Origin of the sequence: Mycobacterium sp. E3198 (genome assembly GCF_001667015.1) — a bacterium.
Taxonomy (GTDB): Bacteria; Actinomycetota; Actinomycetes; order Mycobacteriales; family Mycobacteriaceae; genus Mycobacterium.
In genome coordinates this window covers 1-44,460 of record NZ_LZIS01000130.1, presented here as the reverse complement: position 1 = coordinate 44,460, position 44,460 = coordinate 1, and the positions used below count along the sequence as shown (strand labels likewise).

43 protein-coding genes and 3 pseudogenes are annotated in these 44,460 nt (G+C 69.3%); 35 read left to right on the top strand and 11 right to left on the bottom strand.

Features of this window, described 5'->3' with window-relative positions:
• The 10 genes and pseudogenes from A5673_RS15200 to A5673_RS15155 form a co-directional block, all read left to right on the top strand.
• A pseudogene (locus A5673_RS15200) lies at positions 1-226 on the top strand (alcohol dehydrogenase); the annotation flags it as partial.
• Entirely contained in the window at positions 223-963 is a 741-nt protein-coding gene (locus A5673_RS15195) for an HpcH/HpaI aldolase/citrate lyase family protein (RefSeq protein WP_068233700.1), read from the top strand. The pseudogene A5673_RS15200 and the gene A5673_RS15195, both read left to right, overlap by 4 nt.
• Positions 960-1,358 carry a nuclear transport factor 2 family protein gene (locus A5673_RS15190; RefSeq protein WP_068233696.1) on the top strand — a complete coding sequence of 133 codons (399 nt, stop codon included), beginning with the start codon at positions 960-962 and terminating at the stop codon, positions 1,356-1,358. Before A5673_RS15195 ends, A5673_RS15190 begins: the two co-directional genes overlap by 4 nt.
• Positions 1,355-2,083 (top strand): SDR family NAD(P)-dependent oxidoreductase, encoded by a 729-nt coding sequence (locus tag A5673_RS15185; protein ID WP_068233693.1) that lies wholly within the window; start codon positions 1,355-1,357, stop codon positions 2,081-2,083. The genes A5673_RS15190 and A5673_RS15185 overlap by 4 nt, the downstream gene beginning before the upstream one ends.
• The gene (locus A5673_RS15180; protein WP_082958756.1) at positions 2,065-3,540 is read left to right on the top strand and encodes an NAD(P)/FAD-dependent oxidoreductase; all 1,476 of its coding nucleotides are present in this window, start codon (positions 2,065-2,067) and stop codon (positions 3,538-3,540) included. The genes A5673_RS15185 and A5673_RS15180 overlap by 19 nt, the downstream gene beginning before the upstream one ends.
• Entirely contained in the window at positions 3,537-4,469 is a 933-nt protein-coding gene (locus tag A5673_RS15175; RefSeq protein ID WP_068233689.1) for an alpha/beta hydrolase, read from the top strand. Before A5673_RS15180 ends, A5673_RS15175 begins: the two co-directional genes overlap by 4 nt.
• Before the next feature lie 30 nt (positions 4,470-4,499).
• Complete coding sequence (locus A5673_RS15170; RefSeq protein WP_068233685.1) at positions 4,500-5,693, top strand: enolase C-terminal domain-like protein; 1,194 nt, start codon at positions 4,500-4,502, stop codon at positions 5,691-5,693.
• A gap of 7 nt (positions 5,694-5,700) precedes the next feature.
• A complete protein-coding gene (locus A5673_RS15165; protein ID WP_068233678.1) occupies positions 5,701-7,008 on the top strand; it encodes a hydroxyacid-oxoacid transhydrogenase in 1,308 nt (435 codons plus the stop codon).
• A 3-nt stretch (positions 7,009-7,011) separates the two neighbouring features.
• Positions 7,012-7,473 (top strand): thioesterase family protein, encoded by a 462-nt coding sequence (locus tag A5673_RS15160; RefSeq protein WP_156748249.1) that lies wholly within the window; start codon positions 7,012-7,014, stop codon positions 7,471-7,473.
• A gap of 38 nt (positions 7,474-7,511) precedes the next feature.
• A complete protein-coding gene (locus tag A5673_RS15155; RefSeq protein WP_068233676.1) occupies positions 7,512-7,952 on the top strand; it encodes an SRPBCC family protein in 441 nt (146 codons plus the stop codon).
• Positions 7,953-8,103: 151 nt separating this feature from the next.
• Here the strand turns inward: A5673_RS15155 and A5673_RS15150 are convergent, their stop codons facing one another.
• The gene (locus A5673_RS15150) at positions 8,104-8,796 is read right to left on the bottom strand and encodes a GntR family transcriptional regulator (RefSeq protein ID WP_068233673.1); all 693 of its coding nucleotides are present in this window, start codon (positions 8,794-8,796) and stop codon (positions 8,104-8,106) included.
• A 138-nt stretch (positions 8,797-8,934) separates the two neighbouring features.
• On the opposite strand from A5673_RS15150, the gene fadD5 reads away from it, so the two are divergent.
• From fadD5 to A5673_RS15080, 14 genes are all read left to right on the top strand, one after another.
• Complete coding sequence (gene fadD5 / locus A5673_RS15145; RefSeq protein WP_068233670.1) at positions 8,935-10,575, top strand: fatty-acid--CoA ligase FadD5; 1,641 nt, start codon at positions 8,935-8,937, stop codon at positions 10,573-10,575.
• Positions 10,576-10,799: 224 nt separating this feature from the next.
• Positions 10,800-11,615: an ABC transporter permease gene (locus A5673_RS15140; RefSeq protein WP_068233665.1), complete on the top strand. Its 816-nt coding sequence runs from the start codon at positions 10,800-10,802 to the stop codon at positions 11,613-11,615.
• Position 11,616: 1 nt separating this feature from the next.
• Positions 11,617-12,486 (top strand): ABC transporter permease, encoded by an 870-nt coding sequence (locus A5673_RS15135; RefSeq protein ID WP_068233663.1) that lies wholly within the window; start codon positions 11,617-11,619, stop codon positions 12,484-12,486.
• A gap of 3 nt (positions 12,487-12,489) precedes the next feature.
• The gene (locus A5673_RS15130) at positions 12,490-13,869 is read left to right on the top strand and encodes an MCE family protein (RefSeq protein ID WP_068233660.1); all 1,380 of its coding nucleotides are present in this window, start codon (positions 12,490-12,492) and stop codon (positions 13,867-13,869) included.
• Positions 13,866-14,906, top strand: coding sequence for a virulence factor Mce family protein (locus A5673_RS15125; protein ID WP_068233657.1), 1,041 nt, complete (start codon positions 13,866-13,868; stop codon positions 14,904-14,906). Before A5673_RS15130 ends, A5673_RS15125 begins: the two co-directional genes overlap by 4 nt.
• Positions 14,903-16,492, top strand: coding sequence for a virulence factor Mce family protein (locus A5673_RS15120; RefSeq protein WP_068233654.1), 1,590 nt, complete (start codon positions 14,903-14,905; stop codon positions 16,490-16,492). The genes A5673_RS15125 and A5673_RS15120 overlap by 4 nt, the downstream gene beginning before the upstream one ends.
• Positions 16,489-18,108: a virulence factor Mce family protein gene (locus tag A5673_RS15115; RefSeq protein ID WP_068233651.1), complete on the top strand. Its 1,620-nt coding sequence runs from the start codon at positions 16,489-16,491 to the stop codon at positions 18,106-18,108. Before A5673_RS15120 ends, A5673_RS15115 begins: the two co-directional genes overlap by 4 nt.
• An 11-nt stretch (positions 18,109-18,119) precedes the next feature.
• Positions 18,120-19,259, top strand: coding sequence for a virulence factor Mce family protein (locus A5673_RS15110; protein ID WP_068233649.1), 1,140 nt, complete (start codon positions 18,120-18,122; stop codon positions 19,257-19,259).
• Entirely contained in the window at positions 19,253-20,803 is a 1,551-nt protein-coding gene (locus A5673_RS15105; protein ID WP_068233647.1) for an MlaD family protein, read from the top strand. The genes A5673_RS15110 and A5673_RS15105 overlap by 7 nt, the downstream gene beginning before the upstream one ends.
• Positions 20,773-21,582, top strand: a complete 810-nt coding sequence (locus tag A5673_RS15100; protein ID WP_068233645.1) for an Mce protein — start codon at positions 20,773-20,775, stop codon at positions 21,580-21,582. The genes A5673_RS15105 and A5673_RS15100 overlap by 31 nt, the downstream gene beginning before the upstream one ends.
• The gene (locus A5673_RS15095) at positions 21,579-22,565 is read left to right on the top strand and encodes an RDD family protein (RefSeq protein WP_068233642.1); all 987 of its coding nucleotides are present in this window, start codon (positions 21,579-21,581) and stop codon (positions 22,563-22,565) included. Before A5673_RS15100 ends, A5673_RS15095 begins: the two co-directional genes overlap by 4 nt.
• Positions 22,562-23,116, top strand: coding sequence for a mammalian cell entry protein (locus A5673_RS15090; protein WP_068233634.1), 555 nt, complete (start codon positions 22,562-22,564; stop codon positions 23,114-23,116). Before A5673_RS15095 ends, A5673_RS15090 begins: the two co-directional genes overlap by 4 nt.
• On the top strand, positions 23,083-23,790 hold the full coding sequence (locus A5673_RS15085; protein WP_068233627.1) for a mammalian cell entry protein: 708 nt from the start codon (positions 23,083-23,085) through the stop codon (positions 23,788-23,790). Before A5673_RS15090 ends, A5673_RS15085 begins: the two co-directional genes overlap by 34 nt.
• Positions 23,791-23,793: 3 nt before the next feature.
• Positions 23,794-24,549 (top strand): YoaK family protein, encoded by a 756-nt coding sequence (locus A5673_RS15080; RefSeq protein WP_082958755.1) that lies wholly within the window; start codon positions 23,794-23,796, stop codon positions 24,547-24,549.
• Here the strand turns inward: A5673_RS15080 and A5673_RS15075 are convergent.
• The 4 genes from A5673_RS15075 to A5673_RS15060 form a co-directional block, all read right to left on the bottom strand.
• On the bottom strand, positions 24,542-25,651 hold the full coding sequence (locus A5673_RS15075; RefSeq protein ID WP_156748247.1) for a phosphodiester glycosidase family protein: 1,110 nt from the start codon (positions 25,649-25,651) through the stop codon (positions 24,542-24,544). The genes A5673_RS15080 and A5673_RS15075 overlap by 8 nt on opposite strands.
• Positions 25,652-25,730: 79 nt before the next feature.
• A complete protein-coding gene (locus tag A5673_RS15070; RefSeq protein ID WP_068233619.1) occupies positions 25,731-27,125 on the bottom strand; it encodes a YhgE/Pip domain-containing protein in 1,395 nt (464 codons plus the stop codon).
• A 36-nt stretch (positions 27,126-27,161) separates the two neighbouring features.
• The gene (locus A5673_RS15065) at positions 27,162-27,887 is read right to left on the bottom strand and encodes a pirin-like bicupin family protein (protein WP_068233616.1); all 726 of its coding nucleotides are present in this window, start codon (positions 27,885-27,887) and stop codon (positions 27,162-27,164) included.
• A 10-nt stretch (positions 27,888-27,897) separates the two neighbouring features.
• A complete protein-coding gene (locus tag A5673_RS15060; protein WP_156748251.1) occupies positions 27,898-28,710 on the bottom strand; it encodes a MarR family transcriptional regulator in 813 nt (270 codons plus the stop codon).
• A 105-nt stretch (positions 28,711-28,815) separates the two neighbouring features.
• Between A5673_RS15060 and A5673_RS15055 the strand changes: the two genes are divergently transcribed.
• Positions 28,816-29,955, top strand: a complete 1,140-nt coding sequence (locus A5673_RS15055) for a dihydrodipicolinate reductase (protein WP_082958754.1) — start codon at positions 28,816-28,818, stop codon at positions 29,953-29,955.
• Here A5673_RS15055 and A5673_RS15050 read toward each other — a convergent pair whose 3' ends face one another.
• Positions 29,956-30,528 (bottom strand): TetR/AcrR family transcriptional regulator, encoded by a 573-nt coding sequence (locus A5673_RS15050; RefSeq protein ID WP_068233713.1) that lies wholly within the window; start codon positions 30,526-30,528, stop codon positions 29,956-29,958.
• A 106-nt stretch (positions 30,529-30,634) separates the two neighbouring features.
• On the opposite strand from A5673_RS15050, the gene A5673_RS15045 reads away from it, so the two are divergent.
• The gene (locus A5673_RS15045) at positions 30,635-31,504 is read left to right on the top strand and encodes an SDR family oxidoreductase (RefSeq protein ID WP_068233709.1); all 870 of its coding nucleotides are present in this window, start codon (positions 30,635-30,637) and stop codon (positions 31,502-31,504) included.
• On the opposite strand, the gene A5673_RS15040 is transcribed toward A5673_RS15045, so the two are convergent.
• The gene (locus tag A5673_RS15040) at positions 31,495-32,919 is read right to left on the bottom strand and encodes an alpha/beta hydrolase domain-containing protein (protein ID WP_068233609.1); all 1,425 of its coding nucleotides are present in this window, start codon (positions 32,917-32,919) and stop codon (positions 31,495-31,497) included. The genes A5673_RS15045 and A5673_RS15040 overlap by 10 nt on opposite strands.
• Positions 32,920-32,921: 2 nt before the next feature.
• Positions 32,922-34,027 (bottom strand): annotated as a pseudogene (locus A5673_RS15035) (sigma-70 family RNA polymerase sigma factor).
• Between A5673_RS15035 and A5673_RS15030 the strand changes: the two are divergent.
• Genes A5673_RS15030 through A5673_RS15015 form a run of 4 tightly spaced genes read left to right on the top strand, consistent with a single transcriptional unit; the run spans position 33,975 to position 38,220 of the window.
• Positions 33,975-34,814, top strand: coding sequence for an alpha/beta hydrolase (locus A5673_RS15030; RefSeq protein ID WP_156748245.1), 840 nt, complete (start codon positions 33,975-33,977; stop codon positions 34,812-34,814). The pseudogene A5673_RS15035 and the gene A5673_RS15030 overlap by 53 nt on opposite strands.
• A 45-nt stretch (positions 34,815-34,859) precedes the next feature.
• On the top strand, positions 34,860-35,609 hold the full coding sequence (locus tag A5673_RS15025) for a DUF2786 domain-containing protein (protein WP_068233602.1): 750 nt from the start codon (positions 34,860-34,862) through the stop codon (positions 35,607-35,609).
• On the top strand, positions 35,606-36,106 hold the full coding sequence (locus A5673_RS15020) for a TIGR04338 family metallohydrolase (RefSeq protein ID WP_068233599.1): 501 nt from the start codon (positions 35,606-35,608) through the stop codon (positions 36,104-36,106). Before A5673_RS15025 ends, A5673_RS15020 begins: the two co-directional genes overlap by 4 nt.
• Entirely contained in the window at positions 36,103-38,220 is a 2,118-nt protein-coding gene (locus A5673_RS15015) for a beta-glucosidase (RefSeq protein WP_197518388.1), read from the top strand. The genes A5673_RS15020 and A5673_RS15015 overlap by 4 nt, the downstream gene beginning before the upstream one ends.
• 30 nt (positions 38,221-38,250) lie before the next feature.
• Here the strand turns inward: A5673_RS15015 and mymT are convergent, their stop codons facing one another.
• Positions 38,251-38,397 carry a metallothionein MymT gene (mymT, locus tag A5673_RS28450; protein ID WP_082958757.1) on the bottom strand — a complete coding sequence of 49 codons (147 nt, stop codon included), beginning with the start codon at positions 38,395-38,397 and terminating at the stop codon, positions 38,251-38,253.
• 109 nt (positions 38,398-38,506) lie between these two features.
• Here mymT and A5673_RS15010 point away from each other — a divergent pair, with 109 nt between their 5' ends.
• Positions 38,507-39,166 carry an O-methyltransferase gene (locus A5673_RS15010; protein ID WP_068233596.1) on the top strand — a complete coding sequence of 220 codons (660 nt, stop codon included), beginning with the start codon at positions 38,507-38,509 and terminating at the stop codon, positions 39,164-39,166.
• 5 nt (positions 39,167-39,171) lie between these two features.
• Here A5673_RS15010 and A5673_RS15005 read toward each other — a convergent pair whose 3' ends face one another.
• Positions 39,172-40,155 (bottom strand): nitronate monooxygenase, encoded by a 984-nt coding sequence (locus A5673_RS15005; RefSeq protein WP_068233589.1) that lies wholly within the window; start codon positions 40,153-40,155, stop codon positions 39,172-39,174.
• A gap of 105 nt (positions 40,156-40,260) precedes the next feature.
• Between A5673_RS15005 and A5673_RS15000 the strand changes: the two genes are divergently transcribed.
• Positions 40,261-40,701, top strand: coding sequence for an SPW repeat protein (locus A5673_RS15000; protein ID WP_068233587.1), 441 nt, complete (start codon positions 40,261-40,263; stop codon positions 40,699-40,701).
• Here the strand turns inward: A5673_RS15000 and ilvD are convergent.
• Positions 40,698-42,425, bottom strand: coding sequence for a dihydroxy-acid dehydratase (ilvD, locus tag A5673_RS14995; protein WP_068233585.1), 1,728 nt, complete (start codon positions 42,423-42,425; stop codon positions 40,698-40,700). The two genes, A5673_RS15000 and ilvD, sit on opposite strands and share 4 nt — an antisense overlap.
• Positions 42,426-42,502: 77 nt before the next feature.
• On the opposite strand from ilvD, the gene A5673_RS14990 reads away from it, so the two are divergent.
• From A5673_RS14990 to A5673_RS29565, 3 genes and pseudogenes are all read left to right on the top strand, one after another.
• Positions 42,503-42,793, top strand: coding sequence for a metal-sensitive transcriptional regulator (locus tag A5673_RS14990; protein ID WP_068233582.1), 291 nt, complete (start codon positions 42,503-42,505; stop codon positions 42,791-42,793).
• Between the two features lie 118 nt (positions 42,794-42,911).
• Positions 42,912-44,153: an MFS transporter gene (locus A5673_RS14985; protein ID WP_068233579.1), complete on the top strand. Its 1,242-nt coding sequence runs from the start codon at positions 42,912-42,914 to the stop codon at positions 44,151-44,153.
• A gap of 117 nt (positions 44,154-44,270) precedes the next feature.
• Positions 44,271-44,460 (top strand): annotated as a pseudogene (locus A5673_RS29565) (hypothetical protein); the annotation flags it as partial.

Below are 44,460 nucleotides of genomic sequence, written 5' to 3'. Positions count from 1 at the left end.
CCCGATTAACATGCGCCTGATGCTGCGCAACAACCTGACGCTGAAATCCGGTGTCACCCTGGACCGGCGGCGCGTCCTGGACCTCGCGGCCACGTTCGCCGACGAGCACCCCGAGCTGCTCCGCACCTATCTCACGCACACCTTCGGCGTCGACGACGTGCAGGGCGCGTTCGACCTCGCCTGCCGGCCGGACCCCGACCGCATCAAGATCGCGATCGCCCGATGAGCGTCTTCGAGCGCAACCACCCGGGCCCGATCTGGGGCGGCTGGATCACCGGGCCGACGGAGCTCGGGCCCGAGGAATTCGCCCGGGCCGGCTACGACTACGTGGGTTTCGACGCCCAGCACGGCTACCTCGACGACGCCGACATCGCGCGCATGCTGCGGCGCACCGAGCACTTCCCGATCGGCACCGTGGTCCGGCTGCCCAATGCCGACCCCGCGCCGATCGGGCGGGTGCTGGACGCCGGCGCCGACGCCGTCGTCATCGCGATGATCGAGTCGGCGGCTGAGGCCGCCGCCGCGGTGGCCGCCACCCGCCACCAGCCCCGGGGAACCCGCAGCTTCGGCCCGCTGCGCGCCAGCCTCGGCCACGACCCCGCCGCCCTGGAATCCCGCGTCAGCGTGTTCGCGATGATCGAGACCGCGGCGGCGCTGTCGGGCCTCGCCGAGATCTGCGCCGTCGAGGGCCTGGCCGGCCTGTATGTCGGGCCCGCCGATCTGGCCCTCTCGATGGGCGTGGATGTCGTTGGCGCAACCCAGCATCCGGCCATCATCGACGCCATCGCGCGCATCCACGCCGCCGCCACCACCGCGGGTCTGCTCACCGGCATTCACGCGGGCAACGGCACGACGGGTCGCACGATGGCGAAGCTGGGATTCCGGATGATCACCCTGGCGACCGAATCACAGGCGCTGCGGCGCGGGGCCGCGGAGCACCTCCGCGAGGCAACCGAACAATGACCGACCCCCACACCGCGGTCCGCGAGGTGATCGCCGCCTACGCGCTGGCCCTCGACGCCGGAGACATCGACCAATGCGCGACCCTGTTCGTCGCCGACGCCGAATTCCTGGTCTATGGGCGAACGTTCGCGGGCCGCGACGCCATCGCGCAGATGTTCCGGGACGCGCCGCGCGGGCTGCACCACACCGGAGTCTCGCGGATCGACGTCCCCGGCGGCACCGCCACGGCCCGGACGCAGGTGCTGTTCGTCAGGGCCGGTGACCTGCACCTGCGGCCCGCCCTCTACGACGACGAGCTGGTGCTCACCGACGGGCACTGGCGCTTTCGGCGCCGGCGCTGCCAGTTCGTCACCAGCCGCGGCCTGTCCGACAGCCCCGAGGTGACATCATCATGAACCCACGCGTCACCCTGGTGACCGGCGCCGCCGGCGGACAGGGCTGGGCCATCGCCAAAAAGCTGCGCGCGCAGGGCCATTCGGTGGCCGCCTGCGACCGGCGCGCCGGCGAGCTCGCCGCCGCGGTCGACGAGCTGGGCGACGAGGGCGTCATCGCGATCGAGCTGGACGTCACCTCGCCGGCGCAATGGGAGGCGGCCGTCCACACGGTTGTCGGGCGCTTCGGCGCGCTGAGCGCGCTGGTCAACAACGCCGGCGTGCTGCACCGCGCCTCGCTGGCCGACGAGACCGCCGAGGGCTTCGAAAACTCCTGGCGGGTCAACTGTTTCGGCGCATTCCTCGGCATTCAGTCGACGCTGCCGCAGCTGCGCGCGGCGACGAACGCGGCCGTCGTCAACATCTGCAGCACCGGCGCGATCCGCCCCTTCCCGCACCACGCCGCCTACGGTTCGGCCAAGTGGGCGCTGCGCGGCCTGACTCAGAACGCCGCCGCCGAACTCGCCCCGCTCGGCATCCGGGTCAACGCGGTGTTCCCCGGACCCATCGCCACCCCGATGCTCGACGACGCCACCCAGCTGAGGCTCGCCGCCTCCTCGGCGTTCGGCCGGATCGGGCAGCCGACCGAAATCGCCGACGCGGTCGCCTTTCTCGTCTCCGACGCGGCGTCGTTCATCACCGGCTCGGAACTGGTCGTCGACGGTGGCCAATGCCTGCAGATCCGATGAGCGCGCAGGTGTCCGTCGGCATCATCGGCGCCGGACCGGGCGGCCTGGCCCTCGGTATCCTGCTCGCGCGGGCCGGTTTTCGCGACTTCACCATCTTCGACCGCGAGGACGACGTCGGCGGCACCTGGCGGATCAACACCTATCCGGGGCTGGCCTGCGACGTCAAATCGCACCTGTACTCGTATTCGTTCGACCTGAACGCGCAGTGGTCGCGGCTGTGGTCCGCGCAGCCGGAGATCCTGGAGTACTTCGAGAGGTGCGCCGACAAGCACGGTCTGCGGCCACACCTGAAGCTGCGCACCGAAATCCGCTCCGCGCGCTGGGAGCCCGACGCCCAGCGGTGGTGCCTGACCACCGCAGAGGGCCACCAGCACCGCTTCAACATCGTGGTGTCCGCGGTCGGCCTGTTCACCCGCCCGCTCCTTCCGGACTTGGCGGAAGAGGAGCCGTTCACCGGAACGGTGATGCACTCGTCGCGATGGGATCACTCCGTCCCGCTCGAAGGCGCGCGCATCGCCGTGCTGGGCACCGGATCGACCGCGTCGCAGCTGGTGCCGGAATTGACCAAGGTCGCCGCCCAGGTGTACTCCGTGCAACGGTCGCCCACCTGGATACTGCCCAAACCTGACCGCCATTACACGCGGCGGGAGCGCTGGGTCTTCGCCCACGTTCCGTTCGCCAAGAAGCTGTACCGGACCCGGCTGTGGCTACGCAGCGAAGCCAACATCTCGGTGATCGAACACGGCAGCGAAAAGACGCAGGATTTCACCGCGATCGCCCTCGGCCTGCTCGAAAAGACCATCGCCGACGAGGAATTGCGCCGCAAGCTGACGCCGGACCACCCGATGGGCTGCAAGCGGCTGGTCTTCTCGTCGGACTACCTGCCCGCCCTGACCCGGCCCAACGTCGAGGTGCTGGACAGCCCGGCGCGCTGCCTGCGCGCGCGCAGCCTGGTCACCGAGGACGGCACCGAGCGCGAGGTCGACGTCGTGGTATGCGCCACCGGTTACGCCGCGGCCGATTACCTGGGTGAGCTGGACGTGTGCGGCGAGGACGGGACGACGCTGCGGGAGGTATGGCGCGACGGGGCGCACGCGTATTTCGGCATGGCGGTCCCCGGTTTCCCGAACTTCTTCATGCTGTACGGGCCGAACACCAACGTCGGCTCCAACAGCGTGATCTTCATGCTCGAGGCCCAGGCCCGCTACATCGTCCGGGCGCTCAAATACCTGCGGCGCAAGCGCAAAACGTATATCGCGGTGCGGCCCGAGGCGCTGGGCGACTTCGTCACCAAAGTCGACCGGTGGATGGCCGGCACGGTGTGGACCACCCAGTGCAGCAACTACTTCCGCGCCGCCAACGGGCGCGTGGTCACCCAGTGGCCGCGCAGCGCGCGTACGTTCTGGGGAATGACGCGCAGATTCAGACCCGCCGACTTCAGCCTCTGCAGCCGATGACCGAATTGGACGGCTTCGACCGGCTCGATCCCGTGCTGCGCGCCGTCGCGACGACGCGCACCGATTTCTCGCCGCAAGCGATCCAGCTGATGCGCGAACCGTTCAACGAGCGCCGTCGGGAGGCCGCCGCACAGACCGACGCCCAGGGCGTCCGGATCGTCGACAACATGGTGGCGGCCGGCGTCGCCGTGCGGATCTACCACGGCGCGCAGGCCAATCCGGCCCCCGCAGTCGTGTACTGCCACGCCGGGGGTTTCGCGCTGGGCAACCTCGACACCGATCACCGGCAGTGCGTGGAGCTCGCGCGGCGGGGCCGCTGCACGGTGGTCTCGGTCGACTACCGGCTGGCGCCCGAGCATGGCTTCCCGGCCGCCCTCGACGACGCGATCGCCGTGTTGCGCTGGGTCGCGGCCAACGCGGCCGAGCTGGGCGTCGACCCGGCGCGCCTGGCCGTCGGGGGCAGCAGCGCCGGGGCCGCCCTGGCCGCGTGCCTGGCGCACGGCGCCGCCGACGGGTCGCTGCCGCCGGTCGCGTTCCAGCTGCTGCACCAGCCGGTGCTGGACGATCGGGAGACCGCGTCCAAAGCCGAGTTTTGCGCCAGCCCGGCCTTCGACAGCGAGGCCGCGGAGCAGATGTGGCGTCACTACCTGGGCCCCGAAAGCGGAGTCGCGGTGTCGGGCGTCCCCGCCCGGCGCGGCGAATTCGGCGGTCTGCCACCGGCTTTGATCACCTGCGCGGAAATCGACCCGTTCCGCGACGAAGCGGTCGACTATGCGCTGGCGCTGCTGCGCGCCGGGGTCTCCGCCGAGCTGCACGTGTTTCCCAGCGCCTGCCACGGGTTCGATTCGCTGCTGCCGGACTGGTCCGACTCGCAGCGGCTCTTCGCCCTGCAGGGCCATGCCCTGGCGAGGACCTTCGGCTCTACTTGACCGCCCGATCCGCCGGAACAATCTGCTGCCATGAAGATCATCGGGCTGGAGGTCGTGCCGTTCGAGACGTTCGTCGACCGAATCTCGTTCGGCCAGTTGAACACCGATTACCGCGTGGTGCAGACGGTGACCAAGGTGCTCACCGACGAGGGCGTCGAGGGCTGCTATTTCGGAGGCCACTTCCACGGCGACCAGGACGGCCTGCTCCCCGGCGACCAGGCGCTGATCACGCAATTCCTGAGCCCGCTGCTCGCCGGCCAGGACCCGTTCGACCGGGCGGAGATCTGGCGCCAGCTGTGGGCGGCGAAGCTCCCCGAAAACGTCTGCAGCGTCATCGATCTGGCGCTCTGGGACCTGGCCGGCCGGGTCGCCGGGCTGCCGGTGCGCAAGCTGCTGGGCGGCGCGCGCGAGCGGGTCCGGGCCTACGCGAGCAGCTTCAACAATCTCGGATCGCCCGACGAGTACGCCGCCCACGCCGTCGAATGCCAGCGACAGGGATACCGCGCCTACAAGATCCACCCCTACCACTACTGGAACCCCGCGACCCGGGAACCCGCGCTGCCCCGGCCGTCATACGTGGATTGGGACATCCGGGTGTGCCGCGAGGTTCGGGCCGCGGTCGGCGACGAGATGGTGCTCATGTTCGACCCGTGGGGCACCTACCACACCTACTCCGACGCGGTGCGCGTCGGCCGCGAGCTCGAGCGGCTCGGCTTCTACTGGTACGAGCACCCGATGCCCGAGCACCGGGTGGAGTCCTACGTCAAGCTCGCCCATGCGCTCGAAATCCCGGTCTGCTCACCCGAGATCGCCGAAGGCGGCATCTATACGCGCGCGGACTGGATCCTGCGCAATGCGTCCGACATCAGCCGCATCGACGTCCTGCGCGGGGGCATCACCGGCGTCATGAAACTGGCCGGGATGTGCGAGGCGGTCGGCATGCGCTGCGAACTACACATGAGCGGCTTCGGCAACCTGCAAGTCCTCGGCGCCACGAGCGAAGACGTCTGCGAGTACTACGAGCGTGGGCTGCTCGGGCCCGGGGTCCGCTACGACACCGCCCCGCCCTATCTCGACGCGCCCTGCGATCCGCTCGGCCCGGACGGATTCGTCGAGCTGCCGCAGGCGCCGGGGCTCGGCTACCTGATCCGCTGGGACTACATCGAGGACCACCGGCTGCCCGCCACGACGGCGGAACCAGTCGCGCCGCTGCACCCGAGATAATGGCGCCATGGCGTGCTGCGAATACCCCATCCCCGCCCAGGGCTGCGACGGCGCCTTCACCGTCGACGCGTCGCGGGTGACCTTCGGTCGCGGTTGCCTGGCGGAAGTCGGTGACCGGGCCGGCGCCCTGGGGCTGCGACGGGTGGCGTTGTTCTCCGACGCCGGCGTGGCCGGGTTGCCGATCTTCGCCAAGGCGCGCGACTCGCTGCTGGCGGCCGGGCTGGACGTCGTCGCCTACACCGACGTCCACGTCGAGCCCACCGACGCGTCGTTTCAGGACGCCGCGCGGTTCGCGCAGGAGGCCGACCCCGACGGCTACGTGTCGCTGGGCGGCGGGTCCGTCATCGACACGTGCAAGGCCGCCAACCTGTACGCCACCCACCCCGCCGACTTTCTCGCCTACGTCAACAAGCCGATCGGCGAAGGCCAACCCGTGCCCGGCCCGCTCAAGCCCCACATCGCCTGCCCCACGACGGCCGGCACCGGCAGCGAGGTGACCGGCATCGCGATCTTCGACCTGGTATCGATGTCGGCCAAGACCGGCATCGCTTCGCATGCGCTGCGTCCCACCGAGGCCCTCGTCGACCCCGACTGCACCGCGAGCCTGCCCCGCGAGGTGGTCGCCGCGGCCGGACTCGACGTGCTGTCGCATGCGCTGGAGTCCTACACCGCGCGTCCCTACGTGCGGCGGCACGCCGCCGAACGGCCCAGCCTGCGACCCATGAGCCAGGGCGCCAATCCGTGGAGCGACCTGGGCTGCCGCGAGGCGCTGCGCGTGCTGGGTCGGTTCCTGGAGCGCGCGGTGAGCGACGCCTCGGACGCCGAGGCCCGCGAAGAGATGATGTGGGCCGCCACCCTGGCGGGCATCGCGTTCGGCAACGCGGGTGTTCACGCCCCGCACGGCATGGCCTACGCGGTGGCCGGGCTGGTCCGCGACTTCCGCCCGTCGGGATATCCGGCCGAGGAGCCGCTCGTGCCGCACGGCATGGCCGTCATCCTCAACGCCCCGTCGTCGTTCCGCTTCACGGCGGAGGTCAGCCCCGAGCGGCACCTGGAGGGCGCCCGGCTGCTCGGCGCCGACGCGGGGGGCGCCGCGGCGACCGACGCGGGCGAGGTGCTCGCCGGCGAACTCATCCGCATCATGCGGGCGGTGGGCATGCCCAACGGGCTGGGCGGGGTGGGCTACACCGACGACGACGTGACGGCCCTGACCGAGGGCGCCCACCCGCAGCAGCGGCTCCTGCAGAACGCGCCGCGCGAGATGAGCAAACCGGTGCTGGCGGACCTGTTTCGGCAAGCCATGCGGTACTGGTAGAGCATGAGCCCGAGCCCGCCGGACAACCTGACCAGCGCCGACTTCCCGGTGCTGTGGCCGGTCGGAACCCGGTGGGCCGACAACGACATGTTCGGCCACCTCAACAACGCGGTGTACTACCAACTTTTCGACACCGCGATCAACGCGTGGATCAACACGACCACCGGGCTCGACCCGCTCAGCACGCCCGCGCTCGGCATCGTCGCCGAGTCGGGCTGCCGCTACTTCTCCGAACTGCACTTTCCGGAAGGCCTCACGGTGGGTCTCGCGGTGACGCGCCTGGGCCGCAGCAGCGTCACCTACCGGCTCGGGGTGTTCCGCGGCGACGACGGCGAACCGCAACCGATCACCGCGCTCGGCCACTGGGTGCACGTCTACGTCGATCGGACCAGCCGCAAGCCAGTGCCGATCCCGGACGCCATCCGCGCCCTGCTGGCGACGGCCCGCGTCGGCGAGATGGCATAGGAGTCCGGCACTTTCGTCGCCCCGGCTATGCTTCGCCAATGCCAGTTCTGAGCAAGACCGTCGAGGTCAGCGCCAACGCCGCGTCGATCCTGGGCATCGTCGCCGATTTCGAGCGCTACCCCGAATGGAACGAGGAGATCAAGGGCCTGTGGGTGCTCGCCCGCTACGACGACGGGCGCCCCAGCCAGGTGCGGCTCGACGCCGACTACCAGGGCATGCAGGCCACGTTCATCCAGGCGATCTACTACCCGGGGGAAAACCAGATTCAGACCGTCCTGCAGCAGGGCGACCTGTTCTCCAAGCAGGAGCAGCTGTTCAGCGTCGTGGAAACCGGGGCGGCGAGCCTGCTGACGGTCGACATGGACGTCGAGACCACCCTGCCGGTCCCCGCGCCGATGGTGAAGTCGCTCGCCGGCAACGTGCTCGACCATCTCGCCGAAAACCTGAAGCAGCGCGCCGAGCAGCTCGGCGCGGGCTAGGCGCTCGGTCGCCGAGGGTGCGCTTGCGGCTTTTCGTGTGAGCTCACGGCTTTCGGTGTGAACGCAGGGCGGGATTCCGGCCTCATTTCCGCCCAGGCAACACAAGCAAAGCCCAGACTTCACAACCAAAAGCCGCGATCGCCGCCACCGCTCAGTCGAAGATGCCGGCCCGGTTCAGCATCACGGTCAGCCGGGCCGCCGCGTCGGTGAACTGCCAGACCGTGTGCTCGATCACGGCGTGCGCGTCGCGCCGGCGCAGCGCCGCGATCAGCTCCCGGTGGTGGGCAACCGTCGCCGCGCCCCACTCGGGATCCGCCGCATACACCTCCGCCGGCATGTAGCGCGCGGCATTCAACAGGAACCACGCCAGTTTGATCCGGCCACTGGCCTGGTTGAAGACGCGGTGAAACGCGAACTCGATGCCCGCGATGGTGGCCGGCTCGCTGGACCCGACGGCCGCTTCGAGCGCGTTGTTGATGCGCTCCAGCTCGTCGATCTCGGCGTCGGTGATGTGGTCGGTGGCTGCGGCGGCCAGCTCCGTGGCGATCGTCGCCTGCAGCCAGAAGATGTCCTGGATGTCCTGCCGGGTGAGCGGCAGGACGACGTGACCGCGGTGCGGCTCGAGCTGGACCATGCCCTCGCCCCGCAGCTTCAGCAGGGCCTCGCGCACCGGCGTGACGCTGACCCCGAGCTCGGCGGCGGTCTCGTCAAGGCGGATGAACGTCCCCGGACGCAACGCCCCCGACATGATCGCCGCCCGCAGGTGGCCCGCGACCTCGTCGGAGAGCTGCGCCCGGCGCAGTGGGCGCCGGGCCCTCGGCTGCATAGATGTCGGTGCGTTCACGCGGACTGCCAGGGGTTTCGCCGGGTTGGCGGGTCTTGTCTTTGCGGCACTAAAGCCATAGTGTGACCCACACAACACTATGTTTTATCAAATATCAACCTGGCGCAAGCGGTGCGAGAGGTGAAGGGGAGGCGGTAGTTGACCGCGCAATTGGCCAGCCATCTGACCCAGGCCACCGAGCAGCCATACCTGGCCCGGCGGCAGAACTGGTGCAACCAACTCGAGCGGCACGCGCTGATGCAACCGAACGCGACCGCGCTGCGGTTCCTGGGCACCACCACCACGTGGGGTGGCCTGCAGCGCCGGGTCTCGGCGCTGGCCGACGCGTTGAGCCGCCGCGGGGTCGGCTTCGGCGACCGGGTGATGATCCTGATGCTCAACCGCACCGAGTTCGTCGAGGCGGTGCTGGCCGCCAACGCGCTCGGCGCCATCGCGGTACCGCTGAACTTCCGGCTCACCTCGGCGGAGATCGTCTTCTTGGTCGAGGACTGCGAAGCGCGCGTGCTGATCACCGAATCGGTGCTGGCCCCGGTGGCCACCGGCGTGCGCGACATCCAGCCGATGCTCGACACCATCGTCGTGGCCGGCGCGGCGAGCGACGACAGCGTCGCCGGCTACGAAGACCTCATTAACGAGCCCGGCGAATCGCACGGGCCCGTCGACATCCCGAACGACTCGCCCGCGCTGATCATGTACACCTCGGGCACCACCGGCCGGCCCAAGGGCGCGGTGCTGACCCACGCCAACCTCACCGGCCAGACGATGACCGGGCTGTACACCAACGGCGCAGATGTAAGTAGCGACGTCGGTTTCATCGGCGTCCCGTTCTTCCACATCGCCGGGATCGGCAACATGCTCACCAGCATGCTGCTCGGCGTCCCCACGGTGATCTACCCACTGGGGGCCTTCGACCCCGGGCAGCTGCTCGACGTGCTGGCGGCCGAGAAGGTCACCGGCCTGTTCCTGGTCCCCGCGCAGTGGCAGGCGGTGTGCGCCGAGCAGCAGGCGCGACCGCGCGAGCTGAGGCTGCGGGTGATGTCGTGGGGGGCCGCCCCGGCGCCCGACGCGTTGCTGCGCGAGATGTCGGCAACCTTCCCCGGCACTCAGATCCTGGCGGCGTTCGGCCAGACCGAGATGTCGCCGGTCACCTGCATGCTGCTCGGCGAGGACGCGATCCGTAAGCGTGGCTCGGTCGGCAAGGTGATCCCCACGGTCGCGGCCCGCGTGGTGGACGAAAACATGAACGACGTGCCGGTCGGCGAGGTGGGCGAGATCGTCTACCGCGCACCCACATTGATGAGCGGCTACTGGAACAACCCGCAGGCCACGGCGGAGGCGTTCGCGGGCGGCTGGTTCCATTCCGGCGACCTGGTCCGGATGGACGACGAAGGCTACGTCTGGGTGGTCGACCGCAAGAAGGACATGATCATCTCCGGCGGCGAGAACATCTATTGCGCCGAGGTCGAGAACGTTCTCGCCGGCCATCCCCGCATCGTCGAGGTCGCCGTCATCGGGCGCGCCCACGAGAAGTGGGGCGAGGTGCCGATCGCGGTCGCAGCCGTCGCCGGCGAGGAATTGCGGCTCGACGACCTGCACGACTACCTGGCCGAGCGGCTGGCGCGCTACAAGCATCCGAAAGCGCTCGAGATCGTCGATGCGCTGCCCCGCAACCCGGCCGGAAAGGTGCTCAAGACTGAGCTGCGAGTGCGCTACGGAGTCGTCACTAGCAACCAAAGCGATTCCGTCGCAAGGGATTCGACGAGCGGAGAAGAAGATTGACGGAAACTGTAACGTTTGCCCACTGTTGACGAAGGGTTAATTGTGCGCATGCAGTTCACACGGTCACGGCCATCGGGTACATTCCTGTGGTCTCCGTTACTACTTGCGGGTAGGGAGCCGATGGTCACAGACGAAGGGTCAGGGCGAGGTGGGGTCACCCCCAGCCCAGTCGGGGCGAGGGGGAGAAGCGTGCGGGCTCGCGGTGCCGAGGGGAGGGGGCAGCGTTGACTGCGACGACGGAAAGTCGGCGGGGCCCCTACCTGGTCGGCTACCTGCGCGATCAGCTCGAGACGCCGCTGACTCTCATCGGCGGCTTCTTCCGGATGTGCGTTCTGACCGGAAAAGCGCTGTTTCGCTGGCCTTTCCAGTGGCGCGAGTTCATCCTGCAGTGCTGGTTCATCATGCGGGTGGCCTTCCTGCCGACGATCATGGTGTCGATCCCGCTGACGGTTCTGCTGATCTTCACCCTCAACGTGCTGCTGGCCCAGTTCGGCGCGGCCGACCTGTCCGGCGCGGGCGCCGCCATCGGCGCGGTCACCCAGCTGGGCCCGCTGACCACGGTGCTCGTGGTGGCCGGCGCCGGCTCGACGGCCATCTGCGCGGACCTGGGCGCCCGCACCATCCGCGAGGAGATCGACGCGATGGAGGTGCTCGGCATCGACCCGATCCACCGGCTGGTGGTGCCCCGGGTGATCGCCGCGACCCTGGTCGCCACCCTGCTCAACGGACTGGTGATCACCGTCGGCCTGGTCGGCGGCTACCTGTTCGGCGTGTACCTGCAGAACGTGTCGGGCGGGGCCTACCTCGCCACCCTGACCACCATCACCGGCCTGCCCGAGGTGGTCATCGCCACGGTCAAGGCCGCCATGTTCGGCTTGATCGCCGGGCTGGTCGGGTGTTTCCGCGGGCTGACCGTGCGCGGCGGGTCCAAGGGGCTGGGCACCGCCGTCAACGAAACGGTGGTGCTGTGCGTGGTCGCGCTGTACGCGGTCAACGTGGTCCTGACCACAATCGGTGTGCGATTCGGGACGGGGCGCTGACATGTCGACCGGTGCCGTGTTGCGCGCCCGCTTCCCGCGGGCCGTCGAAAACGTCAATCGCTATGGGGGTGCCTTCGGCCGCGGACTCGACGACATCGGGCAGATGGCCTGGTTCGGCGCGGTCGCCCTCGGGCACATCCCGCACGCGCTGCGCAACTACCGCAAGGAAACCCTGCGGCTGATTGCCCAGATCGGCATGGGCACCGGCGCCATGGCCGTCGTCGGCGGCACAGTCGCCATCGTCGGTTTCGTGACGCTGTCCGGTAGCTCCCTGGTCGCCATCCAGGGGTTCGCGTCCCTGGGCAACATCGGCGTCGAGGCGTTCACCGGCTTCTTCGCCGCGCTGATCAACGTGCGCATCGCCGCACCCGTCGTCACCGGCATCTCGATGGCCGCCACGGTCGGGGCCGGCGCCACCGCGGAGCTGGGGGCCATGCGGATCAGCGAAGAGATCGACGCCCTCGAGGTGATGGGCATCAAGTCGATTTCGTTTTTGGCGACCACCCGGATCATGGCCGGCCTGGTGGTGATCATCCCGCTCTACTCGCTGGCCATGATCATGTCGTTCCTGTCGCCGCAAATCACCACGACGGTGATCTACGGGCAGTCCCACGGCACCTACGAGCACTACTTCCGGACCTTCCTGCGTCCCGATGACGTGTTCTGGTCGTTCGTGGAAGCCATCATCATCACCGCCGTCGTGATGATCACCCACTGCTTCTACGGGTACAACGCCGGCGGCGGGCCCGTCGGCGTCGGCGAGGCCGTCGGCCGATCGATGCGCTTCTCGCTGGTGTCGGTGCAGGTTGTCGTTTTGGCCGCAGCGTTGGCGCTCTACGGCGTCAACCCCAACTTCGCGTTAACGGTGTAGCCCATGACCACCGCGACAGGCCACGCCGGAAAGATCAACGCGCCCCGCAAGCCGCCGTACAAGCTCGCCGGGGTCGCGGTGCTCATCATCGCCGCGCTGGTCTTCTTCTGTGTGTTCTGGCAGTTCCGGGGGAACTTCACCCCGAAGACCCAGCTGAGCATGCTGGCCAACCGGGCCGGGCTGGTCATGGACCCCGGCTCCAAGGTCACCTACAACGGGGTCGAGATCGGCCGGGTCGCCGGCATCGCCCCGACCACGGTCGACGGTCAGCCGGCGGCGAATTTCACCCTCGACGTATACCCGCGATACCTCAAGCTGATTCCGTCGAACGTGACCGCCGACATCAAGGCGACCACGGTGTTCGGCGGCAAGTACGTGTCGTTGACGACGCCGAAAAACCCGTCACCGCAAGAGATCTCGCCGCAGACTGTCGCCGCCGTCGTCGGGAACCAACGCTTCAACATCAAAGCCAGGTCGGTGACGACGGAGATCAACACGCTGTTCCAGACCATCACCGAGATCGCGCAGCAGGTCGATCCGGTCAAGCTGAACCTGACGCTGAGCGCCGCCGCCCAGGCCCTGACCGGGCTGGGCGATCGGTTCGGTCAGTCGATCGTCAACGCCAACGCGATTCTCGACGACGTCAACCCGCAGATGCCGCAGGCCCGTCACGACATCCGCCAGCTCGCGGGTCTGGGCGACACCTACGCCAACGCCGCGCCCGACCTGTTCGACTTCCTCAACAACGCCGTCGTCACGTCGCGCACGATCAACGCCCAGCAGAAGGATCTCGACCAGGCGTTGCTGTCGGCGGCCGGATTCGGCAACACCGGCGCGGACATCTTCGAGAAGGGCGGGCCGTACCTGGCCCGCGGGGCCAAGGACCTGGTGCCCACGGCGCAGCTGCTGGACACCTACAGCCCGGAGCTCTTCTGCACCGTCCGCAACTACCACGACATCGAGCCCACGGCCCGGACGTTCCTCGGCGGCAACGGCTATTCGCTCAACGCCGACACGAAGCTGCTGTCCGGGCTGGGCTTATTGCTCAACCCGCTGTCGGCGGTGACCCTCGTCGGCCTGATCGGAATCTTCGCGCTGCCCACCCAGGGACTCTCCGCCCTCGGCAACATCGCCACCCTGATCGGCGGGGCGCCCAACCCGTACGTGTGGCCCGAGAACCTGCCGCGCGTGAACGCGCGCGGCGGACCGGGCGGCGCGCCGGGCTGCTGGCAGCACATCACCCACGACCTGTGGCCCGCGCCCGAGTTGGTGATGGACTCCGGCAACAGCATCGCGCCGTACAACCACCTCGACACCGGTTCCCCGTACGCGATCGAGTACGTCTGGGGCCGCCAAGTGGGGGATAACACGATCAACCCATGAAAATCACCGGAACCATCGTCCGACTCAGCATCTTCTCGCTGGTGCTGCTGATCTTCACTGCGATGATCGTCGTGGTGTTCGGTCAGATGCGCTTTGACCGCACCTACGGGTACTCCGCGGAATTCACCAACATCAGCGGGCTGCGGCAGGGCCAATTCGTCCGGGCCTCGGGCGTCGAGATCGGCAAGGTCAGCTCGGTCGCGCTGGTCGACGGCGGCAGGCGCGTGCGGGTGAATTTCAGCGTCGACCGTTCGATCCCGCTGTACCAGTCGACGACGGCGCAGATCCGCTACCTCGACCTGATCGGCAACCGGTACCTGGAGCTCAAGCGCGGCGAGGGCGAGGGCGCCGACAAGGTGCTGCCGCCGGGTGGTTTCATCCCGGTGTCGCGGACCTCGCCGGCGCTCGACCTCGACGCGCTGATCGGCGGTTTCAAGCCGCTGTTTCGGGCGCTGGACCCGCAGAAGGTCAACACCATCGCGACCGCGCTGATCACCGTGTTCCAGGGTCAGGGCGGCACCATCAACGACATCCTCGACAACACCGCGCAGCTGACCAACCAGCTCGGGCAGCGCGACCAGGCCATCGGTGAGGTGATCAAGAACCTGAACGTCGTCCTGGACACCACCGTCCGCCATCGTCAGCAATTCGATCAGACCGTCAACAACCTCGAGGTCCTGATCACCGGGCTGAAGAATCACAGCGACCAGCTGGCCGGCGGGACCGCACACATCAGCAACGCCGCCGGGACGGTGGCCGACCTGCTGGCCGAGGACCGCGGACTGCTGCACGGCACGCTGAACTACCTCGACGCGGTCCAGCAGCCGCTCATCGATCAGCGCGAGCAGCTGAACGATTTCATCCACAAGGTGCCGACCGCGCTGAACATGATCGGGCGCACCATCGGTTCCTACGGCGACTTCGTCAACTTCTACGCCTGCGACATCAGCCTCAAGATCAACGGGTTGCAGGCCGGCGGTCCGGTGCGCACGGTCAGGCTCTTCACCCAGCCGACGGGTAGGTGCACGCCGCAATGAGGACGCTGGAACCCCCCAACCGGATGCGCATCGGCCTGATGGGCATCATCGTGACGCTGCTCGTCATCGGCGTCGGCCAGAGCTTCACCAGCGTGCCGATGCTGATGGCCAGGCCCCACTACTACGGGCAATTCTCCGACACCGGCGGCATCAGCACCGGCGACAAGGTGCGCATCGCCGGCATGGACGTCGGGAAGGTGGAGAGCCTCAAGATCGACGGCGACCACATCCTGATCAAGTTCAATCTCGGCAGCCAAAGGATTGGCACCGAGAGCCGGATGGCGATCAAGACCGACACCATTCTCGGGAAAAAGATCCTCGAGATCGAGAACCGGGGTAGCCAGACGTTGCGGCCGGGTGAGACGTTGCCGATCGGCCAGAGCACCACGCCCTACCAGATCTACGACGCGTTCTTCGACGTGACCAAGGCCGCGCAGGGCTGGGACATCGACACGGTCAAGCAGTCGCTGCACGTGCTGTCCGAGACCATCGATCAGACCTACCCGCACCTGAGTTCCGCGCTCGACGGCGTGGCCAAGTTCTCCGACACGATCGGCAAGCGCGACGAGCAGGTCAAGCACCTGCTCGCGCAGGCCAATCAGGTAGCCAGCATCCTCGGGGATCGCAGCGAGCAGATCGACCGGCTGCTGGTGAACGCCAAGGTGTTGCTGGCCGCGTTCAACGAGCGCGGCCGGGCGATCAACGCACTGCTGGCCAACATCGCCGCCTTCTCCGAACAGGTCAAGGGCTTCATCAACGACAACCCCAACCTCAACCACGTGCTCGAGCAGTTGCGGACGGTCAGCGACATCCTGGTCCAGCGCAAGGACGACCTCGCCGCCGGTTTCACCGAGGTCGGCAAATTCCTGCCCTCGTTGAACGAGGCCATCGCGTCGGGACCGTTCTTCAAGGTGGTGCTGCACAACCTGTTTCCCGGTCAGGTCGTGCAGCCGTTCATCGACGCCGCGTTCAAGAAGCGCGGCATTGACCCCGAAAACTTCTGGCGCAGTGCGGGTCTGCCGGAATTCCGGTGGCCCGACCCCAACGGCACCCGGTTGCCCAACGGCGCGCCGCCGCCGGCGCCGCCGGTGCTCGAGGGCACGCCCGATCACCCCGGTCCGGCGGTCCCGCCCGGGTCGCCGTGCTCGTACACGCCGGCCAACCCCGGCGGCAACGTCACCGTCGGCGACGAGGGCCTGCCGCGGCCGTGGAACCCGTTGCCGTGCGCTGGCGCGGGCGTCGGCCCCTTCGGTGGCGTGGGCTTCCCCGCGCCGGTCGACGTCGCGACGTCGCCGCCGAACCCCGACGGCCTGCCGCCCACCCCGGGCATCAACATCGCGGGGCGGCCCGGTGACCCGCCGCCGAACGTTCCGGGCACGCCGGTGCCGCTGCCGACCCAGGCGCCGCCGGGCGCGCGCACCGAGAACCTGGGACCGGCCGGCCCGACGCCGCCCCCGTCGACGTTCGCGCCCGCGCTGCCGCCCGGACCGCCCGCACCGCCCGGGCCGGGCGTCCAGCTGCCGGCACCGTTCATCAACCCCGGCGGCACGGGAGGTAGCGGCATCACGGGAGGTAGCCAGAATTGAGCACCATCTTTGATGTCCGCAACATCCGGCTGCCGAAGCTGTCCCGGACGTCGGTGATCATCGGGTCCCTGGCGATCGTGCTGGCGCTGGTGGTCGGCTACGCCGGGTGGGAGCTGTACCAGAAGCTGACCAACAACACCGTCGTCGCCTACTTCCCGGAGGCCAACGCGCTCTACCCCGGTGACAAGGTCCAGATCATGGGGCTGCGGGTGGGCACGATCGACAAGATCGAGCCGGCCGGCGACAAGATGCGGGTCACCTTCCACTACCAGAACAAGTACAAGGTGCCCGCCAACGCGTCGGCGGTGATCCTCAACCCGACCCTGGTGGCCTCGCGCGCGATCCAGCTGGAGCCCGCCTACAAGGGCGGCCCGGTGCTGGCCGACAACGCGGTGATTCCCGAAGAGCGCACCCAGGTGCCGACCGAGTGGGACACCCTGCGCAACAGCATCACCAACATCATCTCCAAGCTCGGCCCCACGCCCGAGCAGCCGAAGGGCCCGTTCGGTGAGGTCATCGAGTCCTACGCGAACGGGCTGGCGGGCAAGGGCAAGCAGATCAACAACACGCTGAACAGCCTGTCGCAGGCGCTGACCGCGCTGAACGAGGGTCGCGGCGACTTCTTTGCGGTGGTGCGCAGCCTGGCGCTGTTCGTCAACGCCCTGCACTCCGACGATCAGCAGTTCGTCGCGCTGAACGAGAACCTGGCCGATGTCACCGGCCGGCTCGCCAGCTCCGACAACGCCCTGGCCGACGCGATCCAGCAGTTCGACGGCCTGCTCAAGACGGTGCGGCCCTGGCTGAACCAGAACCGTGAGGTGCTGACCCACGACGTCAACAACCTGGCGACGGCGACGAACACGCTGCTGCAACCCGATTCGCTGAACGGTCTGGAAACCGCCCTGCACGTCCTCCCGACGGCGGCGGCGAACATCAACCAGATCTACCACCCGACGCACGGGTCGGTTGTCGCCATCCCCGCGATCACCAGCTTCGCCAACCCGATGCAGTTCATCTGCAGCTCGATCCAGGCCGGCAGCCGGCTGGGTTACCAGGAGTCCGCCGAGCTCTGCGCGCAATACCTGGCGCCGATCCTCGACGCGATCAAGTTCAACTACTTGCCGTTCGGCCTCAACGTGGCCAGCACGGCCGAGACGCTGCCCAAGGAGGTCGCCTACTCCGAGCCCCGCCTGCATCCACCGGACGGATACAAGGACACCACCGTCCCGGGCATCTGGTCACCGGATACGCCGACGTCCCACCGCAACACCCAACACGGGTGGATCGTGGCCCCCGGCATGCAGGGGCAGCAGGTGGGACCGATCACGCAGGGCCTCATGACCCCCGAGTCACTTGCCGAACTGATGGGTGGGCCCAACATTCCGCCCGTGCAGTCGACCCTCCAGACCCCGCCCGGACCGCCGAACGCCTACGACGAGGGTCCCTCGCCGGTGATCGGTCAAAACCCGCCGCAGGTGCCGATACCCCCGCCGCCGCCGGGGCCGGAGGTGGCCCCCGGCCCGGTCGCCCCGACGCCCGCGCCGGTCGCGGCGCCGGCGCCCAACGCCGGTGGGCCGGCGTCGCCCGCCGCGGCTGACCTAGGGGGTGGCCAGTGATTGCTCGTCGGATGCGCCGCCGCGCCTGGCAGGGGCTGGTGTTGGGGGTGGCCGCGCTGGTGCTGAGCTCGTGCGGGTGGAAGGGGATCTCCAACGTGGCGATCCCCGGCGGCCCGGGCAGCGGCTCGGGCGCGATGACCATCTACGTCCAGATGCCGGACACGCTGGCGATCAACGGCAACAGCAAGGTGATGGTCGCCGACGTGTTTGTGGGCTCCATCAAGAACATTCAGTTGAAGAACTGGGTGGCGACGCTGACGCTGGGGATCGACAAGAACGTCAAGCTGCCGAGGAACGCCACGGCCAAGATCGGCCAGACCTCGCTGCTGGGTTCGCAGCACGTGGAGCTGGCCGCGCCGCCCAACCCGGTGGGGCAGCTCAAGGATGGCGACACCATCGCGCTGAAGAACTCGTCGGCGTTTCCCACCACCGAGCAGACCCTGGCCAGCCTGTCGCTGATCCTGCGCGGCGGTGGCATCCCCAACCTGGAGGTGCTGCAGAACGAGGTCTTCAACATCTTCAACGGGCGGGGCAACCAGATCCGGGCCTTCCTCGGCAAGCTGGATACCTTCACCGACCAGCTGAACCAGCAGCGCGATGACATCACCCACGCCATCGACTCGACCAACCGGCTGCTGACCTACGTCGGTGGCCGGGCCGATGTGCTGGATCGGGTGCTGACCGACGTCCCGCCGCTGATCAAGCATTTCGCCGACACCAAGCAGCTGCTGATCAACGCCGTCGACTCGGTGGGACGGCTCAGCCAGGCCGCCGATCAGTACCTGTCGGAGGCGCGCGGGCCGCTGCACCAGGACCTGCAGTCGCTGCAGTGCCCGCTCAAGGAGCTCGGCCGGGCGTCGCCGTATCTGATCGGGGCGCTGAAGCTGATCCTGACGCAGCCGTACGACATCGACACCATTCCGAAGCTCATGCGCGGCGACTACCAGAACGTTTCGATCACCCTGGACGTCACCTACAGCTCGATCGACAACGCGTTCCTCACCGGCACCGGGTTGTCGGGGGCGCTGCGGGCGCTCGAGCAGTCGTACGGGCGCGACCCGGAGTCGATGATTCCCGACGTCCGCTACACGCCGAACCCGAACGACGCGCCGGGCGGACCCTTGGTGGAAAGGGCGGACCGGAATTGCTGACTCCCTTCATCCGGCGCCAGCTGATCGCGTTCGGGATCCTGACCGTGATCTCGATCCTGGTGCTCGGCGTGTATTACCTGCAGATCCCGAGCCTGGTGGGAATCGGCCGCTACGAGCTCAAGGCCGACCTGCCGGCGTCCGGCGGCCTGTACCCGACGGCGAACGTGACCTACCGCGGCATCACCATCGGCAAGGTGACCGACGTCGAGCCCACCGAGACGGGTGCGCGGGCGACGATGAGCATCGACAGCCGCTACAAGATCCCGACCGACGCCGTCGCCAACGTGCACTCGGTGTCGGCGGTCGGCGAGCAGTATCTGGACCTGGTTTCGAGCGGGAACCCGGGCAAGTACCTCTCGTCCGGACAAACCATCACCAAGGGCACCGTGCCGGCCGAGATCGGCCCCGCGCTGGACACCGCAAACCGGGGGCTGGCCGTGTTGCCCAAGGAGAAGATCGGCCAGCTGCTCGACGAGACGGCGCAGTCGGTCGGCGGGCTGGGCCCCGCCCTGCAGCGGCTGGTCGACTCCACCCAGGCGATCGTCGGTGACTTCAAAACCCAGATCAGCGACGTCAACGACATCATCCAGAACTCCGGGCCGATCCTGGACAGCCAGGTCAATTCCAACGCCGCGATCGAGCGCTGGGCCCGCAACCTGAACAACCTGTCGGCCCAGGCCGCTCGGGAGGACACCCACGTGCGCAGCGTGCTGCGGCAGGCGGCGCCGACCGCCGATCAGGTCAACGAGGTGTTCAACGACGTCCGCGACTCGCTGCCGCAGACGCTGGCGAACCTCGAGGTCGTGTTCGACCTGCTCAAGCGCTACCACACCGGTGTGGAGCAGGTGCTGGTCTTCCTGCCCCAGGGTGCGTCGATCGCGCAGACGGTGGCCGCGCCGTTCCCGAACCAGGCCGCGCTCGACCTGGCGTTGTCGATCAACCAGCCGCCGCCCTGCCTGACCGGCTTTATCCCGGCGGCGGAGTGGCGGTCCCCGGCGGACACCAACCTGGCGCCGTTGCCGTCGGGCACCTACTGCAAGATCCCGATGGAGACCCCCGCCAACAGCGTGCGCGGATCGCGCAACATCCCGTGCACGGACGTGCCCGGCAAGCGGGCGGCCACGCCGCGGGAGTGCCGTGACCCCAACCCGTACGTTCCGGCGGGCACGAACCCCTGGTACGGGGACCCGAACCAGATCCTGACGTGCCCCGCCCCCGCGGCGCGCTGCGATCAGTCGGTGCGGCCCGGCATGGTGATTCCGGCACCGTCCGTCAACAACGGCCTCAACCCGGCCCCGTCGGACCGGGTCCCGGGCACGCCGCCGCCGACCAGCGACCCGTTGTCGCGGCCGGGGAGCGGCACGGTGCAGTGCAACGGCCAGCAGCCCAACCCGTGTGTCTACACTCCGAGCGGGCCCCCTGCCGCCGTCTACAGTCCGCAGAGCGGTGAACTGGTGGGGCCCGATGGGGTGAAATACTCCGTCGAGAACTCGACCAAAACAGGAGACGACGGATGGAAGGAGATGCTGGCGCCGGCCGGCTGAACCCCCCACCCATGCCGAGGTTTCGTCGACTGCGCAGGCCCTCCCAGAGATCCAGTCCGAAGATTCACCAGGAGCCGGCGGCTGCTGCTGAGGAGACCACCCTCGAGGTGACGGCCGGGGATTCGCACGAATCCGAGGACGGAATCGAGCAGACGCTCGTGTCCGAGGAGACGACCGCGCAGGCCCCGACGTCCGAGGAGGTTGCGGCCCGGGAGACGCCGGAGCCCGAGGACGAGGCCGCTGACGAGGGCGACGCCGAAACCACGGGTGCCGAGCGCCGCCCGTCGCGCATGGGTCGGTGGTGGCTCTCCGGCATTGCCGCCGCGCTCGTGCTGCTGGCCGCCGGCCTCGGGACGGGCGCCTACTTTGCCCTCCGCTACCACCACGACAGCCAGGTCATTGCGCGCAAGGACGCCGCGGCGCTCAAGGCGGCGGTGGATTGTGTGTCGGCGACTCAGGCCCCCGACACCAATGCGATGGTCCAGAGCGAACGGAAGATCATCGAGTGCGGCACGGACGCGTTCCGCTCCCAGGCGCTGCTGTACACCAACATGATCGTTCAGGCCTACCAGGCCGCCAACGTCCACGTTCAGGTGTCCGATGCGCGCGCGGCGGTGGAGCGTAACAACGACGACGGCACGGTCGACGTGCTCGTCGCGATGCGCGTCAAGGTGTCAAGCGACCAGTCGCAAAAGGAAACCGGCTACCGCCTGCGGGTGAAGATGGCATACGCCGAGGGGCAGTACCGGATTTCCAAGCTCGACCAGGTGACGAAGTGACGGTGGTGGTCGAGGAGATTGCGGCTCGGACCCAAACCACGGCGGCCGTACCGGAGTCACCGCGGGATGCCTTGGCCCCCTGGCGCATTCGAGCGGCCGCGTTCGCCGTCGACGTCCTGCCGTGCGTCGCCGTGGCAACGACGATGGCGTTGGTCGCGTGGACCGTGGCCGGGAACCCTGCTTGGTGGTGGGTGTGTGTCTCGGTCGGCGGCCTGGCCATCCTGCTGATGTTGGCCAACCGGTTGCTGCTGCCAAGCCTGACCGGCTGGAGCCTGGGGCGCGGGCTGTTCGGAATCGCGGTGGTGCGCCGCGACGGCGCGGCCGTCGGCCCGTGGGCGCTGCTGCTGCGGGACCTGGCCCACCTGCTCGATACCGCGTCGGTGGTGGGCTGGCTTTGGCCGCTGTGGGATTCGCGGCGGCGCACGTTCGCCGACATGCTGCTGGGCACCGAGGTGCGGCGCGTCGAACCCGACGAGGCGGCGCCCAACCTGCGGCGGTGGACCGCGGTCGCGGTGCTGACCGCGGCGGCGGTGTGCCTGTCCGGCGCCACGGTCAGCTATCTGGTGGCGTACTCCCCCGACCGGGCCAGCGACCAAGCCAAAGCCCAGATCCAGGCGCAGGGGCCGAAGATGGTCGCGCAGATGCTCACCTACGACCCAAAATCGTTGAACGACGACTTCGCTCGTGCCCGGTCGCTGGCGACCGACAAGTATCGCAAGCAGCTGCAGGCACAGCAGGACGTGGTTCGGAAGGGCACTCCGGTCATCAACGAGTACTGGCCGATCGACTGGTCGGTCCAGTCCGCGACGGCGGATCGGGCGACGATGTTGCTGTTCCTGCAGGGCCGGCGCGGAAGCGCGCCCGACGAGCGGTACATCAGCGCATCCGTTCGCGTTGAGTTCGCCAAAGGTGGCGACGACCGTTGGCGCGTCGACGACCTCGCCGTGCTGACCAAGCCGAAGCCCCCGGGGAACGGAAAATGAGTCCGCGCCGCAAGTTTGAGCCCGGCGAACGGTCGCTGCTCGTCGAGCAGCCGGTGCCGCCGCGGCCGCCGTTGGGATTGCCGGTGGCCGGCGCGGTCGCCGCGCTGCTGACGGTGGCGGCGATCACACTGTGCACCCTGATGCTGATCTCCCACGAGTCCCGCGTGCGCTCGGCGTCGAAGGAGCGCCAGGTGCTCAGCTACGTGTCGGGGTTCATGACCCAGTTCACCTCCATCGACCCCTACCACGCCAACGACTATGTGACGCGGGTACTGGCCCAGGCCACAGGGGAATTCGCCAAGCAATACCACGACAAGGCCAACGAGATCCTGCTCCAGGTCGCCCGCGCCGAACCGGCGACCGGCACCGTCCTGGGCGCGGGCCTGGAACGGTGGAACGACGACGGCAGCGCCACCGTGATGGTGGCGACCGACGTGACCTCCAAGTCCCCCGATGAAAAGCAGGTGTTCGAGAACACCAATCGTTGGACGGCAACCGTCACGCAGGAAGGGAAGCAGTGGAAGATCAGCAACCTGCTGCAGGTGATCTGACCGCCGACGCGGAAGAATCGACCACCGAGGATGCCTCGGGCGACGTCGACGAAAGCGCCGACACCACAACAGAATCCGTCGAGACGGCACCCGACGAGGGCGAGGAGACCGCTGAGACCGCGGACCCCGCCAACGCTAAGCGGCCCCGGCGCAAGATCCTGGCCGGCAAGCGGCTCGCCATCGCGATCGCGCTGGCCGCCGTGCTGTTCGTCGGCTCCGCGGCGTTCGCGGGCGCGGCGGTGCAGCCGTACCTTGCCGATCGCGCCACCGCCGCGACGAAGCTGAGGGTGGCGCGCACCGCGGCCAACGCGATCACGACGCTGTGGACCTACACCCCGGATAACATGGAGGGCCTCGCCGACCGCGCGGCGGCCTACCTCAGCGGTGATTTCGGCGCCCAGTACCGCAAGTTCGTCGACACGATCGTGGGCCCCAACAAGCAGGCCAAGGTGACCAACAGCACCCAAGTCGTCGGCGCGGCGGTCGAATCGCTGGACGACCCCAACGCCGTCGTCATCGTGTACACCAACACCACCTCCACCAGCCCGCTGACCAAGAACATCCCGTCGCTGAAGTACCTGTCCTACCGGCTGTTCATGAAGCGGACCCACGGCCACTGGCTGGTGACGAGGATGACGACGATCACCTCGCTGGACCTGACCCCGCAGGTCTAGCCCGTGCCCGTTGCGTCGCCGGTCTCGGAACGCTCGACCGTCGCGGCGCTGCTGTTGTTGACCTTTGCCACCGGCCTGGCCGACGCGATCAGCATCCTGGTTCTGGGCCACGTCTTCGTGGCGAACATGACCGGCAACGTGATCTTCCTCGGCTTCTGGCTGGCGCCCCGAACCACCATCGACCTGACGGCGGTGGTGGTGGCGCTGCCGACGTTCGTGTGCACCACGATCGTCAGCGGCCGGTTGGCCCGGCATTTCGACGCGCGGGTGCGACCGTGGATAATCACCGTGCTGGCAACCGAAATCGCGTTGTTGGTGACGTTGTCGGTCCTGGCGGGGAGCGGCGTGCTGCACTACCACGACAACTCCAAGCTGATCATGATCGGCCTGCTCGCGGTGACGTTCGGCCTGCAGCACTCGAGCGCGCGCCAGTTCGGGATCCAGGAGCTGTCCACCACGGTGCTGACGTCGACGATCGTCAGCCTCGGCCTGGACAGCCACCTGGCCGGTGGGACGGGCGCCCGCGAAAAGCTGCGCTTCAGCGTCGTTTTCACGATGTGCGCCGGCGCCCTGGTCGGTGCGACGATGTCGCGATTCGTCGTCGCGCCGGTGTTCGCGGTCACGGCGGCGGTCGTCGCGGCAAGCCTGCTGATCTTCCGCTTCGGCCCGGCCGGCGGCGATCGCGAGGGCGGCGAGCCGGGCGCTGGGGGTACCCCCGCGGAGCTGGGGGACGGGTCGCCGCCATCGAGGTCTAGTTGAAGGCCAGCCAGCTCGGCAGCGCCCGTTCGTGGGAGTCGCAGAGCACCTGGCGGGTGTCACACGATCCGCGCGGTGACCCGGCGCCGGCCCACATGCCGCCGGTGTCGCGCCGCAACACGATGGCCGACGACCCGCCGCCGTCGAGCAGCACCGCGGTGTCGCTGCCCAGGCCGCGGAACAGGTCCTGGATGTTGTCCGGGGTATAGCTGCCGCCCTCGAAGACATACATTTCGTCCCGTTGCTTGACGTAGGCGAGGGCCGTTCGCGCCGCGCTCGGACCGCCGTCGTGGAGCTGCCCGGTCTTGCCCGGTGACAACAGGCCTATTCCCGATACCGCGACGAACCGCTCGTTGCGGTTCAGCAGGTCCGCGACCACCGGGGTGGCGACGTCGTAGTCCTGTGGGCCCTTGGGGCGCAACACATATGGCGCGCCGCCCGCCGGCAGGATCATGGTCGACAGGGCGCTCCAGCTCTCGCCGCCGCCGGACAGGCCCTGCTTGCCCGGGTACGCGACGGTGCCGGTGACGGCCTGGTTCGCCCGGCCCTGGCCGTGGGTGTTGTCGACGAAGGCGCCCAGCGGGGAACTGCAGCCGGTCTGGCGCCAGGAGCCGGCCTTTTGCGGCCGGATGTCGAAGAAGTTGGCGTTGATCGCGATCGTCGGCTGCCCCAGCCGCTGCCACGCCTGCAGCGGCGCGTAGACCTCAGATGCCTGCCACAGTCCCTCGCCGGTGCGGGCGCCGGGATTGTTCTCGCAGCGCGCCTGGTCGCCCTGGTGGGTGTCCACCAGCAGGTGCGGCGCGAGGCGCCCCGATGCGTTCTTGATGACCATCAGGTGGCCGCCGTTGTTCATCTCATACCAGCTGCCGCCGGCGTTGAGCAGCGGCGTCGGGTGGCCGGGGCCGAAGTTGTAGACGAGGTAGGAGCCCCGGGTGGTCTCGATGGCGTTGGCCAGCAGGTCGCGCCCGTCGGCCGCGCGCGCGACGGGCTGTCCGGTCGTGCACGCCAGCACGGCGCAGGCTGCCGCCGCAGTGCAGCAAGCCGCCAGCCGGCGCAGGCTGGCAAGGGGCGTCAGCACGGTGGACCTTTCGGCACTGATGGCTATGCAACATCAATAGCATCAGTCACACCAGTCACACTGTCAACTTGGATAACAAACGCGTGACGCTTGAGCGGCGCTCCAATTACGTTTGTTCGCTTGGACTTTCGCTTTCGGCGCCGGCCTGGCTTGCGGCGGCGTTCTCCAGCTTGCTCACGCGCGCCTGGTGCTCCGCCTGGTGTTGCGCGGCGATCGCCAGCTCCACCGCCCCCTGGATGCGGTGGAAGCCCTGGCGGTCGTAGAGCTTGGTGATGATGCCACCCAGCAACAAGCCGATCACCAGGCCGATCGTGGTCAACCACAGGGCCTGGGACAGACCGGCGTCGGCACGGCCGTCGAGGTAGACCAGTGAGCGCACGCCCAGGAAGACCTGGTGCATAGGCTCGAATTCGGCCAGCCAGCGGAAGAACCGTGGCGTGGCCTCCAGCGGGACGGTGGCACCCGCGGAGGGCAGCCCGAGGATGACGAAGATCAGCATGCTCACCAGCAGGCCCATCGAGCCCAGCACCGACAAGATGGAGCTCGACGTGATGCCCACCGCGATGATCGCGAACACCCCGAAGGCCCACAACTGCCAGCCGAGCGGGATGGGCATGCCGAGCCCGTGGGCGATGGCCAGGTACACCGCCGAGGTCAACAGCGCCAGCACCACCATGATGGCCCATTTGAGCAGCAGCGTCTGGAATCTCGAGATCCTGACCTGCTCGGCGAATCGGTAGACCGGGCCCCATTCCGCGGGCACATAGCCGAGCAGCGCGTCCACCAGCGTGCTGACCACGACGCTGCCGGTGAACCCCGCGAGCAGCAGCAGCAACGCGTAGTAAAACGCCGAGAGCCCGTTGCCGGTGCCATTCGGGAGCGGGTTGTAGACGGTCGACTTGATGTCGATCGGACTCGCGAGCCCCGCCGCCGACGCCCCGGTCAACGGCGCGCCGCCGGTTCGTGCCGCCACCTCCTGCGTAAGTCGAACTCCCACTTCGCCTTCGACGACGCCCATTGCCCGGGTCAGGCTCTGGCCGGCGATGCTCGAACCCAATGTGCCCGCGCGCGGGTTCGTGGCGATGGTGATCGAGGGCCGGACCGCATGGGTGGGCATGACCGCGCTTGCCCCGAAATCTTGCAGGTTGGACGAGAAGGTCGGCGGTATCACCGCTTCGCCGTACACCTGGGCCCTGTCCAGCAGCCGCTGCGCCTCGTCGTGGGACACCACCCGGATGTCGAACTGTTTCTTGTCCACCCCGGCGACCAAGCGGTCGACGATCTGCGCGCCGAACGGTCCGGCGTCCTCGTTCACCACGGCGATCGGGAAATGCCGCAGGTTGGTCATCGGGTTCAGGATGCCGCCGAGGTACAGCGCGCACAGCGCCGACATCAGCGCCAGCGTGACGACGATGGGCAGTGCCCAGAACCGCACGGTCCGAACTGCCTTGATATTCCGGTTGGGGTTGGGCGCCGCGTGCCGCGGCTGCGATTGAGACATGCGGGCTCCTGTCTGTCGTGCCCACTCTATGTGGTGTCAGGCGCCCAACTTTGCATGCATCTCCCAGATCAACAGCTCCGACGGCTCGACCGCCGTCACGCGCGCGCCGGCGGCGCCGGTGCACCGGGCGGCGTCGCCCTCGGCGAGGTCACCGATTTCGGCCGCGTCGACCCTCCCCCGCGCGACGAATACGTGCACGTAGGGAGCCCGCGGCAGGTTCACCGACGCGCCGGGCTGTAGCCGGGCGGCGTGCAGCGCGGCGTTGCGGTTGTGCAGCGTGATGGCCGCCTGGGCGCCGGGGATGCCTGAGGCGATGGTCACAAGACCGCGCGACAGCTCCTCGTCGCCGATCTCGTGCTGCTGATAGCTCGGTGTGATGGCCGTCTCGTCGGGGACCACCCACATCTGCACGAAATGGACTGGTTCCGTGCGGGAGTCGTTCTTCTCCGAGTGCAGGATGCCGCTGCCCGCCGACATGCGTTGGGCCAGACCGGGATAGATGACCCCGCGGTTACCGGCGGAGTCTTGGTGTGTCAGCTCGCCTCGCAGCACCCAGGTTACGATCTCCATGTCGCGGTGCGGATGAGTATCGAATCCCGTTCCGGGCGAGACGATGTCGTCGTTGTTGACCAGAAGCAGGCCGTGGTGGGTGTTGTCGGGGTCGTAGTGGTCGCCGAACGAGAAGGAATGCCGGGAGTTCAGCCAGGACGTCGCGGTGACGGCCCGATCGGCCGCACGCCGGATCTCGACGGTTGCGGGCATGGGCTCCAGACTAGGCCAACATGGCCTGCGCCTGCTGGAGCGCTGCGTCGAGCGCCGCCAGGGTCAGTCCGGCCGAGTTGCCGAGGTGGATCTCGATTTGGTACTCGGGCTGGCCGCCCGTGCCGAAGATGGGGAGGACGACGAATTCCGTTGAGGCCAGCTCGGTTTCGAGTCCATCGGTGACCGATCGCAGCGTCACCATGGTCATCAGGGTGGTGAGCTGGCGGGTCACCCGCGCGGTCGGCTCCAGCGACGCCAGCACGTCGGCCAGGCGGTGGTGCAGCGAGGAGTGGATGTCGTCGAACCGCCATGCGCCGTAGCCGCGGGCCCGGATGTCGGCGAGCACCCGCCGATGCTGGGCGATTTCGGCGCGCGTCAGCCGTGGCCTGACGCGGTGCAGCCAGCTCTCGACGAATTCGTCGTCGCGCCAAGCCATGGCGACCAGGCCGAACGGCGGGTCGATGGGGAAGCGCTGACCGACGGCGTGCTCGCCGTCGGTCCCGTGGCCGAGCGCGTCGACGGTGGTCAGGTGGCGGTCGCCGATCCGCGACATCGAGCAGCCGGCGCCGAGCGTGTCATGCAGGAAGCGCAGCGCGTCGCGCCCGCGGTCCAGCAGGGGGAACTGCGCGCGCAGCCCGTGCACGAGGCCGAACAAGCCGCTGCCCAGCACGTAGCGGCGGTCGTCACGGCGCGCTATCCAGGCGCGCCGCTCCAGTTCGGCCAGCACCAGGGCGCAGGTCGAGGTGCTGATCCGGCAGGCCCTCGCCAACTCCGCCGAGGTGCGTCCGCCCGGTGAATCCGCCAGCGTCCCAAGCACATCCATCACGCGGGCGGTGGGCGGCGACTTGGTGGTTGACCCACCCACACGCGGCTCCTTACGATCCATCCAAAATGCAACGATAGTGGTCCTAATATTAGGAGAAATGCGGTGCTGAAGGTAGGGGTTTGGGGGCCGGGTTCCATGGGCGTGATAGCCCTGCGTGGTGTGATCGACCATCCGGAGCTGGAGCTGGTCGACCTCGTCGTGCACAGCGACGCCAAAGCGGGTCGCGACGCCGGAGAGCTGTGCGGGATCGCGCCGGTGGGCGTGGTCGCAACCCAGGACCCGGCGCCGATGCTGGCCGGCGGCGCCGACGCGGTGGTGTATGCGGCCGGTGCCAACCTGCGTCCGCTCGACGCCGTCGAGGACATGGCGTCGATCCTGCGGTCCGGAAAGAATGTGGTGTCGTGCTCGGTGGTGCCGCTGGTGTTCCCCGACGCCCTCGACGGGGCGTTCACCGATCCCCTGCGGCATGCCGCGCTGGACGGCGGGGCGTCGTTCTTCACCACCGGCATCGACTCCGGCTTCGCCAATGACGTGCTGCCGCTGGTGCTTTCGGGGGTGTCCCGCGTAATCGAGTCGGTGCGGGTGACCGAGATGTTCAACTACGCCACGTACCCGGACCGCGCCGCGGTCTACGAGATCCTCGGGTTCGGACAGCCGCCGGAATACCCGGCCTTCGCGGCGCAGCCGGGAATATTCACGTTCGGCTGGGGGCCGGTGCTACACCAGCTCGCCGCCGGGCTGGGCGTCAAGATCGACAGCATCGAGGAGAGCAACGACCGCATCCCCGCCGCCGAGTCCTTCGAGACGCCCACCGGCCGCATCGAGGCGGGAACGATCGCGGCCATGCGCTCCACGCTGACCGGATACGTCGGCGGGAAGCCGACTTTCGTCCTCGATCACGTGACGCGGATGCGCGACGACATCGCGCCGGACTGGCCCCAGCCCCACATCTGCATCCCCCCAAAGGATCTCGGCTACGGCGCGGCGTCGGGGCGCGGCCTGTACCGCGTCGAGATCGAGGGATCCCCGAGCATGCGTTGCGAATTCGAGATGGCCGAGGACCACGACCACGACCTCGGAGCCCGCATCGCCGGCGCGTCGCGGATGGTCAACGCCATCCCCGCGGTGTGTGCGGCCCCGCCCGGGCTGCTGTCGGCGCTGGAGCTGCCGCTGATCACCGGGGCCGGGCTGGTCCGCTCGGTGGCGGGACCAGCACCCGACAGCCGGCTGTTACCCCATTAGTCACTGCGCGACCGGCAGCAGCGCGATGAGCGTGTCGATGAGTTGCTCCGCGTCGGTGTGCCACTTGTCCCAGACCAGGTGGCCGCTCAGCTCCAGGCCCGTGATGCCGTGGGCACTGGTCAGCAGTAGCGCCCCGTAGCGGCGCGCCCGCTCACGACCGACGATGCGACTCACCAGTTCCAGGAACAGGTCCTGGGCGCGCTCGGCCGCCCGGGCAACAGCGGTGGGATCGCCGGCCGGCGTGGTGAACATCAGGCGGTACAGATGGGGCCGGCTCCGGCCGACGGCCACGAACGAGAGCAGAGCCGTCCGCAACGATTGGTCGGGCGGGCCATCGGCCGCGGCCAGGAGTTCGAGCGCGTCACCCACGTCGCTCCACGCGTTGGTGGCGAGGACGGTGAGCAGGCTTTCCTTGTCGGCGAAGTGGCGGTAGGGCGCCGAGCGCGAAACACCGGTGCGCGCGCCCACTTCGCGCAACGTGACCGCCTCGGGCCCGCCGCCGTCCAGCAACACCGCCGCGGCGTCGAGCAGCGACTGGCGGGTCGCCGCGGCGGTCTCTGAGCGTGTTGCCATCCGCAGCAGCATAAGCGCCGACCGGTTCAGTTGACACCGTCAACAAGCGTGCTAGGTTCGGTTGACAGTGTCAACTCAATGTCCCGACCTCACGATGGAGATGGTTATGACTGCTTCGAACGACCCCGAACGGCGCGAGCTCGTCGTCGTCACCGGCGCCTCGACCGGCATGGGGGCTGCCACCGCGCGGGAACTCGCGCGCCGCGGCTTCCGGGTGCTGGCCGGGGTGCGTCGTGAGGTCGACGCGGACGCGTTGCGGGCCGACGGGATCGAGCCCCACATCCTCGACATCACCGTGGCCTCCGACGTGGCGGCCATCGCCGACCGCGTCGCCCGCGATCCGCAGCGCCGGCCGCTGCGCGCGCTGATCAACAACGCCGGCATCGCCGTCAACGCGCCGGTGGAAATCCTGCCGCTGGACGAATGGCGCCGGCAGTTCGACGTCAATCTGTTCGGCCACATCGCCGTGACCCAGGCGTTGCTCCCGGCCCTGCTGCAAAGCTCCGGCACCGTCGTCAACATCAGCTCCGTCGGCGGCCGGGTGGCGCTGTCGACGTATGGCGCGTATGCGGGTTCGAAGTTCGCGCTCGAGGCCGTCAGCGACGCCCTGCGCCGCGAGGTCGCGCCGTTCGGGGTCAAGGTGGTCGTCATCCAACCCGGCGGGGTGAAGACGCAGATCGCGGAGCGCGGAATCGCCACCGCCGACCGGCTCAGCGCCGGCATGACCGCCGACCATGTGGACCGTTACGGGGATCTGGCCGCGGCCGTCAAGGCGCAGGCCCGATCGTTCACCGAGGGGGGTGTGACCGCCGAGCGCGCCGCGAGGGTAATCGCCAAGGCGGCCACGGCATCTCGGCCCCGGACCCGTTACACCATCGGGCGTGACGCCGCCGTGCTGGTGCGGGTGGCCCGGCTGGCCTCAGACCGGCTGCTCGACCGGATGCTGCGGCTCAACCTTCGGCCGCACTACGCGTGAGCGCCGTCGCCCGGATACGTCGCGGCGGCGAGTTCGAGGATCTCCGCGCGATCGGCCGGCAGGATGAATCCCGATCCGATCGCCCTGTCCAGCGCCGCCGTGAAGCCGTCGAGGTACTGCTCGACGCCGCCCGGATAGAGCCGGTGCAGCGTCGCGGCGTCGAACGGCTCGCCGGAGCCGAAGATCGCGGCCATGAGGTCCTCCTCGCCGTCGCTCGAGCTGGGCAGGCCGGACGTGCGGGCGATCGGCACGTCCACCCACGGGGTCCGGATACCGCCCCGGGCGAGGCCGTTGGGATCCAGAACGGCCCGCGGCGGATCGCCGTCACGGACCTCGATCGGCGGGCCCGCCGGCGCCGGCTCCCCGGTTCGGACCCAGCTGTGCAGGGCGGCGATCGCCGCCTGCACCACGTAGTGGTGCTGCGGCGCGAAGTTGATGTAGTGGTCCAGCTGCCGGCCCATCAGCGTGCGAGTCGGCGCGTAGGCCGCCACGACGGCGTCCAGCGGCGCCGAGCCGTCGTCGATCGGCGCCACCTGGATCGTGTAGTTGTCCGCGTGCGCGGCTCCGGCGATCTCCCAGACCCGCAGCCATTGGTCGTCGGGTTGCCGCGCGAGGTGATAGCCGTGCCGGGGGCCACCGAGCAGGTCGGTCTCGGTGATGATCGTGACCAGCGGGGCGCGCAGGTCGGTGCGGAACGCGACCGCGTCCGGCGAGCCGGCCGGCGATTCGTCGAAGATGGAAGCGCCGTCCAGCGGCGCCGCCGACGCGAACCGGGAATGCACCAAAAAGCCGTCGTAGCTGCGGGCGAGCGGAGCGACGGCGTTGACGTAGGTGGTCAAGAACATCGCGGACTGCGATTCGCCCACCGCGATCACATGCCGCACGCTCAGGTCGCCCAGCACGCCGTCGCGAACCAGCTCGCCCACCTGGGAAAAGATGTCGTAGGAGAACTCGTCGCCCGGGTGGCGCAGGGCCGCGTACCGCCCCGGGTCCTGGCTCTTCAGGGACATGTCGAAGCCGAGCATGCTGGTGCCGCCGCCCTCCACCCCCACCCGCTGGGCCGAGACCGCAACGTAGGCGTAGCCCGCGCGAAGGATCTCGCGGTGGGCCATCATCCACACGGCCGGGGCGTCGATGCCGCCGCTGACGTTGAGCCATTCGACGAGCACGGTGCCATTGAAATCGGAGCGCCGCGCCGGGGTCAGCGCCACGATCCGCGTCGTGTATTCGGCGGTACCGCTGGTCGTGACGCTCCACTGGCCGTCGGCGCCCAACCCGGCCGTCGGCGCGTAGCACGAGGCCGTGCCGGACACGAAGAACTCCTCGGCGACGTAGCCGACTGCGGCCAGGTCGAAGGCGCCCAGCAACAGCAGCGGTTTGCCGGGCGCGGGCGTGACGAGCGGGGGCTTCGACATCGTCACAGGGAATCGGGCAGCCCGAACTTTGCGAACAGGGCGCCGTCGAGGAACGCCACCACGTGCGACACCCGAGCGTCCCACACGTCGAGCACGTGCAGCTGGAACGGCACGTGCACGTCGCCCGCGCGCATGTACATGGCCGCGCCGGGCTGGCCGTTGGCGATCAGGGGAAGCAGGCGCATGTCCCCGGGGTGCTCGGCGGGGCACTGCTGGTGAATGAGCGTGACGATGTCCCGGGCGCCCCGGTACCAGCCGACGTACGGCGGCATCTCCCAGATCGCGTCGGCGGTGAACAGCTCGACCAGCCGGTCGATGTCGTAAGCCTCGAACGCGGCGATGTAGCGGTCCAGCAGGTCCTGCGCCTCGGCCGAATCCGGCGGCGTCAAGCGGTCGCCCGCGCTGGGTTGCACGGTCTCCAGCTGGGCGCGGGCCCGCTGCAGCAGGCTGTTGACGGCGGTGGTGGTGGTGCCGATCGCCGCGGCCACTTCGGCCGCCTTCCACTGCAGCACGTCGCGCAGCAGCAGCACCGCCCGCTGCCGGGGCGAAAGGTGTTGCAGCGCGGCGACAAACGCCAACCGCACCGACTCCCGTGACCCGACGATCACCGACGGGTCCGCCGGGTCGTCCGTGAGCTCCGGCAGTGGCTCCAGCCAGGGCACCTCGCGACGCTCCACCAGCTCCGCCGTCGGGTCGGAGCTGGGCGCTCCCAAGCCGGTCGGCAAGGGGCGCCGCTCCCGGCCCTCCAGCGCCGTCAGGCAGGTGTTGGTGGCGATGCGGTGCAGCCACGTCCGCATCGAGGACCTGCCCTCGAAACGGTCGTAAGCCTTCCAGGCCCGCAGCAGCGCCTCCTGCACCAGATCCTCGGCGTCGTGCAGCGACCCGGTCATCCGATAGCAGTGTGCGAGCAACTCGCGACGGTACGGCTCGGCATCGGTCGAGAAGTCCCCGCCGGTTTCGACGTTCTCCGTAAGCAGCCTCACGCCGTATGAGCCTACGCAGTGTCTCCGACAGAGTCTTTGTCAAAGCCCACCCGTCGAGCCACTAGGCTGCCCGTGATGACTACGCGCACGGAACGGACCTTCGACGGCGTCGGCGGCGTGCGCATTGTCTATGACGTCTGGACGCCCGACACCGCGCCGCGGGCGGTGGTCGTGCTGTCGCACGGCCTCGGCGAATACGCCCGCCGCTACGACCACGTCGCGCAGTGCTTCGGCGGCGCGGGGCTGGTCACCTACGCGCTCGACCACCGCGGGCACGGCCGCTCCGGCGGCAAGCGGATGCTGGTGCGGGACATCTCCGAGTACACGACGGATTTCGACACCCTGGTCCGCATCGCCACCCGTGAACAGCACGGCCTCAAATGCGTCGTGCTCGGGCACAGCATGGGCGGCGGGATCGTGTTCGCCTATGGGGTCGAGCGCCCGGACAACTACGACATGATGGTGCTGTCGGCGCCGGCGGTGGCGGCCCAGGATCTGGTGTCACCGGTGATGGTGCTCGCCGCCAAGGTGCTCGGTGTCGTCGTGCCCGGCCTTCCGGTGCAGGAGCTCGACGTCGACGCCATCTCCCGGGACCCGGCGGTGGTGGCGGCCTACAACGCCGATCCCCTGGTGTATCACGGGAAGGTCCCGGCCGGCGTGGGCCGCGCGCTGCTGCTGGTCGGCGAGACCATGCCGCAGCGGGCGCCGGCGTTGACCGCGCCGCTGCTGGTGGTGCACGGCTCCGACGACCGGCTCATCCCCGTCGACGGGAGTCGCCGGCTGGTCGAATGCGTGGGATCCCGCGACGTCGAGCTGAAGGTGTACCCGGGGCTGTACCACGAGGTCTTCAACGAGCCGGAGCGCGACCAGGTGCTCGGCGACGTCGTCTCGTGGATCACCGCCCGGCTCTGAGCGGCCGTCGGCGGACTGTCGTCCGGTTGCGTTAGTTTGGCGCACATGACGGACGACAAAATGCTGGCTCGCATCGCCGCGCTGTTGCGTCAGGCCGAGGGCACCGACAACTCGCACGAGGCGGACGCCTTCCTGAGCGCCGCGCAGCGGTTGGCGACGGCGGCGTCCATCGACCTGGCGGTGGCGCGGTCGCACGCGGCAAAGCGCTCGCCGGTGCAGGCCCCGACGCAGCGGACCATCACCATCGGCGCGGCCGGCACCCGGGGCCTGCGGACGTACGTGCAGCTTTTCGTGGTGATCGCGGCCGCCAACGACGTGCGCTGCGACGTGGCGTCCAACTCGACGTTCGTCTACGCGTACGGGTTCGCCGAGGACATCGACGCGACGCACGCCCTCTACGCCAGCCTGGTGGTCCAGATGGTGCGGGCGTCGGACGCGTACCTGTCCTCCGGCGCGCACCGGCCCACGCCGACGATCACCGCGCGCCTCAACTTTCAGCTCGCGTTCGGGGCCCGGGTGGGCCAGCGCCTGGCCGAGGCCCGCGAGGAGGCCACCCGCGAGGCCACCAAGGACCGCCGCCGCCCGCCCGGCACCGCTATCGCCCTGCGGGACAAGGAACTCGAGCTGCGCGACTTCTACCGAGGCGCGTCGAAGGCGCGCGGCACCTACCAGGTCAGCCGTGCGACGGCGGGGTATTCGTCGGCGGCGCGCCGCGCGGGGGACCGGGCCGGCCGGCGGGCGCGGCTGCAGAACAGCGCCGAGTTGCCCGGGGCGCGGAGCGCGCTGCGCCGGTGACAGCGGCCCGCGATTCGCAGCGCGCCAAGGTTTATGCGGCCGAGGACTTCGTCCGCACGTTGTTCGACCGCGCCGCCGAGCATGGCTCGCCCGCCGTCGAGTTCTTCGGCACCCGGTTGACGCTGCCGCCGGAGGGGCGCTTCGGGTCGGTGGCCTCCGTCCAGCGCTACGTCGACGACGTGCTCGCGCTGCCGTCGGTGCGGCGACGCTGGCCGGACGCCGCGCCGCTGCGGGTGCGGCCGCGGCGCGCCGCCACCGCGGCGCACTACGAAAACCGGGACGGCGCGGGCACTATCGCGGTTCCCGACCGCGACACCGCCGACTGGGCGCTGCGCGAGCTGGTGGTGCTGCACGAGGTGGCGCATCATCTGTGCCGGGCCGAGCCGCCGCACGGCCCGGAGTTCGTCGCGACTATCTGCGAATTGGCGGAGCTGGTGATGGGGCCGGAACTCGGGCACGTGCTGCGCGTCGTGTACGCCAAAGAGGGTGTGCGGTGAGCGATCCCGACGCCCGGGCCCGCGAGGTCGAGGCCCAGATGACCGACGACGAGCGGTTCTCGCTGTTGGTCGGGGTCATGGGCGCCGGGGAACTGTGGCCGCTGCCCGACGACCGCATCCCGCCGGGGGTCCCGATGAGCGCGGGGTATGTGCCCGGTATACCGCGGCTCGGCGTCCCGGCGCTGACGATGACCGACGCCGGGCTCGGCGTCACCAACCCCGGCTATCGCCCGGGTGACACGGCCACCGCCTTGCCCGCCGGGCTGGCGCTGGCCGCCAGTTTCGATCCCGCGCTGGCGCGCGCCGCCGGCGGCCTGATCGGCCGGGAGGCGCGCAGCCGCGGATTCAACGTGCAGCTCGCCGGGTCGATGAACCTCGCCCGCGATCCCCGCAACGGCCGCAACTTCGAATACGTTTCCGAGGACCCGCTTTTGACCGCGACGATGGCCGCCGAATCGGTCAACGGGATCCAGGGCGAGGGCGTCATCTCGACGGTCAAGCACTACTGTTTGAACTGCAACGAGACCAACCGGCACTTCCTGGACGCGGTCATCGACCCCGACGCGCACCGCGAATCCGACCTGCTGGCCTTCGAGATGGCCATCGAGCGCTCGCAACCCGGTGCCGTGATGGCCGCCTACAACAAGATCAACGGCGAGTACGCCGCCGCCAACGACGTCCTGATCAACCGGGTGCTCAAAGGCGCCTGGGGATACTGCGGTTGGGTCATGTCCGACTGGGGCGGAACGCCGAACTGGGAATGCGCGCTGGCGGGCCTCGATCAGGAGTGCGGCGCGCAGATCGACGCGCTGCTGTGGCAGTCGGAGGCGTTCGGGGATCCGCTGCGCGCCGCGTACGCCGAGGGCAGGCTGCCCACCGAGCGCCTGTCGGACATGGTCAGGCGCATCCTGCGGTCGATGTTCGCGGTCGGAGTCGATCGTTGCGAAGCCGCACCCGCCCCGGACATGGACGCGCACAACGAGATTGCGCTGCGGGTCGCCCGCGCGGGGATCGTGCTGCTGGCCAACGGCGGGGTTCTGCCGCTGGCGCCGGAGTCGAGCGCACGCATCGCCGTCATCGGCGGCCACGCGCACCTGGGTGTCGCGGCCGGCTACGGCTCGGCCACGGTGGTCCCGCCGGGCGGGTACGCCGCGGTGGTCCCGATCGGCGGTACGGGCCTGGAGGCCGGGATGCGCAACCTGTATCTGCTGCCGTCGAGCCCGCTGAGCGAGCTGCGCAAGCGACTTCCCCGGGCGCAGATCGAGTTCGATCCCGGCCTCAGCCCGGCGGAGGCGGCGATGGCGGCGCGGCGGGCCGACGTCGCGATCGTGTTCGCCGTCCGCGCCGAAGGCGAGGGATTCGACGGCGCCGACCTGTCGCTGCCGTGGGGGCAGGACGCGGTGATCGCCGCGGTGTCGGCCGCGAATCCGAACGCGGTCGTGGTGCTCGAGACCGGCAACCCGGTGAGCATGCCCTGGCGCGATTCGGTGAACGCCATCGTGCAGGCGTGGTACCCGGGCCAGGACGGTGGCCGCGCGATCGCGGAAGTCCTTGTGGGCCTGGTGAATCCGTCGGGCCGGCTGCCGATCACCTTCCCGGTCGACCTCGGCCAGACGCCGCGCCCGGAGCTGCTCGATCCCGGCGTCTCGTGGGGGACGCCGACCACCATCGACTACTTCGAAGGGGCCGATGTCGGCTACCGCTGGTTCGCCCAGCGCGGCCTGGCGCCGATGTTCGCGTTCGGTCATGGCTTGTCCTACACCAGGTTTGAGTATCGCGACCTGGTGGTGAGCGGCGGCGAGACCGTGTCGGCGAGCTTCAGCGTCGCCAACGTGGGCGACCGCGCCGGGGCCGACGTCCCGCAGCTGTACCTGACCGCCGGCCCCGGCGGGCGATGCCTGCGGCTGCTGGGATTCGAACGGGTGGAGCTCGAGCCGGGCGCGACCAGCCGGGTGAGCGTCGAGGCCGACGCGCGGCTGCTCGCCCGCTATGACGGCGGCGTGGGGGCCTGGCGCATCGCGCCGGGCGGGTACACCGTGGCGGTGGGCGCGTCGGCTGTCGCGCTCCAGCTCACGGCCGGGGTGGAGCTGGCCGGCCGTGCGTTCGGGCGGTGATGCCGCCGACGCACGACCGGCCCGGGGCCGCTACTCGACCGGCGTCAGCTCGTCGCCGCAGGTGCAGCGGTACGGCTCGCCCGCGCCCGAGCAGTGGCAGGGGACCTCGATGCGAACCCGGCATCCGCAGCCCTCGTGGCCACAGCTCAGCAGGGTCCCCGCCTCATAGGTTGCCATTTCCATCACCCTTCCTTCGCGTCGCGGACTCGCGGGTCCACTATATACCCCATGGGGGTATCACGTAAATAGGTGGGTCCGAGCGTGGCGCCCGGGTAGCGTGGGCGCCATGACGGCAGACCCAACCCCGCAGGACGTCGACGCATTCTTGGACGGCACGGTGGTGGGCGACGACCCGGCCCTGACCGCGGCGCTGCAGGCCAGCGACGCGGCCGGGCTGCCACAGATCGCGGTCTCGGCGCAGCAGGGCAAGTTCCTGTCGCTGCTGGCCGGCGCGATCGGGGCGCGCCGCATCCTCGAGATCGGCACGCTGGGGGGCTTCAGCACCATCTGGCTGGCGCGCGGAGCGGGACCCGACGGTCGCGTAGTGACGCTGGAATACGAGCCCAAACACGCCGAGGTCGCGCGGTCCAACCTGCAGCGCGCCGGGGTGGGCGACCGCGTCGAGGTGATCGTCGGCGCGGCGCTGGACACCTTGCCGACGCTGGGCGGTGACCCCTTCGATTTGGTCTTCATCGACGCCGACAAGGAAAACAACGCGGCCTATCTCGAGTGGGCGGTCCGGCTGGCTCGTCCCGGCTCAGTCATCCTGGTGGACAACGTCATTCGTGAGGGCCGGATCCTCGACACCCGGTCCGGCGATGCCAGGGTGCGGGCGACGCGCCAGACGTTGCAGTTGATGGGCGAGCATCCGCGGTTGGACACGGCCGTGATCCAGACCGTCGGGGCCAAGCAGTGGGACGGTTTCGCGCTCGCGGTGGTGCGCTGAGGGCGTCAGCGCGGGGTGAGGTCCTTGACGGCCTGATCGGCGGACGTGATTTCGCCGATCCGCAAAGCGGTTTCGCCGGCATACAGCGCGGCGCCGTCCAACCACGCATCGGGCACCCCGGCGACCGGCGCCAACGGGGTGAAGAACGGACGGGCCGGTGACTGCAGGCGCATCAGCGCGCCCGCGTCGAAATAGCCCAGCACCGACAGCGGGCGGCTGACCGCGTTGAGGGCGGCGGGCAGGGCCTTGGCCTTCCCGTCGCCGCCGCACCAGCGGCGCGTCGCCGCGTTGGGGATGACGCGGTGGCGCAGCGGCCAGCTCAGGCCGAAGAGGTTGGTCTCGATCGTCCTGTCCGCCCGCAGGATTCGCCGCTGGTACTCGCGGCTCGCGTTGGCCTCGTGGGTCAACAGGAATCGCGTGCCGGCGATCACGCCGCCGGCCCCGGCGTCCAGGGCGGCGCGGGTGTCGGCGGCGGTGGCGATGCCACCGGCCAGCAGGACGGGCCGGTCGCCGGCCACCCTCAGCGCGCGGGGCAGGAAGTCCAGGGCCGGCACGGTTCCCACCAGGTGCCCGCCGGCCTCCCGCCCCTGCGCGATCAAACCGTCGGCGCCCCAGGCGACCGCAGCGCGCGCCTGGGCCTCGGTGCCGACCATCACGAACACGAAGACTCCAGCGTCGCGCAGGTGCTCGACGAGCCCCCGCTTCTCGCCGAACGCCAACACGACGGCGTCCACGCGGGCGTCGACGCAGACCGCCACGTGGTGGCGATGAACGAAGGGCATCAACAGGTTTACCGCGACGGCGCGCCCCGGCGCCCGTTCCCGCACCTGGTCGATCGACGCCCGCAGCCGGCGTGCGGTGGTGATGCCCAGGGTTCCCAGCCCGCCCGCGTTGGCGACCGCGGCCGCCAGCGGAGCGGTCGCCAGCCCGCCGCCCATTCCGGCCTGTCCCACCGGAACGTCGAGCCGCAATCGGTCGGCGATGTCCATGTCCTACGACGCTACGCGGGTTGTCGAATTGGGCGTAACCTGGATCACAGATGGATGGGTGCAGCCAAGCTCAAAAGGCTTGCTGCATAACAGAAAGGTCACAAAATGAGTACGGTCCATTCATCAATAGATCACCACCCCGATTTGTTGGCCCTGCGGGCGAATTACGAGCGCGTCGCCGAGTCGACGAGCGCGCATGTCACCTTCGGCCTGGCCCTGCTGACGGGCCTGTACGTGGCCGCCTCGCCCTGGATCGTCGGGTTCAGCGCGACGGCATCGCTTGCCACGTCGGACCTGATCGTCGGGATCGCAGTGGCGTTCCTGGCGTACGGGTTTGCCACGACGCTGGACCGCGCGCACGGCATGACCTGGACGTTGCCGGTGCTGGGCGTCTGGGTGATCGTGTCGCCGTGGATCCTGCCCGGCGTCGCGCTGACGGCCGGCATGCTCTGGTCGAACGTCGTCGCGGGTGCGTTGCTGACCATCGTGGGCCTCAACGCCACCTACTTCGGCGTACGCATCCGGGCCACCGCCCCGCGGGCTTAGCCGCAGACGGCGCCAATCGCGGCCGAGCTGACCAGCTTGACGTACTTGGCCAACACGCCGGTCTTGTAGCGGGGCGGGGGAGGCGTGAAATCCCCTCGCCGCGACTCGAATTCGGCGGGGTCGGTCAGCACGTCGAGGGTCCGGGCCGCCACGTCGAGGCGGATCCGGTCGCCGTCGCGCAGCAGGGCGATCGGTCCGCCGTCGACGGCCTCCGGCGCGACATGGCCCACGCACAGGCCGGTCGTGCCGCCGGAGAACCGGCCATCGGTAAGCAGCAGAACGTCTTTGCCGAGGCCGGCGCCCTTGATCGCGCCTGTGATGGCGAGCATTTCGCGCATCCCGGGGCCGCCCTTCGGCCCCTCGTAGCGGATCACCACCGCGTCGCCCTTGGTGATGGTGCCGTCCTCCAGGGCGTCCAGGGCCGCCCGCTCGCCGTCGAAAACCCTTGCGGTGCCTTCGAACACGTCGGAGTCGAAACCGGCCGTCTTGACCACCGCGCCCTCGGGTGCGAGTGATCCGTGCAGGATGGTGATCCCGCCGGTCGGGTGGATCGGGTTGTCCAGGGCCCGCAGCACCTTGCCGTCCGGGTCCGGCGGGGCGATGGCGGCCAAGTTTTCGGCGACGGTCGCACCGGTCACCGTCAGGCAGTCGCCGTTCAGCAGGCCCGCGTCCAGCAGTGCCTTCATGACCACCGGCACGCCGCCGATGTGGTCGACGTGGGACATGACGTGCCGGCCGAACGGCTTGACGTCGGCCAGGTGCGGCACCTTCGACCCGATCCGGCTGAAGTCGTCGAGGGTGAGCGCGACGTCGGCCTCGTGGGCGATGGCCAGCAGGTGCAGCACCGCGTTGGTCGAGCCGCCGAACGCCATCACCACCGCGATCGCGTTCTCGAAGGCCTCCTTGGTGAGGATGTCGCGGGCGGTGATGCCGCGCCGCAGCAGCTCGACGACGGCCTCGCCGCTGCGGCGCGCGAACCCGTCGCGGCGGCGGTCGGTCGCGGGCGGGGCCGCGCTGCCCGGCAACGACATGCCGAGCGCCTCGGCGGCGCTGGCCATGGTGTTGGCGGTGTACATGCCGCCGCAGGCGCCCTCGCCCGGGCAGATCGCGCGCTCGATGGCGTCGACGTCCTCGCGGGGCATCAGTCCGCGCGCGCACGCCCCCACCGCCTCGAAGGCGTCGATGATCGTCACCTCGCGCTCGCTGCCGTCGGACAACTTGGCCACGCCCGGCAGGATGGAGCCGGCGTAGAGGAACACGGCCGCCAGGTCCAGCCGTGCGGCGGCCATCAGCATGCCGGGCAGCGATTTGTCGCAGCCGGCCAACAGCACCGAGCCGTCGAGGCGCTCGGCCTGCATCACGGTCTCGACGCTGTCGGCGATCACCTCGCGCGACACCAGGGAGAAATGCATCCCTTCGTGGCCCATCGAGATGCCGTCGGAAACCGAGATCGTGCCGAACTCGAGCGGGTAGCCGCCGGCCGAGAACACACCCTCCTTGACCGCCGTGGCGAGCCGGTCCAGCGAGAGGTTGCACGGCGTGATTTCGTTCCAGGATGAGGCCACCCCGATCTGCGGCTTGGCGAAGTCCTCGTCGCCCATGCCTACCGCGCGCAGCATGCCACGGGCGGCGGCCTTCTCCAGGCCGTCGGTGACGTCACGACTACGCGGTTTGATGTCGGCGACCCGCGCCGAATCGGTGGGTGTGGCCTGCCCGGAATTCATCGTGCAAGTATGCCGGGCGGGGCGCGCCCGCAAACGGGCGGGTCATACCCCATCGGGGTATGGGGTAGACTCGAACCGTGACGAGCGCACACGGGTATTCGCAGCAGAAGGACAACTACGCCAAGCGGCTGCGGCGCATCGAGGGCCAGGTGCGCGGCATCGCGCGCATGATCGAGGACGACAAATACTGCATCGACGTCCTCACTCAGATCAGCGCGGTCAACAGCGCCCTGCGTTCGGTGGCGCTGAATTTGCTCGACGAGCATCTCAATCACTGCGTGACACGGGCCGTGGCGGAGGGTGGCGACGAGGCCGACGACAAGCTGGCCGAGGCCTCTGCCGCCATCGCGCGTCTGGTGCGCTCCTGATCGCCGGTTACTAGGCGTGTTGAACCGCTAACTTGCGGGAACCTATTGTTGCGGTGCGTACGGTAGGTGCAGCGTGATTTCGCCAGCAGACTTGCCCGGCCGATTGCGTGCCTAACCGATGACCGCCATGACTGCCGCCACCACCACTGCAGCGCGAACGTGGACGCCACGGATCGCCGCTCAGCTGGCTGTGCTCGCCGCGGCGGCGTTCACCTACGTCACGGCCGAAATCCTGCCGGTCGGCGCCCTGTCGGCGATCGCGCGCAACCTGCACGTCAGCGTGGTCCTGGTCGGCACGCTGCTGACCTGGTACGCGCTGGTGGCGGCGCTGTCGACGTTCCCGCTGGTGCGCTGGACGGCGCACTGGCCGCGCCGGCGCGCGTTGGTGTTCAGCCTGGTCTGCCTGACGGTCTCGCAGCTCATCTCGGCGCTGGCGCCCAACTTCGCGGTGCTGGCCGTCGGGCGGGTGCTGTGCGCGATCACCCACGGCCTGCTGTGGTCGATCATCGCCCCGCTGGCGACGCGGCTGGTGCCGCCGAGCCACGCCGGGCGCGCCACGATGTCGATCTACGTCGGCACCAGCCTGGCGCTGGTGATCGGCAGCCCGCTCACGGCCGCCCTCAGCCTGATGTGGGGCTGGCGGCTGGCGGCGGCGTGCGTCACCGTCGCCGCGGCCGTCGTCACCGTGGCGGCCTGGCTTTTGCTGCCGCAGCTGGTGCTCACCGACGACCAGCTCAAATGCGTGGGTCCGCGGGCGCGGCACCACCGCAATCCCCGGCTCATCGTCGTCAGCCTCATCACCATGGTCGGGGTGACGGGCCATTTCGTGTCGTACACCTACATCGTGGTCATCATCCGCGACGTGGTCGGCGTGCACGGACCGAATCTCGCCTGGGTGCTGGCCGCGTATGGCGCCGCCGGGGTGATCGCCGTGGGTTTGGTGGCGCGTCCGCTGGACCGCCGGCCCCGGGGCGCCGTCATCCTGTGCATGGCGGGGTTGACGGCGGCGTTCGTGGTGTTGACCGCGCTCGCGTTCGGCGGCGCACCGGCCGCCGCAACAGCCCTCATCGGGACGGCCGCGATCGTATTGTGGGGCGCGATGGCCACCGCGGTGTCGCCGATGTTGCAGGCCGCCGCCATGCGCAACGGTGCCGACGACCCCGACGGGGCGTCGGGGCTCTACGTGACGGCGTTCCAGGTGGGGATCATGGCCGGCTCGCTGGCGGGCGGCCTGATCTATGAGCGCAGCGTCGCGCTGATGCTGACCGCGTCGGCGGGCCTGATGGCCGCCGCCCTGGTCGCCATGGCCGCCAATCGGCAGACGCTGGACGTTGCCCCGGCAAGCTCACGCAATTCATAGCTGCGCAGGTCACCGCCGCCAACAGCGGCCGGCGTTGGCCGGACGACGGCCGCGGGAGAGGTAGCTGGGCCGCCCGCTGTGCCACACTATTTTCCAGATGCGACTGGAGGGATGCATATGTGGAAGGGCCTCTTCGCGGCGCTGAAGGCAGCCGGAGTGGCGGCGATGTTCGGTGTGCTGGTGTTGAGCGCCGTGGGGTTCTGCCCGGCGGCGGGACCCGACGCCGCGGGTTGCGCGCCCGGGAAGGGATTCCAGGGCGGCGGTGGCGGCGGCGCGAGCGGCGGCGGCGCCGGCGGCGGCGCGGGCG

What these genes read in the sequence shown, in the direction of transcription:
- A5673_RS15195 (WP_068233700.1), top strand. Translation starts at nt 223, where the DNA reads ATGAGCGTCTTCGAGCGCAACCACCCGGGCCCGATCTGGGGCGGCTGG.
- A5673_RS15190 (WP_068233696.1), top strand. Translation starts at nt 960, where the DNA reads ATGACCGACCCCCACACCGCGGTCCGCGAGGTGATCGCCGCCTACGCG.
- A5673_RS15185 (WP_068233693.1), top strand. Translation starts at nt 1,355, where the DNA reads ATGAACCCACGCGTCACCCTGGTGACCGGCGCCGCCGGCGGACAGGGC.
- A5673_RS15180 (WP_082958756.1), top strand. Translation starts at nt 2,065, where the DNA reads ATGCCTGCAGATCCGATGAGCGCGCAGGTGTCCGTCGGCATCATCGGC.
- A5673_RS15175 (WP_068233689.1), top strand. Translation starts at nt 3,537, where the DNA reads ATGACCGAATTGGACGGCTTCGACCGGCTCGATCCCGTGCTGCGCGCC.
- A5673_RS15170 (WP_068233685.1), top strand. Translation starts at nt 4,500, where the DNA reads ATGAAGATCATCGGGCTGGAGGTCGTGCCGTTCGAGACGTTCGTCGAC.
- A5673_RS15165 (WP_068233678.1), top strand. Translation starts at nt 5,701, where the DNA reads ATGGCGTGCTGCGAATACCCCATCCCCGCCCAGGGCTGCGACGGCGCC.
- A5673_RS15160 (WP_156748249.1), top strand. Translation starts at nt 7,012, where the DNA reads ATGAGCCCGAGCCCGCCGGACAACCTGACCAGCGCCGACTTCCCGGTG.
- A5673_RS15155 (WP_068233676.1), top strand. Translation starts at nt 7,512, where the DNA reads ATGCCAGTTCTGAGCAAGACCGTCGAGGTCAGCGCCAACGCCGCGTCG.
- A5673_RS15135 (WP_068233663.1), top strand. Translation starts at nt 11,617, where the DNA reads ATGTCGACCGGTGCCGTGTTGCGCGCCCGCTTCCCGCGGGCCGTCGAA.
- A5673_RS15130 (WP_068233660.1), top strand. Translation starts at nt 12,490, where the DNA reads ATGACCACCGCGACAGGCCACGCCGGAAAGATCAACGCGCCCCGCAAG.
- A5673_RS15125 (WP_068233657.1), top strand. Translation starts at nt 13,866, where the DNA reads ATGAAAATCACCGGAACCATCGTCCGACTCAGCATCTTCTCGCTGGTG.
- A5673_RS15120 (WP_068233654.1), top strand. Translation starts at nt 14,903, where the DNA reads ATGAGGACGCTGGAACCCCCCAACCGGATGCGCATCGGCCTGATGGGC.
- A5673_RS15110 (WP_068233649.1), top strand. Translation starts at nt 18,120, where the DNA reads ATGCGCCGCCGCGCCTGGCAGGGGCTGGTGTTGGGGGTGGCCGCGCTG.
- A5673_RS15100 (WP_068233645.1), top strand. Translation starts at nt 20,773, where the DNA reads ATGGAAGGAGATGCTGGCGCCGGCCGGCTGAACCCCCCACCCATGCCG.
- A5673_RS15090 (WP_068233634.1), top strand. Translation starts at nt 22,562, where the DNA reads ATGAGTCCGCGCCGCAAGTTTGAGCCCGGCGAACGGTCGCTGCTCGTC.
- A5673_RS15070 (WP_068233619.1), bottom strand. Translation starts at nt 27,125, where the DNA reads ATGTCTCAATCGCAGCCGCGGCACGCGGCGCCCAACCCCAACCGGAAT.
- A5673_RS15065 (WP_068233616.1), bottom strand. Translation starts at nt 27,887, where the DNA reads ATGCCCGCAACCGTCGAGATCCGGCGTGCGGCCGATCGGGCCGTCACC.
- A5673_RS15060 (WP_156748251.1), bottom strand. Translation starts at nt 28,710, where the DNA reads ATGGATGTGCTTGGGACGCTGGCGGATTCACCGGGCGGACGCACCTCG.
- A5673_RS15050 (WP_068233713.1), bottom strand. Translation starts at nt 30,528, where the DNA reads ATGGCAACACGCTCAGAGACCGCCGCGGCGACCCGCCAGTCGCTGCTC.
- A5673_RS15045 (WP_068233709.1), top strand. Translation starts at nt 30,635, where the DNA reads ATGACTGCTTCGAACGACCCCGAACGGCGCGAGCTCGTCGTCGTCACC.
- A5673_RS15040 (WP_068233609.1), bottom strand. Translation starts at nt 32,919, where the DNA reads ATGTCGAAGCCCCCGCTCGTCACGCCCGCGCCCGGCAAACCGCTGCTG.
- A5673_RS15025 (WP_068233602.1), top strand. Translation starts at nt 34,860, where the DNA reads ATGACGGACGACAAAATGCTGGCTCGCATCGCCGCGCTGTTGCGTCAG.
- mymT (WP_082958757.1), bottom strand. Translation starts at nt 38,397, where the DNA reads ATGGCAACCTATGAGGCGGGGACCCTGCTGAGCTGTGGCCACGAGGGC.
- A5673_RS15010 (WP_068233596.1), top strand. Translation starts at nt 38,507, where the DNA reads ATGACGGCAGACCCAACCCCGCAGGACGTCGACGCATTCTTGGACGGC.
- A5673_RS15005 (WP_068233589.1), bottom strand. Translation starts at nt 40,155, where the DNA reads ATGGACATCGCCGACCGATTGCGGCTCGACGTTCCGGTGGGACAGGCC.
- A5673_RS15000 (WP_068233587.1), top strand. Translation starts at nt 40,261, where the DNA reads ATGAGTACGGTCCATTCATCAATAGATCACCACCCCGATTTGTTGGCC.
- ilvD (WP_068233585.1), bottom strand. Translation starts at nt 42,425, where the DNA reads ATGAATTCCGGGCAGGCCACACCCACCGATTCGGCGCGGGTCGCCGAC.
- A5673_RS14985 (WP_068233579.1), top strand. Translation starts at nt 42,912, where the DNA reads ATGACCGCCATGACTGCCGCCACCACCACTGCAGCGCGAACGTGGACG.